Genomic DNA, 56,594 nt, shown 5'->3' with positions numbered 1-56,594 from the left:
GCCAGGAGCGCATGCTCATGGTGCTTAAGCCCGGCAAGGAAGCCTTCGCCGAAGCGATCTTCCGCAAATGGGAACTGGATTTCGCGGTGATCGGCCATGTGACCGACACGGGCCGCATGGTGCTTGTCCATCATGGCGAAACCGTTTGCAACATCCCGCTGGCGCCATTGGCTGATGATGCGCCGCTCTACGACCGCCCAGCCATGCCAAAGGACGAGTATAAAGTCTGGGCAGGTGTGAAGCCATTGGGTGAAATCGCCGAAAGCAAGGACATTGGAGCTGACCTCGTCAAGCTCATGGGATCCCCGGACGTCGCTTCGCGTCGTTGGATCTGGGAGCAATATGACCATATGGTTGGCGCCGATACGGTGCAGCGCCCTGGCGGCGACGCAGCCGTCGTGCGCGTCCACGGTTCTCAGAAGGGCATCGCGATCAGCACCGATTGCACTCCGCGCTACTGCTATGCCGACCCTTATGAGGGCGGGAAGCAAGCCATTGCGGAATGTTATCGCAACATCAGCGCGGTGGGCGCACTGCCGCTGGCAGTTACCAACTGCCTGAATTTCGCAAATCCGCAGCGGCCCGAAATCATGGCCCAATTTACCGGCTGCCTTGATGGCATGGGCGACGCCTGCCGCGCGCTCGATTTCCCGATCGTGTCGGGCAACGTCTCGCTCTACAATGAGTCGAAGGCGACCGGCGGTGGCTCGGCCATCCTCCCTACCCCGGCGATCGGCGGCATAGGCCTCCTCAAGGATATCGACGTCATGGCGACAGTCGCCTTCAAGAGTGAAGGCGAGGCCATCTGGCTGATCGGCGGAGAAGGCACCCATCTGGGCCAGTCGATCTGGTTGCGTGAGATCGCCGGGCGAGAAGCAGGCGATGCGCCCAAGGTCGATCTGACCGCTGAACGCACCAACGCCGAATCCGTCCGCACACTGATCGCATCGGGCAAGGTAAGCGCGGTCCATGATATTTCGGACGGTGGTTTGCTAGTTGCGGTGGCGGAAATGGCCCTGGCTGGCGGAATCGGGGCTGAACTGGACATTACGCTCACCACCGCTAGGGCGTTCGGCGAGGATCAAGGCCGCTATCTGGTGACCACGGCTTCCGACGCTGAAGTTTCCGGCGCAGTGCGGATCGGGATGACCGGCGGCGACAAGGTGGCCGGTGTCACGCTCGACACCCTTCGCACCTCCCATGAAGGCTTCTTCCCGAACCTGATGGATTCCGAGCTCTGATTAACACTGCTTCCTCATGCTGAACATGGTCGGCATGAGAGCAGGTTTTAGAGCGAGGGGCGGGTAATCCGGCCGAACAGCACCTGGTAGCTGTCATCGCCGCCAGCCTCATCAAATGCTGTCATCACCCGACGCAATTCCTTGGGTGAGAGCGGCTTTTTGCCGTTATGGGGGACCACGGCGCCAATCCCCTTGAGATGCGCGATCAGCCCGCGAGCGCCATCGCATCGCAACGGATAGAGTTCATCGAAAGCGAAGGCATCCTCATAACCGTTCAGAACGGAGCGCAGGTCGGCCAGACTTGGATAGGCAGGTACGCCAGCAACCAGTCCACAATCCACATGCGCCTTTCGCCAGTTGTTGAAGCTCCCCTCGCCCATGGTGGAAAAGATGAGACTGCCGCCCGGCCGCAACAGGTTGGCTTGCCGCGCCAGCGCCTCCGGCAAGTCATCGAACCATTGAAAGGCCAGGTTGGAAAGAATGAGGTCGAACCATTCTCCCTCGAATGGCGGAGCCTCTCCATCCATCGCGAGGAAGGTGCCCGCGACGAGGGCGCCCTTGGCCGTCCTGGCCAGCATCTCGGGCGACAGATCGGTGACAATCAATTCCGCGCCAGGCCAGCGGACCTGAATGTCCCGGGTCAGAAATCCCGTGCCGCAGCCTATTTCCAGAATGCGGTGCACTCCGCTGGGCTTCTGCCGCTGCGCAAGTTCCCCGACCAATGCCGCCGCCGCCCGCTGAGGTCCGGCATGATCATCATAATGATTCGCCGCCGCGCCGAAGGCATCGCTTATCCGTTGCTTGCGGTCGCTGTTCATGGCTAGTCGCATGGCAGAGCGAAGCCCGCTTTGCCAGTGCCTTTGAGGGAACAACCACCGCATGACCGCCTGTCCATCCCGCATCGCCGCCATGGATGTGTTGCGGGGATTCGCCGTGATGGGCATATTGTGGATGAACATTAGCGCCTTCGCGCTGCCCGAGTCCGCCTATATCAATCCCATGGCGGTGGGGCCGCTGTCATGGGGAGACCGGCTTTTTTGGCTGGTGAGCTTCCTTTTCTTCGATGGCAAGATGCGCGCACTTTTTTCCATGCTGTTCGGCGCCTCCATGCTGCTTTTGATCGACAGAGAAGAGATGGCAGGACGCAATGGCCTCCGCGCTCAGCTTATCCGAACGGGCTGGCTATTCATATTCGGTCTCGCCCATTATATGCTGCTCTGGTCGGGCGACATCCTGATGAACTATGCGCTGGTCGGACTGGCAGCGCTGCTGTTTATCCGCAAAGAGCCGCTGTCTCTTCTGAAATGGGCGTTTCTCTGCTTCTTCGCGCATTTTCTGATCTGCGCAGCCTTCGTCCTCAACCTCTACGGCTGGGCTTATGCTGCAATGGCTCCAGACGCCCCCATCCACATCCGGGAGGGTTTTGCTCAATTTACCGGTTCTTTCATCAATCCTAATGATCCCGCCATCCGTCAGGAGATCGCCACCTATCGCAGCGGCTTCGGAACGATCCTCGCCCATCACGTCGACGTTTATGCCAGAAACTGGTGGTGGACATTTCTGTTCACCGCGTTCGATACCCTGGGTTTCATGTTGATGGGCATGGCAATGCTGAAGGGCCGGTTTCTCACCGGCCGCTGGCAAGGGGGTCAATATTGGCGCACCGCGCGCCATTGTTTCCTTATCGGCTTGCCACCCATGGCTGCTTTGGCCGCTTGGCTCGCTTTGCGCGACTTTCCAGCGCTACCGACGCTGGGGATCGCGCTTGCCTGGTCCTTTCCGTTTCGAATCCCCCTGGCAGTCGGCTGGGCAGCATTGCTTCTCTGGCTATTCTCGCGATACGAGAATCTCCGGCTGATGACAGCTATCGCGCGGACGGGCAGGCTGGCGCTGAGCAACTATCTCGGCACCAGTCTCATCATGTGCGCCATCTTCTATGGATGGGGCTTTGGCCGTTTCGCCCAGATCCGCCCCGCAGCGCTGCCAGTGCTGGTATTTTGCGCCTGGTTAGCGATGCTGATCTGGTCGACTGCGTGGCTATCGCGATTCGCGATCGGTCCGATGGAGTGGCTTTGGCGCAGTTTGGCACGAGGGCAACCGCAAAGGATTCGCAACAGCAGCTAGAATACTATTGCGACCCATTATCACTTACGCTATCTCTCGATTCTAGGGAGAGCGTCATGGTCGTGTGTGTTTGCAATGCCATTCGGGAAAAAGATCTGAAGGAAGCCGTGCGTGGCGGCGCAGATACTCCCTGCAGCGCATATGCCCGATTAGGCCGTCGTCCCAAATGTGGCCAATGCGTCTCCTTTGCACGCACGCTCATCGCCGCTGAGCGCGCGACTGCCTGACACTATTGAGGATCAGCCTCAATTTGATGGCCCCACCAATCGCGAAGCCGACGCAATAGCGCGCTCTAAAAGCATCGGATTTCCAAGGCTTTCCGGTTAACATGAGGCTGAAATATGCCTATAGTTACGGCTTCATTCCAATAAGCCGGAGCAAGCGCCATGAAGGGCGACCCCAAAGTCATCGATTATCTGAACGAGGTTCTCAAGAATGAGCTGACCGCGATCAACCAATATTTCCTGCACTACCGCATGTTGGACCATTGGGGCGTCGAAAAGCTCGCGAAGTTCGAATATGAAGAATCCATCGACGAAATGAAGCACGCCGACAAGGTGGCTGAGCGAATCCTCTTCCTGGACGGCCTACCTAATTTCCAACTGCTCGGCCGGTTGAAGATCGGCGAAACGGTAGAAGAGGTGCTAAAAGCCGATCTTGAGCTGGAATATGAAGCGCTTCCCGTCCTCAAAGACGCGATCGCTTATTGCGAAACAGTCCGCGACTATGTGAGTCGCGACCTGTTCCAGTCGATCCTCGAAAGCGAGGAAGAGCACGTTGATAGCCTGGAAACCCAGTTCGAAATGATCGAACGCATGGGAATCCAGAACTATGTACAACTGCAGAGCAAGGCGGCTGAGGACTGAACTGGCGGGCGGGCAATCCCGCCCCTCAGCATTTCAAATCAGCGAATCAAGCAGGCCGATCAGCGGCAGATCAGCCGGCGGCATTTCCAGCGCGAACATCTGGCTGGGCTTGGCCCATTTCAGTTCGGTGGCGTGTCGCGCTTCTGGCAAGCCCTCCCATTTCCGGCACACATAGAGCAACAGCAACAGGTGGCGCTCGCCGAGCGCTTCGCTCGCAAAAGTTGCGGGCGCGAGGCAACTGGCGTGGGTTCGGATGCCCAGTTCTTCTTCCAGTTCACGGATCAGCGCGGCTTCTGGCGTTTCCCCGCTTTCGACCTTCCCACCAGGAAATTCCCAAAGGCCCGCCATCGCTTTTCCGGGAGGGCGTTGCTGGAGCAGCACCCGGCCATCGGCATCGACCAGCGCGGCAGCAACCACGAATAGTGGAGAAATCGTCGTCATATTCGCCCAGCAAAGGAGTTTGTTAACCCCGGCTCTTTTACAAGGCCAAGCGTGGCTGTCTGCAAGAAACGGTGGTGAAATGCGCGGTTTAATCGAAAGCATATCCCGATCGGGACTATGGCAGTGTCAGCGGGGCGCCACCGCGGTTGAATACGGCCTTATCCTGGCGCTGGTCTGCCTAGCCATGATTAGCGCCCTGTCCAATGTGGCCGACAAGACGATCGGCATGTGGAACAATGTCGCGACAGAAGTTCTCGCACATTAACCATCTATATCTAACACATCCTTCGATCCATTAAATCTTTGTCAACCTAACGTGCATAAACCGTCCATTGCTGACCTAATTCCAAGCGGGGCGGCCGGGTAGTAATTGGGAATTCAAGTCAAGGAGACTTCAAATGCAGTTCGTGCGTAAGATGCTGAAGAACGAAAAGGGTGCAACGGCCATCGAATACGGCCTCATCGCGGCTCTGATCGCCGTCGCCGCCATCGGCGCGATGACCAGCCTGGGCGGCAAGCTGGGCAACACCTTCAACAATGTTTCGGGCAATCTGAACTAAGCTCGAATCTGTTGTGAATTAAAGGGCGACGGGAGCAATCCCGTCGCCCTTTCTGTTTGGGCGACGGGCACCCTTGATGGTCAAACGACGATCTTCACGCGCTGTCCCGGCCGCAGAACGCTTTGCGAGTTAAGGGCATTGAGCGTCAGGAAGCGTTCCAGCTGATGATCAGCATAAGCCATGCGTTGGCTGATCGACTGAACCGTTTCGCCTGCCTTAACGGTCACGACGCTGACACGGCGCGGCTTGATCACCGCAGTTTCCTGGGTCGTGAGGCGCTGCACCGACTGCACCATCGATGTGAAGGGGCCTATGCCTTGCCCCGCCGCTGTCAGCAGGAGGAAATGATAGGCTTTCCCGCCACCAAAATCATAAGCGAAAACGGTCGCGTCAACCTGGCTGGACTGGGTGTTCGCACGAATGGTTCGCCAAGCAGTAGGTATGCCGTTCACAGTCGTCCGATGCACCTCTCCTGCAGGAACCTGGGCGTTGCTTCCGGCTACTTGCGCGAAGACCGAGTCGATATAGGCCGGAAGGTTCCCGGAATAAGCCCCTCCCGAGAATTGGGCCTGGCCACCAGAGCCCGTCACCGACACAGCGTCGGCAGCATTTTCCATACCGAAGCCGGAAGGGGCAGTGAATGCGAGGCGCAGGTCAGGGTGACGAAAGATGCGTCCATCAATAACGCCTTGCCGCGGATCGTCGCCGTAAAGGAGGCCGTCCACCATATTAATGAACGCATCCTTGTTACGTGCGTCGGGGCGGACCTTCTGTCCAGATGCGTTCCGGGCTGCACGCCCTACGCGCGAAGCTGGATCGGGGTGAGTACTGGCCCATTCTGGTAAGGACCGGGCGTTACCAGACATGCGCGTATCCAGATTGCTCTGAGCGGCGAGAGACGCCAGCATGGACGACAGCGCGCGCGCATCGTAACCGCCCGCCGCAAGGTAACGGATGCCCAGATCATCCGCCTCATATTCTTGCGAACGGGAAAATTTGAGGGTCAGCAACTGGCTGCCCTTGCCGATTCCTTTTTGCAGCAAGCCCGCAAAACCTGAATCGCCAAGCAAGGCTCCGGTAAGCACCTGCAGGAGCGTGCCGCCGATAGCATTCCGCTGCGCCGCCTGGTGCCGCCGCTGACCATGACGGGCCGCGACATGGCCTACTTCATGGCCCAGAACCGCCGCCAGTTCAGCTTCGTCATTCATCAATGCGACGAGTTGGCGAGTGACGTAGACATAACCGCCCGGGATCGCGAAGGCATTGTTTACGGGCGAGTTTACCAGCGTAACTGTAAAGTCGCTTTGCGCATTCGACAGGCCGGACTGTACCGCTATGCGGCGGCCGACGGTTTCCACATATTTCGCCTGAGGTCCGGCATAGGCGCCGCCCAATTCATTGAGCAGTTGCGGATGCTGTTTCGCCCCGCTCGCCTTGTCTTGTGCGCTGATTGACGAAACGGTCTGGATCGCGCGTTGCTGGCCGAGCACCGATGGCGTGGCGAAAGCGGCAACCAGTCCGGTCGCACCGCATATACACGCTATTCCCCTTTTCACGGCTCCTCCCACATGCTCATCCTGTTACCGCTACGTAACGAGATTGGCGACAGCATGTTCCCGAAAACGCGAAGATCAGGCTCCGATCGCCAGGAATTTGTCGGCGCGATCGGTTCGCAAATCCTGCGGACCGAGGCCCGCGAGCAAATCCAGTTCTTCGCCAATCGCCGCGCCCAAGCTCGCGATCGCCTGCACAGGTTCCCTGTGTGCGCCGCCGGCTGGTTCGAAGACGATGCGGTCGATGACGCCCAGTTCCTTAAGATGCTGCGCCGTCACCTGCATCGCCGTAGCGGCATCGCTCGCCCTGTTGGCGGTTCGCCAGAGGATCGACGCACATCCCTCTGGAGAAATGACCGAATAGACCGCATGTTCGAACATCAACACACGGTTGGCAGCCGCGAGCGCCACTGCTCCACCCGAGCCACCTTCACCCACCACGGCGGCGATCATCGGCACGCCGAGCGCCAGGCACTGCTCGGTCGAACGGGCGATTGCTTCGGCTTGTCCACGCTCTTCCGCCTGAACGCCGGGGAAAGCGCCTGACGTATCGACCAGCGTAACCACAGGCAGTCCGAAACGGTCAGCCAGTTGCATCAGGCGGATCGCTTTGCGATAGCCTTCGGGCTTCGCCATGCCAAAATTGTGACGAACGCGGCTGGCCGTATCGTCACCCTTTTCGTGACCGATCACCATGACGCGCCGTTCACCCAGCATCGCCAGGCCACCAATGATCGCCTGATCATCGGAGAAAGCTCGGTCACCAGCCAGCGGCATGAAATTATCGAACATGCCCGCGACATAATCCTTGAAATGCGGGCGATCGGGATGGCGCGCGACTTGCGTCTTTTGCCACGGCGTCAGCTTGGCATAGGTATCGACCAACAACTTCGCCGCGCGCTGCTCGAGTTTATCGATCTCGCCGCTGATGTCGATATCCCCTGCGCTGGCGGTCGCACGCAGTTCAATGACACGTGCCTCAAGCTCGGCGATAGGCTTTTCAAATTCCAGAAAACTAACCATGGCCGACGGCGTTAGGGCGCAGATGCTCCGTCGTCAACGGAACGATCGCGCATCGTCGCCAGTGGATGGCGACTGTTGACCAGTTCGACGAGACGGCGGCTATCGACATGTGTGTAGATTTGCGTCGTTCCAATGTCCGCATGGCCCAGCATAGACTGAAGCGCACGCAGATCCGCACCGCCCTCCAACAAGTGCGTGGCGAAGGCATGACGTAAGACATGGGGACTCGCTCGCTCCGGCGCGATGCCCGCAGCAGCGGCGAGTTCCTTCACCAACTGATAAAGGCGGATACGGCTGACATGGCTTTGGCCTGATGGAAAGAGCCAGGGGCTGTCGGCAGGCACATGGGCAAGCCAGGCGGCGACGGCGCCGCGAGCCCGATCGGAAATCGGCACCAACCTCTCTCGCCCGCCTTTGCCCTTCAGGATCAGGAAGGGCCGGTCAGCGGCAAGCGCCCGACGCGGCAGGGACACCAGCTCCGTTGCCCGCAGACCCGAACCATAAAGCAGTTCGATAAGGGCAGAAAGGCGCAGGTCCAGAGGCGCGGGATGCTCGACAGCCAGCTTCTGCGCGATCACGGTAAAAAGAGATTCGACCTCTTGCCCGGACAATATCTTGGGCAAAGGTCGTCGCGTGACGGGACGCGGCAATGCAGAGGATGGATTGTCGGCACGCAGCCCCTCCTCTTCAAGAAATGCATAGTAGGCACGAAGCGCCGAAGCCTTTCGCGCGACGGAGGAAGCTGCGAGGCTTGCCCATGAACTGGCTAATCCAGCAATGCCCCCCTTGGCAGCGCTAGAAAGGCCGTTCAGCAGGATCGCGGCCCCCTCAAGGTCGGCCCGATACGCAAGCAAGGTGTTGCGCGAAGCGCCACGCTCAGCCGCCATCATCTCCAGAAAGCGGTCGATAAGGGCGCTGTCCTCTCCCACGGCGTCAGGACCGGCTGATCGCCTCCGCCGCGATCATGCGAGCTTCGGGATCGAGCCCAACCCGATGCAGAGCCGCGACGATGTGATATAAATGAGCCGGCGGCAGGCGTTTCCAATCGCCAGTCTGCATACCCGCAGCCGCGAGCAACGCGACGGTTGCTTTCTCGCCCCGCGCCGCTGCCTGACCGATTGCCCGTGCCCAGCGACTGTTCGCCTTCAGGTTCAGCCCGTTATCCTGAGCCAAGGATGCGCTTGCCTGCGAATTGAGGCGGGCAAGACCTGCAAGGCCCGCGATCAGCATCTGACCCTTGCGGCCACCAGATCCCTCCACGAAGGAGGATATGCGTCCTTCACTGATATCGACGACGCTACTCGGCGCGCCCACGGCCAACAGGGCCCAAAGATCCCCAGCGCCCTCCCCCTCGGACTGCCGCACCACCCCGCTCCAGCGGGCGGCGTTACGGTCGTAACCGGCGGTCAGCATAGCAGCGACCAGATTGGTCACGTCCTGCGGTTCGACCGAACCGATCGGCAAGGCCGCGGCCGCGCGAGCGGTAGCGATCAACCCAACATAATCGGGCTGGGCATCGTCGCGCCATAATGTCCGCATTGCCTGAAGTCGTTCATCGACCGACGCGCCGCGATAGGCGGTCCGCAGGGCGTCAATGCGGTCGGCGACCTCGGGCGCGGCGTCGCCATCAGCACCCACTTGGCTGTAGAAGCCCACCAGCGCCTTGTTTGAAAACACACCCAACCGAGCTGCGACTTCGGCACCCGGCAGGCGGCGGGCAGCGCTCAGTGCGGGCGCACGCGCCTCCCACGCCCGGACATGCTGTCCTGCGGTAGCGTACAGCTTATCGGGAATTTCGACATTAAGGGCCGTCGCCAGTCCAAACCGCCAAGCCGTCAGCCGATCGACATCGTCCCATTCGATCTTGACCGAGCGCCGGGCATTGAAGCCGGTGCCCACAACCTTTTCCGCGAGGCGATAGTCGATCCCGCGCACCACTCCACGCCGCTGCGCCTGATTGAGCGTGGCGCTGGCCGTTCCCTGATCACCGGACAAAGCCGCGCAGATCGGACGGGTCATATCCCATCCCGGCTCCTTGCTGAAGCGGAGAGCGCCAGCCGAAAGCGGGCAAAATCCGGCGGGATCGGCTGTCGCCAGATAGGTCTGCATCGCCACCGCATAAAGCCGTGGCGTGAACTGATCCGAATCGACGCTTTGTACTAACAGCCGCGCACTGTCCGCCTCTCCCATCCGCAACAAAAGCCAGGCACGCTCGGCCACCCAATCCGCGCCATTGATATCGCGCGGCGTATCGGTCGCTGATAACAGGACGCGACGCAGCAGGATGGAGGCCCAGCGCGAGGTGATTGGCGCCCGCGTCTCCTTCATCAATGTTGCAAGAAAAAGGCCAGAGCGTCGGCCAAAAGCATCCGGCGCAAGCCCAAGCCGGGCCGAAGTCAGCGGCCCGACGCGATCCAGTGATCGACGCGCGCTTTCGGGCAAATCATATTTCTGCTTCTGCGCCGCCAGCTCTTCCTCGGACAACACATCCTCGGAAGCGTTGCCCACGGCGTTATCGATGGGCACAACAACAGCAGGCGGCAAGGGCTGAACCATCGGTGTCGGGACAGCCGGCGTTGCGGGACGGGCAGGCTGGGGCCCTGACGGAGCGGTGGGCGCTTCGCCAAAGCCGGGCGGCAGGAGCGATTCAGGAGCGTCCTGCGCGATCACCGGCAGCGCGAGAGCGAGCACAAGCGTCCCCAGCGCCCATTTCGCATTCACCCGGCTATGGCGCATGATTTATTTGCCCAGCTTTTCCGCGGGAATAGCCTTTTCCACGCGCTGCTGCGGCTGCTCCCCACCGCGCGACCAAAACAGCGCGACCAAGCCGGCCAGCAGGATGACCAGGACTATGGGAATGATGGGCAGGCGTGTCCCCCGACGGCGTGAGCTGCTTTCGAAGGTGCTGAAGGAACGGTTGCTTCTCATGGATCCTTGTGCGGCCTAGCCGTAAAGTTGAGGAAAGATGCGATTTGCCTCTGCGACGGGGGGATGTATAGCCCCCTCGGCCATGCAGCGAAACAGCAAATCCGTGTCCCCGCAGTCGAAGCGCGGTTCTATCGTCCTCATAGGTATGATGGGCGTTGGAAAATCGACGGTAGGGCGCAGGCTCGCCGCGCGCCTCGGCCTGGCATTCGTGGACGCCGATGAGGAAATCGAAAAGGCTGCCGGCATGACGATCAGCGAGATGTTCGCGCGCTATGGCGAGTCCTATTTTCGCGATGGCGAGCGGCGGGTGATCGCCCGGTTGCTGGATGACGAGCCCAAGGTTATCGCGACCGGCGGCGGCGCCTTCATGCAGGACGAGACGCGCGCGCTGATTCTCAATCAGGCAACAGCGGTGTGGCTCGACGCCGATATCGACACATTGGTTGATCGCGTCTCCCGCCGCGAGGGACGCCCCCTGCTAGCAGGGAAGGATCCGCGCGTGGTGCTGACCGAACTTGCTGCGGTGCGCAATCCCACCTACGCGCTCGCACCCATTCATGTGAAGAGCATCGCGGCGCCCCATGAAGTGGCGGTCGAACGCATCCTGGAGAAATTGACCGCATGGCATTAGTCCGTGTCGCGCTGGGCGCGCGCAGCTACGATATCGTGATTGAACAGGGCGCCTTGGATCGGGCAGGCGAACATCTCGCCGGATATGCTCGCAACGGGCGGCTCGTGGTCGTGACCGACGCCAATGTAGCCCAAGCGCAGTTACAGCGGCTCGAAACCGCCCTGAACGCCGCCGGAATCGCGGTCGAACCGATCGTCCTTCCCGCAGGCGAGCAGACAAAGAGCTGGCGACATCTGGAAGAACTGCTCGACCAGCTGCTGACGCTGGAAGTGGAGCGTGGCGATCATGTAGTCGCGCTGGGCGGCGGCGTAATCGGAGACCTAGTGGGGTTTGCCGCCTCGGTGCTGAAGCGCGGCTGCCACTTCATACAGGTGCCGACCACATTGCTTGCGCAGGTGGACAGCTCTGTGGGCGGCAAGACGGCAATCAATACCCGCGCGGGCAAGAATCTGATCGGCAGCTTCTATCAGCCCAGCTTGGTGCTGATCGACCCTTCCACGCTCGACAGTCTGCCGCTGCGCGAAACGCGGGCGGGCTATGCAGAAGTCGTCAAATATGGGCTGATTGACGATCCAGACTTCTTCGCATGGTGCGAGGCCGACGGGCATCGCTTGCTGGAAGGCGATGCCAAGGCCCGCGAATTCGCGATCGAGCGGAGCGTTAAGGCAAAAGCGTCAATTGTCGCGGATGACGAGCGCGAAACCTCGGGGCGGCGCGCGCTGCTCAACCTTGGCCACACCTTCGGCCATGCGCTGGAGGCGGACACGGGCTTTTCCGACAAGCTGCTGCATGGAGAAGGCGTTGCTGCGGGGATAGCGCTCGCCTTCTGCTATTCCGCACGGCTTGGGCTATGCCCGCCCGGTGATGCGACGCGCGTGATTACGCATTTAAAAGCTGTTGGGCTGCCCCACAATCTCTCCAGCGCTCATGTCACAGGCGATGGCGCATCGCTGGTCGCGCACATGTTGCACGACAAGAAGATGGCCGCAGGCACCCTGCCCTTCTTGCTGGCCCGTGGTATCGGGCAGACGTTCTTGTCGAAAGACGTCTCGCTGGAGGATGTATCCGCGTTTCTTGATGAGAACCGGACCGGCTGACCAAGCTGAGCGCCTGGAGCAAATTCGGGAAGCGGAAGGCGCTCACATAGGCTTCGACTTTGCACAAGCTACCGGCCAGCCAAATCCCAGCAACAAAAAGGGCGCCTGACGGGCGCCCTTCTCATTTCGCCTGTAAAGCGAAGCGATTACTTCTTCAGCGTCAGACCGCCGAAACGCTTGTTGAAGCGCGCCACCTGGCCGCCCTGCTCTAGCTGGCGTTGGCCGCCGGTCCATGCCGGGTGCGACTTGGGATCAATGTCGAGCGCCAGCGTATCGCCTTCCTTGCCCCAGGTCGAACGAGTGCGGAAGGTGGTGCCGTCGGTCATCTGGACGGTGATGAAGTGGTAATCGGGGTGCGTATCGGCCTTCATGGGTTTGCTCCGTCGATGGGCCGGTTTCCGACCGGCCATGGATGCGTAAATTAGCGAAGGCGCGCGGTTACATGGGATTGCCGCTGAACGCAACCCTTCTCGTAAGCCGCACAAGCCCTAGTTTGACGATACCAGCGCGGCGGCAGAAACCGCGAACGCGGTAGGCCGATACCGACATCAGGTCCCGACTTGCGCCGGGATGGGACCTAATCCTCTGGTGGATCGGCGATCATCGCGACGAAATTCGCCTCGGCGCATAGTTTGCCGTCCACCGACGCCTTGCCGACAAATTTGCAAACGCGGCCCCGAATCTGAAGCAGTTCGACATGCATGTCGAGCAGGCAGCCGGGCTCCACAGGATTGCGGAACTTCGCTCCATCGATGCTCATGAAATAGACGAGCTTGCCCGAACCGCGAAGCTCGAGCGTTTCTACCGTCAGCACACCCGCAGCCTGCGCCATTGCCTCGACAATCAATACGCCGGGCATGATGGGCCGACCAGGGAAATGCCCCTGGAAAAAAGACTCGTTGATCGACACGGCCTTAACCGCATGGATTCTCTCATTAGGTACGAGAGCAGCCACGCGATCGACGAGCAGCATCGGATAGCGGTGCGGCAGCGCCGCCATGATCCCACGAATATCGATGGAACCAATGGCGGCGGAGGCCGCGTCAACTTCCCCCGTCATCGACCAGGATCAGCGCGAACTGGGCTGCTGCGACGGGTTGGCGGGGGCCGCTGCGGCAGGCGCCTGTGCCTGGCCACGTGCGCCGCCCGGCTGCCAGCCTGCGGGCGGTGTAATGCCCACGCTGGGCACCAGTGCGTTCAGTTCGGTCACAACCTGCTGCGTGATATCAACCGTCGGCTGATACGAGACAGTTGCATCGGGGGCGAGGATCAGGTCAACCTTCGCCTTGGTCATCGCGGACTTGAGCGCATCGGACAGCTTGGCCGAAATCTGTTCTTCGACATAGGCGTTCGCCAGCGCGATCGGCTGGCCCAGCCGCTGCAACTCGGCTTGACCGTTCTGACCGGCCTTCTGATAGGCTTCATACTGGGTCTGGATCGCCGGGGTCGGCTTATTGCCTGCCGCCTTCATCGCGGCTTCCAGAGCAGTGCCCTTTGCCTTGAGGTCAGCGTCGATCGCATTCTTGCGCGCGGTGAAGCTGTCGATCTGCGCCTTGTACGTGGTCTGGATCTGGGTACGCGCGGTCGTGTAGGCGGAGCTGGTCGCAACGGCCCGCTGCAGGTCGGCAACGGCGATGCCCGTCTTTGATTGAGCGGCAGCCGGCGCACTGGTCAGCACGATGGCAGTCATGGGTGCAAGCGCGAGCGCCGCAGCTTTGATGATCGTCTTCATTTAGAATTGAGTCCCTACGTTGAAGCTGATGAGCTGAGTGTCGTCCCCTGGTTCCTTGAGCAGGGCCTTGGCGATGTCGATGCGGAACGGCCCGAAGGGCGAGTTCCAATTGATACCGAAGCCCACCGCGACGCGCGGCTTGAGCGTATCGCCAAGATATTGCTCTTCGAAGCCGGTGCCGCTCAGATGCGTTCCACCGGTGGGGCAGGTCGGAGCCTGTGGCGATCCACCCGCGCGGACTGTCGTCGCGGTTGTACCGCTGCCAACAGAACAATAACCAGCAAAAGGCGTCGTTAAAGGATCACGCAAGCCGGCAACGGCACCAGCATCGACAAAAACTGAAGGCCGCAATCCCATTTCACGTGCGCCGGAACCCAACGGAATTTCGATTTCAGCACGAGCCAAATAATAAATCTTGCCGCCAAGCGCATCGTCCCGACGATTGTTGTTATCGGTGGACAAAGCCCCGGTAATCGCACCGGTCGTATCGGTCGTGGTCGAGTAGTACCGCCTTACGACGCGCGGACCAATACCGCGAATGTCGAAACCGCGAATTTGCGGATTACCCAGGAAAAAGCGGTCGGTGAGACGAATGGGATCAACCAAGGCGCCCGATGCATCCCGACGGTCACCCTCAAGGCTATGAATATAACCGCCTTCTCCCGAAAGCGAGAAAATGAAACCGCTACCCAGCGGCCAGTATTTCGAGCCGTTGAGCCGCGTGCGCACATATTTGACGCTGCCACCTAGCCCGGCGAAGTCCTGGCTGACGACGACATTATGCCCACGCGTCGGCCGAATACGGTTATCGCGATTGTCATAGATCAGCGAGTAGCCGAGCGAAGAGGTTGTCCGCTTACCGATCGCATCGCACAGATAGCGCCCGGCCAGAATCGGGTCACATTCCCTTACACCATCACCGTCAGTGTCGGAATAATAGGTGTCCTCATCCAGGCTCACATCGTCCAGGTTGAGGCTGTAGCGCAGGGCAAGCGACATATATTCCGTGATCGGCACGCCCGCCCGGATCTGAAAACCGGTCGTGGTCTGCTCGTACGTCGTGTCGCGATCATTGTTGTTCGTAAAGCGGAAGCTGTTGAGGTCACGCCGGTAGATATCGCCGCCAAGCGCGATATTCTTGTCCATGAAATAGGGTTCGGTAAAACCGACTTCGACCGATTTGGAATAGCTGGAGTAATTGACGCTCGTCCGCAGTTCTTGCCCCTTGCCCCGGAAATTGCGCTGGGTGATCGAGGCAGCGACGATGAAACGCTCAAGCGACGAGAAGCCTGCCGACAGCGACAGTTCACCGGTCGATTTTTCCTGTACATTGGTTTCCAGAATGATCCGGTCCGGCGCAGATCCGGGCTTCTGCTCGATATCCAGCCTTTCCTGAAAAAAGCCCAGCGAGTTGATCCGGTCCTTGGAGCGCTTGACGAGGAAGCTATTAAACGCATCACCCTCCGCCAGGCGAAATTCGCGGCGTACGACCTTGTCCTGCGTTAGCGTATTGCCATTGATGTCAACCCGTTCGACATAGACACGCGGCGCATTGGCGATGCGGAAATTGATCCCCATCGTAAGGCTATCCTTGTCGCGATTGAAGTCCGGCTGAACCTCGGCGAAGGCATAGCCAAACAAACCGGCAGTTTCACTCAGCGTATCGACCGTGTCCTCGACCTGCTTGGCGTTGTACCAGTCGCCCTTCTTCATCGGCAACGTCTTGGTGAGCGACGTGCCGGACAAATCGCGAATGTCGGATTCGACCTTCACATCGCCAAACTTGTAGCGCTGCCCCTCCTCGACCACATAGGTGATGATGAAGTCCTGCTTGTCAGGCGTCAGTTCGGCAACCGCGGAAATCACACGGAAATCGGCATAGCCTTCGGTCAGATAGAATTGGCGCAGCTTCTGCTGGTCATAAGCCAGACGATCGGGATCATAGCTGGTGCCCGATGAGAATATGCGGAACCAGCGCGACTGCTTCGTCACCATCTGGCTGCGCAGTTCGCCATCGCTGAATTTGTCATTACCGATCACGTTGATCTGGCGAACCTTGGATTTGGGCCCTTCCGAAATTTCGAAAACGATATCGACTCGGTTCTGGTCGAGCTGCACCATCTTGGGTTCAACCGTCGCGGCGAAACGGCCTTGGCGCCGATACAGCTCTATGATGCGGGCAACGTCTGCGCGCACCTTAGACCGGGTATAGATTTGACGCGGCGCGAGCTTGATTTCCGGCCGGATCTTGTCTTCCTTCAGCCGCTTGTTGCCTTCCAACACGATGCGGTTGATGACCGGATTTTCCTTTATCTCAACCGTCAGCGCGCCACTGTCGTTGCGGATCTGAACGTCAGCGAACAGTTCGGTTTCGTAAAGGTCGCGCAGTGCCTGATCGAGCGATTCCCGGGTGAAGGCCTGACCAATGCGCAGTTTGGTGTATGACAAAACCGTGTCTGGTTCCAGGCGCTGCTGGCCAACGACATTGATGCTGCGGACAGTGCCCATGACCGGCGCAGCGGCTGGCGCGACCGCAGTCGGCGCGGCAGCTTCCTGCGCCAGGGCGGGAACGGCAGACAGGCCGCCGAACATCGTCGTTGCCAGAAGGGCCGCGACAACCGGGCGCTGTCTCTTGCTGCTCATCTTCGCTGTCACCCGCTCTACCCTTTTACAAAAAAAGCAATGTTCGTTCACGCCGGGAAAGATGGCGCTAAATCGCGTCTCCCTGCCCGATACAGCTTATCCGATCAAGCCGGACAGGCGTTCCCAGAGCCCGAAAGAAGATAAATCGTTGAAAGTCACCAGCATCATCATCGCCAGGAGCATCGCCAGACCCGACCGGTAAGCCCATTCCTGAACGCGCGGACTGACCGGCCTGCGCTGTATCGCCTCCACCCCGTAAAACAGCAGATGCCCGCCATCCAGCATGGGAATTGGCAACAAGTTGATGAACCCCAAGTTAATCGAGATCAGCGCCATGAAGAAGACGAAGCTTTCCAGGCCCAACGTAGCCGCCTGACCCGAAACTTCCGCAATCTTGAGAGGGCCACCCAACTCCTTCACGGACCGGCCGCCGCCCAATATCTGGCCCAGTGTTTCCACCATCGTGCGGACGATCTGGCCCGTCTGCTTGATAGCGACAATCGGCGCACGCCAAAGCGCGACGGGTTCGATCACTGGATCGCCCGGCGCGATGCCCAGCCGCCCGATCCGGAAGCTGTTGCCAAAGCCATCACGTTCCTGCACTGCGCCAACCCGGCCTTGCCGTTCGATGTTCTGGCCCGCCCGCTCGATCAGGATGGTCACCGGTTCATCGGGACGGATCTGCGCGTAGAGGCGAATATCGTCGAAGGTCGCCATTTCCCGCCCGTTGAGCGAGACGATACGGTCCCCCGGCTGGATGCCGGCCGCAGCAGCTGCGCTACCCGGTTGGACCTGACCGGCAACGGCAGGCGTCCGGCTCTCACCATGAACGACGGCAAAGGTCGCAAGGACAAGGATAGCGAAAAGGAAGTTGATCAGCGGTCCGGCCGCCACGATCGCAGCTCTTTGCCAAAGCGGTTTCGCCGGGAAGCTTTCCGCGCGTTCAGCAGAGGGAAGCTGCAGCCAGGCCGGATCGGTCTGGCTGGCGGCGTTCATGTCACCCTTGAAGCGGACATAACCGCCCAGCGGCAGCGCACCGATCCGCCAGCGGGTGCCGCGCCGGTCCACCCAGGCGGCGATTTCCGGGCCGAAGCCGATCGAGAACGCCTCGGCCTTAACCCCGCACCAGCGGCCGACCAGATAATGACCCAGTTCATGCACGAAAACGAGCGGTCCGATGACCGCTACAAATGCAAGGACGGTCAGCAGAAAACCGGGATTCTGGATCAAGCAGTCAATCTTTCCATCACATGTCGAGCTTGGGTTCGCGCCTGCGCATCCGCTTCCAGCACATCGTCGATACAGCTTGGCACAGGCGCGCTATAGCGGTTCAGAACATCCTCCACAATCATGGCGATATCAAGGAAGCCAATGGCGCCTTTAAGGAAGGCCGCCACGGCCACCTCATTGGCCGCGTTCAAAATGGCGGGCGCCGCCCCGCCTTCCTGCGCTACTTGCCGAGCCAGGCGGAGCGCAGGAAAGCGCTCCTCATCAGGAGCCTCGAAATCGAGCCGCCCTACAGTTGCGAGATCCAGGGGCTGGCATGGCGTTTCCATCCGGGCAGGCCAGGCAAGCGCGCTTGCGATCGGAATGCGCATATCCGGCGATCCAAGCTGCGCCAGCGTGGAGCGGTCCCGATATTCGACCATGCTATGGATGATTGATTGGGGATGGACCAGTATCTCGATCCGGTCGAGGCCGACAGGAAAGAGGTGGACCGCCTCAATCAGTTCCAGCCCCTTATTCATCATCGTCGCGCTATCGACGCTGATCTTCGCCCCCATCGACCAGTTGGGATGCGCCACCGCCTGCGACGGGGTGATGGAGCGCATCTCATCCCGGCTGCGCATGCGGAACGGGCCGCCGCTCGCCGTCAGTATGATTCTTGCGACATCACTCAAGCTGCTCCCGGCAAGGCACTGAAATATCGCATTATGCTCACTGTCCACCGGCAGCAGCGTCGCGCCCGAATGTTCCACCGCGTCCATCATCAGGGCGCCTGCCGATACCAACGACTCCTTGTTGGCCAGCGCAACCGTTCCACCTGCCTTCAACGCCGCCATAGCGGGGCGCAGGCCAGCGCAGCCCACAATCGCCGCCATGCTCCAGTCAGCCCCCGCCTCGGCTGCTTCAACCAGGGCTGCTTCGCCTGCGGCAGCCTCAACTCCTGATCCCTGCAGCGCCGTCCTCAGTGCATTATAGCGTGCAGGGTCTCCGATTACAGCCATCCGGGCGTTGGATCGGCGCGCCAGCGCTGCAAGACCATCGACATCACTGTGCGCCGTCAGGGCCACGATTTCAAAGACATCTGGATCGCGCTCTATGAGGTCGAGCGTCGACATGCCGACCGAGCCTGTCGCACCAAAAATGGAGATTTTTTTACGCATCAGGCAGATACCAGAAAGAGGTAAATCAGCGCGGCCAGCGGAGCCGCAGTGGCAACGCCATCGAGCCTGTCCATCACACCCCCATGGCCAGGAAGCAGATTACCACTGTCTTTGACGCCTGCGTGCCGCTTCATCGCGCTTTCGAGCAGGTCGCCCAGTTGCGCGGCCACCGCCAGCAAACCGCTGGCGGCCGCAAGCTGGCTTGGCAGGTCGGCAAATCGATGCAGCACGAACCCTAGCATCAGCGCCGCAACCACGCCGCCGCCCAGCCCCGCCCAGGTCTTGGACGGACTGATTCTGCGCGCGAGCTTGGGGCCGCCGATGGCGCGCCCCGCAAAATAGGCGCCGATATCCGTCGCCCAGACGAGCGCCAGCGCCCAGAAGGCCAACAGAACGCCTAAGCCTCCCGGCTGCTGTTGCCGCAGAAAAATAAGGGCCATCACCGGAACGCAGACGTAGACTATGCCCAACGCCAAGCGAACAGAGCGAGTAGTCAGCATCACAAAGAAAAAAGCAGCCACGATCAGTGTGAAAGCCGTCCATGAAACGCCGGCCGCAAGGGGGCAAAGGAGCGCCAGCGGAACCGACACCGCAAACATCGACATCCGCCGATGCTCAGACCCGGTACTTGTCAGATCGGCCCATTCCCCCTGCATCAGTACGCCAGCGACTACAAGCAGAAGCCAGAAGGCAAATCCGCCAAAATAGAGCGCCGCCAAAGCCAGAAGCACAAGAAAGAGGCCAACGATCGTACGGATGCGAAGTTCGCTTGACATGGATTATAGGCCGCCGAAACGGCGATCCCTCAGACGAAAGGCATCTATCGCCTCTACAAGCGCAGACCCGTCGAAATCGGGCCACAGCGTGTCGGTGAAATAAAGTTCGGCATAGGCCGCCTGCCACAGCATGAAATTGCTGAGCCTCTGCTCGCCCGATGTCCGGATCAGCAGGTCGAGCGGCGGCAAATCGGCGGTATCGAGGCCCGCCTCTACATCGCTAATTCCGATAGCCTCCGGGTCGAGCTGACCGGACTGGACCCGTCGCCCAATGCTTTGCGCCGCGCGCACCAGTTCGTCCTGCGCGCCGTAGTTGAGCGCGATGGCGATGATCGGGCCGGTATTGAAGGATGTCCGCTCCACAGCCTGTTCTATGAGATCGACCAGCGCAGGATCAAGCGCCCGGTAATGGCCGATGACGCGTAATCGGACGCCATTTTCATGAAATTCGTCCAGATCCGATTCGATGAAATGCCGCAGCAGCCGCATGAGATCGGCCACTTCCCTGGCAGGCCGCTTCCAGTTTTCGGAGGAGAATGCGTAGAGCGTTAGACACTCCAGCCCCAACTCGCGCGCTGCCCGCGCGACCCGGCGCACTGCTTCCACGCCAGCACGGTGCCCGGCAATCCGAGGAAGAAAGCGCTTCTTAGCCCAACGACCATTGCCATCCATGATGATGGCGACGTGACGCGCACCATGACCGGAAGCACCACCGCGAGCGAGGTCGGACTGGACTTGGCTGGCCATCAGTATGTTGCACGAGCGGTGGGCACGGGGGGGGGAGCGTCCCGGCTCAGTGGCCGAGAATTTCCTTCTCCTTGGCGGCTGCGGTAGCATCGATGTCCGCGATGGTGCTGTCGGTCAGCTTCTGCACCTCTGTTTCCAGCCGCTTGCGCTCATCCTCGCTGATCTCGCCCTTTTTCTCATCAGCCTTGAGGCTGTCCATGCCGTCACGGCGCACGTTACGAACGGCGATGCGCGCGCCCTCGGCATATTTGCTAGCGAGCTTCGCCAGCTCCTTGCGCCGCTCCTCAGTCAGGTCGGGGATCGGCAGTCGCAGCGTCTGGCCATCCACGATCGGGTTGAGGCCCAGGCCCGCCGATCGAATAGCCTTATCCGCCGGCCCCACATTGCTCTTATCCCACACCTGCACGGACAGCATGCGCGGCTCGGGCGCGGAGACAGTCGCCACCTGATTGAGCGGCATATGTGCGCCATAAACTTCGACCGTAACCGGATCGAGCAGCTGGATATTGGCGCGGCCGGTGCGCAGCCCCGCCAGATCGCCCTTCAGCGATTCGATGGCGCCGTGCATGCGGCGTTCGAGGTCGGCTTTGTCATATTGAGCCATGGTCTTTCAGCGCTCCTGATTTTGCACGATCGTCGCGACACCGTCACCGGCCAGCACCTTGGCCAGATTGCCCGTTTCGCGGATGTTGAATACGACGATGGGAATATTGTTTTCGCGGCAGAGTGCAATGGCGCTCGCGTCCATGACCTTAAGATTATCCGTCAACACGCGGTCAAAGCTGATTTCATCATAGCGAACGGCGTCCGGCGCCTTCTTTGGATCGGCGTTGTAGATACCATCAACACTGGTCCCCTTGAACAGTGCATCGCAATTCATTTCCGCCGCACGCAGAGCCGCCGTGGTATCGGTGGTGAAGAAAGGACTGCCCGTACCAGCCGCAAAGATTACAATGCGGCCCTTTTCCATGTGGCGCACCGCCTTGCGCCGGATGTACGGCTCACAAACCGTCGCCATCGGAATCGCGGACTGAACCCTTGTATCGTATCCTAGCTGTTCCAGCGCATTCTGCACCGCAAGCGCGTTCATAACGGTCGCGAGCATACCCATATAATCAGCACTCGCGCGATCAAAGCCCTTGGCAGCACCCGCGAGGCCCCGGAAGATATTACCGCCGCCGACAACGACGCACAGCTCAAAACCGGCATCCTTCGCCGCCGCGATCTCGCTCGCGACGCGATTCACCGTTTCCGGTTCGATGCCGAACTGCCCCTGCCCCATCAGCACTTCGCCCGAGAGTTTCAGCAATATGCGCTTGAACGGCGGACGAGTCATGCGGGGCCAGATTCCATTAATGAAGCAGACAAGGAAATGGCGCGCACCTTAGGCAGCGCGCGCCACTCTGTGAAGTCCTTAGCGTCCCTGGCCAACTTGTCGAGAAGCCTTGCCTCCCGCACGCCGCCTGAACCGAACGCTTTGTCAGGTAAGACCGCGATCAGACGCCTGCAGCCGCAGCCACTTCAGCAGCAAAATCACTGACTTCCTTCTCAATGCCTTCGCCCAGCTGGAAACGGACATAGGATTTGAGGGTGATCGACTTGCCGGATTCCTTGGCCGCCGCAGCGACAACGTCCTGCACCGGGGTCTTGCCGTCCATCACAAAAGCCTGCGTCAGAAGAGCATTGTCCTTGCGGAACTTTTCAACCGGACCATTGATGATCTTGGCGGCGATTTCTTCGGACTTACCAGCGATTTTGTCGGCGTTCTTCTCGCGCGCAATGGCCGCTTCACGCTCGATGATCGCAGGATCGATGTCGTCCGCCGACAGCGCCAGCGGGAAGGCGGCAGCGATATGCATCGCGATCTGCTTGCCCAGCGGCTCCAGCACATCGGCAGGCGCATCACCTTCGAGGGCGACGAGCACACCAATCTTGCCCAAGCCCGGCGCAGCGGCGTTATGGACATAAGCCACAACCGCACCCTGGCTCACTTCGACCTGACCAACCCGACGCAAATTCTGGTTCTCGCCGATGGTCGCGATGTTGGCGACCAGCTTCTCGGCAACCGTGCCACCAGCGGGGTATGCCGCGTTCGCCAGAGTTTCCGCATCGCTCGTGCCCTGCTCAAGCGCGATCTGCGCGACGGTACGGACGAAATCCTGGAACTGGTCGTTTTTCGCAACGAAGTCGGTCTCGCTGTTCACTTCGACGGCAACACCCTTTGTACCAGCGACGGCAACGCCGACCAGACCTTCAGCAGCAGTGCGGCTGGACTTCTTCTGCGCAGCAGCAAGACCCTTGGCGCGCAGCCAATCGACAGCGGCTTCCATGTCACCATTGGCTTCGGAGAGCGCCTTCTTGCAATCCATCATGCCGGCGCCCGAACGGTCGCGCAGTTCCTTGACGGCGGCAGCGGTAATCTCGGCCATGTTTCGGCTCCTAAATGTTCGATGGGGTTCAAATATAGACTAGGGCGCGGTCCGGTGGAGCGCGCCCTAGCCTGTTAATCTTGCAGTTCGAAGACCGCGGGATCAGGCCTGCGCGACGACCTCTTCAACCTCGGGCTCGTCCAGAGCGCCAAGGTCAACGCCAGAAGCCTGCTGCGCACCACGGTTGCCCTTCGTGGCGGCTGCGGCGACGGCGTCGCAATAGAGGCGGATCGCGCGGCTGGCGTCGTCATTCGCCGGGACCGGGAAAGCGATGCCGTCAGGCGAGACGTTCGAATCGAGAATCGCAACAACCGGAATACCCAGTGTGTTGGCTTCCTTGATCGCCAATTCTTCCTTGTTGGCATCGATCACGAACATGACATCGGGGATGCCGTTCATGTCGCGGATGCCGCCCAGCGAAAGCTCAAGTTTTTCGCGCTCGCGGGTCATCTGAAGAACTTCCTTCTTGGTGAAGCCGTGGGTGTCACCCGACAGCTTTTCCTCAAGCGTCTTCAGGCGCTTGATCGAGCCCGAGATGGTCTTCCAGTTGGTGAGCATGCCGCCCAGCCAGCGATGGTTGACGAAGTGCTGGCCCGACTTGCGAGCAGCTTCAGCGATCGGATCCTGCGCCTGGCGCTTGGTGCCGACGAACAGCACCTTGCCGCCGGCGGCGACGGTCGCCGACACGAAGTCGAGCGCACGGCCAAACAGCGGCACGGTCTGGGACAGGTCAAGGATGTGGATGCCGTTGCGATCGCCGAAGATGTACGGCTTCATGCGCGGGTTCCAGCGGTGGGTCTGGTGGCCGAAGTGGGCGCCAGCCTCGATCAATTGGTGCATGGTGACGACAGGAGCCGCCATGGTCTTTCTCCTTCCGGTTAATGCCTCTGGGAATCAGGAACTAAGCGCGAGCGCAACAGCACCGGATATGTGCGATTCCCATGTGGAATGGCGCGGCCCTTAGCCCGACCCGGGCAAGGATGCAAGGGGTTGACTTAGGCTAGGCATTAGAACATATAGAGAACATGGGGAACAAACAGGCAGTTCAGCCGGTTTGCTGCCCAAGGATGGGACATCGGTTCCCTAGCACAGAAAGTGAGCGACCTCATGTTCACCCTTGTTGCAGCTACTGTTTTCCTCGTGTCGTTTTTGCTTGCCGCTAGCACGATCCTGAGCATGCTCGCGCTCTATCGCGACAAGATGATTGCCGCGCTGGCATTTGAACCGATACCGCACGAGCCGCCGATATATCGCCTGCGGATCAGCCGCCGCCGGGCGGAACCGAGTCGCGGCGCTGTAGCCCGGCCGATAGCTAGCGGCATTCTCGTCGCTTGAGCACTGATTATGCGCTATCCGCCGCCTGCTGACGGCGCACTTTCGCGTAGGACATCATACCGAACGGAATAGTCACTAGATAGATGACGCAGATGCACAGCAGCGTGAGCCAGGGATCTGTAATGAGCAGAGCGCCCAGCAGGCCCGCCACGGCGATTGCTTCCAGCCGGATCCGCTTGCGTAGCCGAAGCGCCGACCAGCTATAAGTCGCAATATTGGATATCATCAAGAACGCCGTAAAGGCAGTCCATGGCGCTACGACATACCAGGCTCGGAATATTTCCTGCCCCGTCACCAGCCACAGGTAAAGCGGCACAAAGGCCAGCCCTGCCCCTGCCGGAGCGGGCACGCCGGTCAGAAAACCGGCCGATTTGTGCGGCTGCTCATCCGCATCGATATTGGCATTGAACCGCGCCAGCCGCAACGCACATGACAGGGCATGAGCGAGCGCGAAGATCCAGCCGAACTTCGGCATCGCATGCAGCGACCAGAGATAAAGGGTAAGTGCAGGCGCCACCCCGAATGCGATCGAATCGGACAGCGAGTCCAACTCCGCGCCAAATCGGCTTTCCCCGCGCAACAAGCGGGCGATTCGACCATCCAATCCATCCAGCACACCCGCGATCAGGATGGACAACACTGCCCGCTCCCACTCGCCGGATATGCCGTAGCGTACACCTGTCAGACCAAAGCAGAGCGCCATCGCCGTCACGGCATTGGGGGCGACCATGCGCAACGTAATGCCCCGGCGAAGCCCTCGCGGGATGGTGCGTCGCTGCCTCATTGCTGGATACCTGAAATGACCCGCATGTCGCCGATCTGGCCCAGAATGGTTTCTCCCGCGACGGTCCGTTGGCCCAGCACCACGCGCGGCGCAGTCCCGGCTGGCAGATAGACGTCCACGCGGCTACCGAAGCGGATCAGGCCGATGCGTTGCCCTGCCGCGATCATGTCGCCCGGTTTCACAAAGGGCACGATCCGCCGCGCGACCAAGCCGGCGATCTGGGTAAAGCCGATCCGAAGGCCATCATGCCGCTCAACCAGAATATGCTGCCGCTCATTATCCTCGCTCGCCTTATCCAGGTCAGCGTTCAGGAACTTGCCGGAAATATAGACGACGGATTTTACCGTCCCGCCAATTGGCGTGCGGTTGATATGAACATCGAACACGCTCATGAAAATGGACACGCGGATCATGGGTTGATCGCCCAGCCCATCCACTCCCGCCATTTCCCGCGGCGGCGGCACTCGCTGGATCAGCGTAACGAGACCATCGGCGGGCGCCACTATCGCGCGCTCATCTTGCGGCACGGCGCGTACTGGATCGCGGAAGAAGGCGAAAACCCAAATCGTCACCATGACCATCAACCAGCCGGGAATTTCCCAGCCGACCAAGAATAGCACGGCCGTAATCGCAGCTGAAATCAGGCCAAATTTTATCCCTTCGGCATGCACCGAGGGGAAGCGCCACTTCACATTGCCGCCCAGAGCGACGGTCAGTTCGTCATTTTCCATGGCATCCGTCTTTAGGCACAGTCCCATGCGGTGACAACGACCGATACCGACGATGGTGCCGCGAGCCGCGCACGCTTTGCAAAAGCACTGCGCAGTTGAACATTGCCGCCGCTTTCCCTACGGCGTTTCCCAAATTCCAACCGAACGAAAAAGGCGAAGAGGCGCATGGCGAAGATCAAGGTCAAAAATCCTGTCGTGGAGATCGACGGCGACGAGATGACGCGGATCATCTGGCAATGGATTCGTGAACGCCTCATCCTCCCCTATCTCGACATTGATCTGAAATATTACGATCTGAGCGTCGAAAAGCGGGACGAGACCGACGATCAGATCACCGTCGATTGCGCCAACGCGATCAAGGAATATGGCGTCGGCGTGAAGTGCGCCACCATCACGCCCGACGAACAGCGCGTCGAGGAATTCAACCTCAAGCAGATGTGGAAGTCGCCCAACGGCACCATCCGCAACATTCTGGGCGGTGTTGTCTTCCGCGAACCCATCGTGATCAAGAACGTCCCCCGCCTGGTTCCGGGTTGGACCGACCCCATCGTGATCGGCCGTCATGCGTTTGGCGACCAGTATCGCGCCACCGATTTCCTCGTCCCCGGCCCCGGCAAGCTGCGCATGGTGTGGGACGGCGACAACGGTGAGAAGATCGAAAAAGACGTCTTCACCTTCCCGAGTGCCGGTGTGGCCATGGGCATGTACAATCTGGACGATTCAATCCGCGACTTCGCCCGCGCCAGCATGAACTATGCCCTCGACCGCGGTTGGCCGCTGTACCTTTCGACCAAGAACACCATCCTCAAGGCCTATGACGGCCGCTTCAAAGATCTGTTCCAGGAAGTGTTCGACGCCGAATTCGCCGACCAGTTCAAGGCGAAGAACATCATCTATGAACACCGCCTGATCGACGACATGGTCGCGTCCGCGCTCAAGTGGAGCGGCAAGTTCGTCTGGGCATGCAAAAATTATGACGGCGACGTCCAGTCCGACACCGTGGCGCAGGGCTTCGGCTCACTGGGCCTCATGACCTCAGTCCTGCTCTCGCCCGACGGCAAGACTGTCGAAGCGGAAGCCGCGCACGGCACCGTCACCCGCCACTATCGCCAGCATCAGCAGGGCAAGGCGACCTCCACCAACCCTATTGCGTCGATCTTCGCCTGGACGCAGGGCCTTGCCTTCCGCGGCAAGTTCGACGGCACGCCGGAAGTGACCAAGTTCGCCGAAACGCTTGAGAAGGTTTGTATCGATACCGTGGAAAGCGGCGCGATGACCAAGGATCTGGCGCTCCTGATCGGCCCGGATCAGGCGTGGATGACGACGGAACAGTTCTTCGAACAGATCCGCGTCAATCTGGAAGCTGAAATGGCCAAATGGAACTGATACGCTTCTCAAGGCTTTCAGTACGGTAACGGAATGAAGGCGGCGCCACGCAAAGGCGCCGCCTTTTCCATGGCGGGAGATCAGCGATGACCACGACAACTCGGAAACGCCTGGAGGTCCGCACAGCGGTTCCGGCCGATGTCCGTGGCATTCAACGGCTTATCGCGCGCGTCTACCCCGGCATGGCCAATTATTCGCTTGCAACGCTGCGGGGCCAGATCAACAATTTCCCCGATGGCTGCTTCGTCGCGCTCTACGATAACAAGGTCGTCGGCTATTGCGCCACCATGCGCGTCAGCAAGACGATGGCCTTTTCCTTCCATGACTGGGAAGAAATCACCGCCAACGGTTTTGGCACCCGGCATAGCGCAGCCGGTGAGTGGCTCTATGGCTATGAAATGGCCGTCGATCCCAAGCTGCGCGGCCTGCGTATCGGCCAGCGCCTCTATGACGAACGCAAGGAGCTGGCCGAACAACTCGACCTTCATGGCATCGTCATCGCCGGCCGCATGCCCGGCTACGCCCGTGCCCGACGCAGGGTTGAAGGACCCGCCGACTATCTGGACAAGGTCGTTCAAGGCAGGCTGCGTGACCAGGTCATCAGTTTCCAACTCAAGAACCAGTTCGAGCCGCTTGGGGTGCTCGAAAATTACCTGCCAGAGGACAAGCAATCTGACGGCCACGCTGCCCATCTGGTTTGGCGCAATCCCTATGTCGATCCTGACGAAGCCCCCGAGATGCGCGTGCCGCGCGGTGTGGAAAGCGTGCGATTGGCGACCTGCCAGCTACAAGCCCGCGCCGTCGAGGATTTCGACGCGTTCATCCGCAACATCGAATATTTCGTCGATGTCGCGGCGGACTACCGTTCCGACTTCATCGTCTTCCCGGAATTGTTCACCCTTCCCTTGCTATCCTTCGAAACGAAGAAGCTCTCTCCGATCGAAGCAATCGACAAACTGACAGGCTACACCCCGCGCTTGACGAAGGAACTCACGCGGATGGCGCTGGAATATAATATCAATGTCATTGGCGGTTCGCATCCGACACGCGCCGATGATGGCGACATCCAGAACATCGCCTATGTCGCGCTGCGCGACGGGTCGGTGCATACCCAGGAAAAAATCCACCCGACGCCCAATGAGGCCTTTTGGTGGAACATAAAGGGCGGCGACGCCCTCGACGTGATCCAGACAGACTGCGGCCCAATCGGCGTCCTGATCTGCTACGACAGCGAATTTCCGGAACTGGCGCGCCGCCTGGTCGATCAGGGTGCGCGCATCATCTTCGTGCCATTCTGCACCGATTCGCGTCTGGGCTATATGCGCGTGCGCTATTGCGCGCAGGCACGAGCGATCGAAAACCAGTGCTATGTCGTCATGTCCGGCAATGTTGGCAACCTGCCCAATGTCGATAATATGGACATCCAATATGCCCAGAGCGCGATTCTGACGCCTTGCGACCTGCCCTTCGCCCGCGACGGCATCGCCGCGGAATCGACCGAGAATGTCGAAACGCTGACCATGGCGGACGTCAACCTCGCCGACCTTAGCTGGGCTCGCGCGGAAGGCACGGTGCGCAACCTGCGCGACCGGCGCTTCGACCTCTATCATATCGACTGGGACAGCAGCCCCGACCATGCGCATGCGCCAAGCGGCGGCCCTGTGCCAGCGGGCGGGCATAATGCTCCGGGCGGGGGGTGAGTAGGGCTGATCGCAAACGGCGCAATTACCGAAACTCATGAGCGCCCCGTCGCCTCAATGCTGCAGAAGCCAGCGAGCGACTAGCAGGCAGGAAACATCGCCAGCCGCTGGTCATTATTACCAACATGCCCTCAACCGCCATTGCCCAGTTCGACTATGATGCCGTCCAACACCGGCTAGACGTGCAATTCGTCAGCGGCAGGCGCTACAGCTATCATGATGTGCCTGAACAGTTAGCCGAAGGAATGCGTGCTGCTCCTTCCAAGGGCGCCTACTTCAACCGATACATCCGCGACCGTTTTCGGTTCACTCGACGGTGACGCTTTTTGCGAGGTTTCTTGGCTGATCGACATCAGTGCCCTTCGCCACCGCGACATGATATGCGAGCAGTTGCACCGGAACGGCATAGACCATCGGCGCGATCAGCGGGTGGACCTTGGGCATGGTGATCGTCGCAATGCAGCCATCGCCTGCCGCCTGCACGCCGTCATAGTCGGAGATCAGCACCACCTTGCCGCCGCGGGCCTGCACTTCCTGCATGTTGCTTACGGTCTTTTCGAACAGCGGCCCGCTGGGCGCAAGCACGATAACCGGCACCTTGTCGTCGATCAGGGCGATAGGACCATGCTTCATCTCGCCAGCGGCATAGCCCTCAGCATGGATATAGCTGATTTCCTTGAGCTTGAGCGCTCCTTCCAGCGCCAGCGGATAATCCGGTCCGCGCCCCAGATACAACACATCGCGCGCGCCCGCGATCAGGTGCGCCATTCCTTCGATCGATTCGTCATAGGCAAGCGCGCCATTGAGCGCGGCAGGCGCTTCAGAGAGGTGGCGCACCAGCTCCTTCTCAGCCCGCTCATCCAGCCGCCCCTTGGCTCGCGCCAGATTGGCGGCCAGTGCGGCCAGCACGGCCAGCTGGCAGGTGAACGCCTTGGTCGACGCCACGCCGATCTCCGGCCCCGCATGGGTGGGCAGCAACAGGTCCGCCTCACGCGCCATGGTGCTGGTGGGCACATTTACGACGGCGGCGATCTTCTGCCCCTCGGCGCGGGCATGGCGCAGAGCGGCTAGCGTGTCGGCGGTCTCGCCAGACTGGCTGATGACGATCATCAGCCCGCCCTCCTCCAGCACCGGCGCGCGGTAACGGAACTCGCTCGCCACATCGACATCTGCGGGTACGCGGGCGAACTGTTCGAACCAATATTTGGCGACCATTCCCGCATAATAGCTGGTTCCGCAGGCGACGATCGTCACGCGACGGATCGCGCCAAGGTCGAAATCGGGTATCGGCAAAGACACCCGGTCCTCCATCCGCTGGAGATAGGATTTAAGGGTCTGCGCAACGACCACCGGCTGCTCATAGATTTCCTTGAGCATGTAGTGGCGGTGATTGCCTTTTGAGATCAGCTCGCCAGTCACCCCGGATATAGTCACAGGACGCTCGACAGGAACATTGTCCTTGTCGAAAATTTCCGCGCCCTCTCCCGTAATGACGACCCAGTCGCCTTCCTCCAGATAGGCGATACGCTGTGTCAACGGCGCCAGCGCCAGTGCGTCGGAACCAAGGTAGGTCTCCCCATCGCCATAGCCCACGACCAGCGGCGACCCGAGGCGCGCGCCTATCAGCATATCGGGGTGGCTGCGGAACAGGATAGCGAGCGCGAAGGCACCGTGCAGGCGCGGCAATATCTGCGCCACGGCATCGCGCGGAGAAGCCCCAGATTCGACCAGTTCACTTACCAGATGAGCGACGACTTCGGTGTCCGTCTCACTGTCGAACTTGCGTCCCCGCGCCTGCAGTTCCTCACGCAGCGGCTTGAAATTCTCGATAATTCCATTGTGAACCAGCGCCACTTCATTCGTGGCATGCGGATGTGCATTGTTGGTGGTCGGCGCGCCGTGGGTCGCCCAGCGGGTATGCGCGATGCCGGTCGTGCCGGGCAGCGGGCAATCCCCCAGTTCCTTCACCAGGTTGGCCAGCTTCCCCTCAGCCCTGCGACGATCGATCGCGCCCATATTCACGGTCGCCACGCCCGCGCTGTCATAACCGCGATATTCCAGCCGCCTCAGGCCTTCGACCAACCGCTCCGCCACATCGTCCTTACCGACAATACCGATAATACCGCACATGAATCCTGAGCCCCAGAGCCGTGAGAGATGATCCTCGCCTGCCTATGGCACGATCGACAATCCAGCGACAGGGGCCAGTATCATTCTGGACGAATTGTCACGAGCAATACATCCGGCGGTGAAAGCATACGGATCGGCAACCCGCTGGTGCCGATTCCCGCGGATACAATCATTGATTTCGCACGCTCGCGAAACGTGCCGCAGGCATATCGCGTACCGAAGCGGGACGGCACATAAATGATGCCTGCAAAAGGAAACGCAACCTGACCGCAATGGGTATGCCCCACCAGCGCCAGCAGCCGCCTGTCGGGCAGAGCCGGAAAAACGTCAGGCCCGTGAGACAGGACAATCGGCGCCCCGCCCAACGCCTCCATAGCCTGCAAGGTACCGGGAATATCCGGGCGTCCGGTGTAGATGTCGCGCAACCCGCCGATCACCAGCGGCCCTCGGCGGACAGCCTGGTCCATCAACAACTGAATACCGATGCGATCGAACAGCTGACGCCATTGATTACGACCGATCCGAGCGTGACGCCGAGCATCATGGTTGCCCAGAACCGCCAACACCCCCATCGGCGCCTGCAAAGCCGCAAAGGGCGCTATGCTCGCGGCCGGGCCATAGGTCGCGCCGCCCTTGCGATCACCGATATAATCACCGCCGAGCAGGACGAGATCGGGCTTTAGGCCGTTCACCTGCTGCACAATACGCGCCATTCTTTCCGGGCTGTTGTCCGGCCCTGACAGATGGCTGTCGGTTATCAACACCACTGTCACCGGCCGCTGCTCCGCATCGGCGGGGTAAGGAAGCATTATTTCCGCGCGCCGCACGACTGGCATCGCGCGCGCATTACTAAAGAGCCACAGGACGAAGCCGAGCGACAACAACACGGGAATGAGTAACGCCCAGACGCAGCCTGGGCGGCGGAGCAGATGGGTCACTTGGCCGCTTTTCGCGCCTGCATGTGGACGCGGAAGCGCGCCGCCCAACCCGGCTTTGCCTCCTGCGCGGGGCGCACGAGGCAAAGGGCGTCGGCCTCCACCGCCTTCGTCACGACGCTGCCCGCACCAACAATGGCGCCTTCACCGATCCTGACAGGCGCAACCAACGCGCTGTTGGAGCCTATGAAGGCCCCGGCGCCGATCTCTGTGCGATATTTGAAGAAGCCGTCATAGTTGCATGTGATCGTGCCCGCGCCGATGTTCGCGCGCGGGCCGATGCTGGCGTCGCCTATATAAGACAGGTGATTGACCTTCGCGCCTTCACCCAATTCCGCCTTTTTCACTTCGACGAAATTGCCAACCTTCGCATTGATCCCAATCTTTGCTCCGGGACGTAGCCGCGCATAGGGACCGATCTCCGCCCCCGCATCAATGGTCGTCCCTTCAAGGTGAGAAAAGGCGTGGATGACCACATTGTCAGCAACTGTGACCCCCGGCCCGAACACAACGTTGGGTTCGATCAGAACATCGCGACCCAGCACCGTATCATAGGCGAAAAACACCGTTTCCGGCGCGACGAGCGTAGCTCCGTCGCGCATCGCTTCGCTGCGGCGCCGGTCCTGCCAGGCGGCCTCAACGACTGCCTGTTCCATGCGGCTGTTAACCCCCGCGACTTCCCATGCCTCAGCCTCTATGACCGCACTCTGGGCACCGGGCAGCATGACGACGTCGGGCAGATAATATTCGCCAGCCGCGTTATCGTTGCCAATCTGGTCGAGCAGCACGAACAGGTCGGTCGATCGCACAGCCATCAGGCCCGAATTGCACAAGGTAACGGCGCGCTCGTCCGCATTGGCATCCTTATACTCGACCATCTTCTCGATGATGCCCTGGCCTGAGGTGATGATCCGTCCATAGGCGGCAGCATCCTCAGGACGGAACCCCAGGACTACAGCACGCAGGTCATCCCCCTGATTAAGTCGGTCCAGCATCGCTCGCATGGTCTCAGGCCGCACCAGAGGCACGTCACCATAGAGGATCAATATGTCACCAGCAAAACCGGCGAGCGCATCATGCGCCTGCGCCACGGCATGGCCCGTCCCCAGTTGCTGGTCCTGCACCGCGATCACCGCTCCAGTGCCAGACACCTCCGCCTCCACCTGCTCCCGGCCAGCGCCGACCACCACGACCTGTCGCTCCGGCTTGAGTTCAGCGATGCTGCTCAGCAGGTGCAACAACATTGGCCGGCCAGCCACCGGATGCAGCACCTTGTGCTTGGTAGACTTCATGCGGGTGCCTTGGCCTGCGGCAAGGATGATAACGGCGAGTGGGCGGGTGGCGGTCACGGCGGATCGCGTCCTCTTCTTCCTGTGAAAGATCGACAAATCTCGCCGCTATCTGCCACGTTTGGCTTGCTTTTGCCACCGCCCAGACGGCATGAGCCGCCAATGACCAGCATCCCATTTGATATTGTCGGGTTCGACCTTGACGGCACCTTGCTCGATACCAGCGGCGACCTGACGGCTGCGGTGAATTACGCGATCGCCATTGATGGACGCTCCCCCTTTGGGGTGGATGCGATCCGACCCTTTGTCGGCAAGGGCGCGAAAGCCATGCTGGAACGCGCGCTAGCAGCGTCGGGTGGCTATGACGACGCCTTGCTGACAAAGTTGCTGCCGATACTGTTGGATTATTACGAGCAAAATCTGGCGATCTACTCGGTCCCCTATCCAGGCCTGGTGGCCGCGATGGACGCGCTGGAACGGGCGGGGGCAAAGCTCGCCATCTGCACGAACAAGGCGGAACGCTTCACGATCCCGCTGCTTCATCAGATCGGTCTGTCCAACCGCTTCGCAAGTGTCATAGGCGGCGATACATTGGGCGTGTCGAAACCTGACCCTGCCCCTATTCATGAGATGATCGCGCGCGCTGGTGGTGGCCGCGCCATTTTCCTGGGCGATACGATCAACGATATCGCGGGCGCACGCAACGCCCGTATCCCCAGCATAGCCGTCAGCTTCGGATTCCTTGATGGGCCCGTCGAAGAACTGCAGGCAGACGCAGTCATCCATCATTTCGACGAGTTGGCGCCGCTCCTGCAAAACTGGTCCCGTTGATCTCTACGCCCGCCTTTGATCCATAACGGATCAACATCTGGTCGATTCTGGAAGTATTTGTTAACGCAGGACTTATACCGCGCTCTCGACGGCCGGCCCGCGCCTGCTCCACTCGCAACAGCAGATGAAAGTCAGCCAGCATGGGCGAGAATTTCGCTTTCTTTCTGCCGGTCATGATGGCGAGCTTCGGCGTCATGTTCCTGATCGTCTGGGGATGGAATGTGCGCGCGGCAGGCTGGTGGAGCGCGGCCTTCTTTTGCGTGGCTGGCGGCTTTTCGGCACCGATGGGATTCGCGGCGATGCCGATGCCTGTCTGGGGTATTATCGCGGATCTTCTCTTTGCCACTGGTTTTCTGCTGTTCAGCCAGGCGCTGCTCCAACGCTGGCGCCCTTCCTGGCTTTTGACGGCGCGACTGGCGATCTGGGGCAGCTCAATACTGCTTTGCATCCTGGCCAATAGTATCGGTAATTTGCCCTTGGAGCTTGTCGCGTCCGATTTCGGCTGCTTCCTTCTGATCGCCCTGCCCCTCATCGCGGCAAAGGGCCATTTGGACGGCAGTGCTGATCGCGCACTTTTCGCGGCGGCGGCGCTTACCGCCTTGGATAATTTTCTTCGCGGCAGCACGATACCGCTCACAATCGCCGCTGATGGTGATTTTTTCACCAGTTCCTACGCCTATCTAATGCAGGCGCTTGCATGCGTATTCGGTCTGTTTCTCGCACTATCCGCGTTGGCGACCCAGGTGATCGATCTGCTTGGTCGTTATCAACGCGAAGCGATGGTGGATCCCCTGTCCGGCTTGTTGAACCGCCGGGGATTCGATGATGCGGTATCCAAAATCGAGGCCGCAGGACAGCCTGGGGGCAGCTTGGTCGTCTGCGATATCGATCACTTCAAGCTGGTCAACGATGAACATGGGCACGCGGTTGGGGACTCAGTGATCAGCACGCTCGCACAGTTGCTGACCGGGGCCGCTCCTGCGGGCGCGATCGCAGCCCGCTTCGGCGGCGAGGAGTTCGTCCTGTTCCTGCCTGGCGTCGATGCCGCTCACGCAGCGGAAATCGCCAACGATTTACGCGTCGGCTTTACGCAGACAGTGGCGGCAAAGCTGCAAATCGATCGTGCGCTGACCGCCAGCTTTGGCCTCTCCACGGTGCAGCGCAGTGATAGTTCGATCCACGACGCCATCGCCCGCGCAGACGAAGCGCTTTATGAAGCGAAGTCGCGCGGTCGCAACCGTGTGTGCGTTCGGCGCGCCCTTTCAAGGCCCGCGCCCGATCGCTCAGCCCCCACCCAAACAGCCTGCGCGTGAAACAGAAAGGGCCGCCCTGAGGCGACCCTTTCATCTCGATCAAGTAGCGGTCAGCGATCACATATGGATCGGCTTGCCCATCACCGCCATGGCGGCTTCCTTGATCGCTTCGCTATGCGTGGGATGGGCGTGGCAGGTATAGGCGATGTCCTCGCTCGATGCGCCGAACTCCATCGCCTGCGCCGCCTGCGCGATCATGGTGCCCGCAACCTTCGCGATCACCCAGATGCCCAGCACCTTGTCCGTCTCGGCATCGGCAATCACCTTCACAAAACCATCGGATTCATGATTGGTCTTGGCGCGACTGTTCGCCAACATGGGGAACTTGCCTACCTTGACCGGACCACGCTCCTTGGCGGCTTCTTCCGTCAGGCCAACGCCAGCGATTTCAGGACTGGTGTAAACTACCGACGGGATCACACCATGGTTCACGATTCCGGTCAGCCCAGCGATGTTCTCCGCAACAGCGATGCCTTCATCCTCGGCCTTGTGCGCCAGCATTGGCCCCGGGATTACGTCGCCAACAGCCCATACGCCAGGAACCTTGGTCGCAAAGTCATGATCGGTCTCGATCTGGCCGCGCGCGTTCAGCTCCAGGCCGATCTTGTCGAGACCCAGGCCATCCGTATTAGGACGGCGGCCGATCGACACCAGCACCACGTCCGCTTCGATCGTTTCCGAATCGCCCCCAGCCGCTGGTTCCACCGTCAGCGTGACGCCCTTCTTATGCGCTTCGGCACCCGTGACCTTGGTGCCGAGCTTATATTCAAAGCCCTGCTTCTTGAATATCCTGTTCGCTTCCTTGCGAACTTCCCCATCCATGCCCGGCAGAATCTGGTCCAAGAACTCCACGACCGTGACCTTCGCGCCCAACCGGCGCCAGACCGATCCCAATTCCAGACCGATGACGCCGCCGCCTATAACAACGAGGTGGCCTGGCACCTTGTCCAGTTCAAGAGCGCCGGTAGAATCGACGATCACGCCCTTTTTGTTGTCCACCTCAACACCGGGAAGTGGCGTTACCGAGGATCCGGTGGCGATGACGATGTTCTTGGCAGTGACGGACTTGCCCGCGACTTCGACCGTGTTAGGACCAGTAAAGCTGGCAAGGCCTTTCAGCCAATCGACCTTGTTCTTCTTGAACAAAAATTCGATGCCGCCGGTCAACCCCTTTACCGCATCCTTGCGCTGGCCCTGCATCGTGTCGAGATCGAGGCTCATCTTGTCGATCTTGACGCCCAGCTTCGCGAGCGCTCCGCCAGCTGCTTCCTCATAAAGCTCGGAGGCATGCAGCAGCGCCTTCGACGGAATGCATCCGACATTGAGGCAGGTGCCGCCCAACGTCTCGCGGCTTTCGGCGCAGGCGGTCTTGAGTCCCAGCTGCGCGGCACGGATCGCCGCGACATAGCCGCCCGGCCCCGCGCCGATCACCAGGACGTCATAATCGAAGTCTGCCATAACAATCTCCGTCCGCCCTGAGCCTGTCAAAGGGCTTGCTTCTTGTTTGTCCCTCACGCGGAAAGGACGGGGCTACGACAGGCTCAGCCCGAACGGGAAGACAGGGCGGGCCTTACAGATCGATCAGCAGGCGGGTCGGATCTTCGATCGCATTCTTCACCGCGACGAGGAATGTCACCGCTTCACGGCCATCGATCAGGCGATGGTCATAGCTGAGCGCCAGATACATCATCGGACGGATGACGATCTCACCATTGCGGACGACTGGGCGGTCCTCAATCCGATGAAGGCCCAGAACAGCCGACTGCGGCGGGTTGATGATCGGGCTCGACAGCAGCGAGCCGAAGACGCCGCCGTTGGAGATGGTGAAGGTGCCCCCCTTCATATCTTCCATCGTCAACGTGCCTTCCTTGGCCTTCTTGCCGAAGCTGCCGATCGTCTTTTCGATATCGGCAACGCTCAGGCTCTCCGCATTGCGGATCACCGGTACGACGAGCCCGTTGGGTGCCGACACCGCGACCGAGATGTCGGCGAAGTCGTTATAGACTATCTCATCGCCTTCGATCTGCGCGTTGACACCGGGGATATCCCGAAGCGCCATACAGACCGCCTTGGTGAAGAAGCCCATGAAGCCCAGACGAACGCCATGCTTCTTTTCAAACAGGTCCTTGTACTTCGCGCGCGCCTCAATGACGTTGGTCATGTCGACGTCATTATAGGTGGTGAGCAGCGCTGCGTTATTCTGCGCCTCCTTGAGGCGTTTGGCGACGGTCTGGCGCAAGCGGGTCATCTTGACGCGCTCCTGCTTGCGGCTGGGTCCCGCTGCCGGTGCTTCGGCGGCAGGTGCCGCCGCGGCAGCCGATGCGCTCGCCTTTGCCGTACCCGCAGCGACGGCGGCCATGACATCGTCCTTGGTCAGGCGACCGTCCTTGCCGGTGCCCTTGATCTTGCTCGGATCAAGGCCATGCTCCAGCACCAGCCGCCGCACAGCGGGCGAAAGGGTCAGATTGCCACCTTCTTCCTCATCGGCGGGTGCCGATGCGGCCGGTGCCGGCGCCGCTGCTTCCGCCTTTGCGGCGGGGGCCGGCGCAGCCGCTGGCGCCGTTGTGGTGGCCGCGCCTTCGTTGATCATTGCCAGCAGCGCGCCGACGTTTACCGTGTCGCCTTCCTTGGCAATGATGTCGCCCAGCGTGCCCGCGACCGGCGCTGGCACATCGACAGCGACCTTGTCGGTTTCAAGGCTTACGATCGGCTCGTCTGCCTTCACGGCCTCGCCCGGTTTCTTGAGCCACTGGCCGACAGTTGCTTCGGTGACGGATTCGCCCAGGGTGGGGACTTTGACTTCGGTTGCCATAAGCTGTCTCAGCCTTTCTTCTGGCGGCGGATTTCTTCACGAACGCTGTGACCCAGCGCATCGGCGACGAGGGCGCCCTGTTCGGCGACATGGCGCTTCGCCAAGCCAGTAGCGGGCGACGCGGCAGCCTTTCGACCGGCATAGCGGGCGCGCATGGGCGCTTTGTCAGCTTGCGCCAGCGCTTCCTCGATATAAGGTTCGACGAAGAACCAGGCACCGTTGTTGCGCGGCTCTTCCTGGCACCAGACTACGTCTTCAAGGTTGGTCATCCGCTTGATACGGGTGGCCAGCGCCTCAGTTGCGAAGGGGTAGATCTGTTCGATACGAACGATCTGAACATCCTTGTCACCCGCCGCGTCGCGCGCTTCGAGCAGGTCGTAGAATACCTTGCCCGAGCAGAGAACCAGACGACGGGTTTCGCGATCGTCCGCTGCGTTGGGATCCGACAAGATACGCTTGAAGTGGGTATCTCCCTGGAAGTCCTCCGCCTTGCTGACCGCCAGCTTGTGACGAAGAAGCGACTTGGGCGTCATGATGATCAGCGGCTTACGGAAAGACCGCAGCATCTGACGGCGCAGGACATGGAAATAATTAGCGGGCGTCGTGATGTTCGCGACCTGGATATTCCCCTCCGCACAAAGCTGGAGGAAGCGTTCCAGACGGGCCGAGCTATGTTCCGGCCCCTGCCCTTCATAGCCATGCGGCAACAGGCAGACGAGGCCGTTGGAGCGCAACCACTTCGTCTCGGACGATGCAATATACTGATCGAACACAATCTGAGCACCGTTGGCGAAATCGCCAAACTGGGCTTCCCAAAGCACCAGGCTCTTGGGATCCGCCAGCGCGAAGCCATATTCGAAACCAAGCACCCCATATTCGGAAAGCGGCGAGTCCAGCACCTCAAAGCGGCCGTGGGGAACGGTGGAGAGCGGGATATATTTATTCTCGCTGTCCTGATCGACCCAGACGGCATGACGCTGGCTGAAAGTGCCGCGGCCTGAGTCCTGCCCCGACAGGCGGACGCCATAGCCTTCCGAAAGCAGCGAGCCGAATGCCAGCGCCTCGCCGGTCGCCCAGTCGAAGTTCACACCGTTCTTGAACATCTCGGCCTTGGCTTCGATCACGCGCTTCAGCGTCTTGTGGACGTTGAGTCCTTCGGGAACCGTGGTCAGCGTCTTGCCAAGGCTGTCGAACAGCTTTTGGCTGATGGCGCTTTCCACATTCTGGCGCGCGGTTTCGGCATCGGCGGGCTTATGCAGGCCCGACCAGCGCCCGGCAAACCAGTCCGCCTTGTTGGCCTTATAGCTTTTCGCGGCCTCGAACTCTTCCTCAAGATGGTTGACGAAGTCGCCTGTCACCTTGTTCACGAAATCATCGTCAACCACGCCTTCCGCCTTGAGCCGCGCCGAATAAACGTCGCTGACAGGGGGGTGCTGGCGGATCTTCGCGTACATCTGCGGCTGAGTGAAGCTGGGTTCGTCACCCTCATTATGGCCGAAGCGGCGATAACACCACATGTCGATGACAATATCGCGATGGAAGGTCTGACGATATTCGATCGCCAGCTTGCATGCGAAGGTCACGGCTTCCGGATCATCGCCATTGACGTGCAGGATCGGCGCCTGAACGCCCTTCGCCACATCGCTGGGATAGGGCGACCCGCGCGAAAACTGCGGCGAGGTCGTGAAGCCGATCTGGTTGTTGACGATGAAATGGATGCAACCGCCGGTATTGTAGCCAGACACGCCCGAGAAGCCGAGGCATTCCCACACGATGCCTTGGCCTGCAAAGGCGGCGTCGCCGTGGATAAGCACAGGCAGGACCTGCTCATGCTTGTTCAGATCGTCACGGAAGGTCTGCTGCGCGCGCACCTTGCCCAGGACAACCGGATCGACTGTTTCCAGGTGCGACGGGTTGGGCACCAGCGACATGTGGACCTTGATGCCGTCGAACTCGCGATCGGTGGAGGTGCCAAGATGATATTTGACGTCGCCCGAACCGCCGACATCCTCAGGATTGGCAGTGCCGCCAGAGAATTCATGGAAGATAACACGGAAGCCCTTGGCCATTACATTGGCCAGGACGTTCAGACGGCCACGATGGGCCATGCCATATACGATTTCGCGAACACCCAGCGCGCCGCCATGCTTGATAATCGCTTCGAGCGCGGGAATCATGGATTCGCCGCCATCCAGGCCGAAACGCTTGGTGCCAACATATTTGCGGCCCAGGAACTTTTCGTACTGCTCACCCTGGATCACCTTGGACAGGATCGCCTTCTTGCCCTCAGGCGTGAAGTGGATCTCCTTGTCCTTGCCTTCCAGCCGGTCCTGCAGGAAACGGCGTTCCTCGACATCGGCAATGTGCATATATTCCAGGCCGACATTGCCGCAATAATTGGCACGCAGGATCGCGACGATCTCGCGCACGGTCGCATATTGCAGCCCCAGGGTGCCACCAAGATAGATTTTTTTCTCAAGGTCATGCAGACCGTGATATTCTGCCGTCAGGTCAGCGGGCAGATCACGATGCGTAAGGCTTAAGGGATCGAGATTCGCCGCCAGATGCCCGCGCACGCGATAGGTCCGAATAAGCAGTTGCGCGCGGATCGCATCATCAGCGGCGCTGACCGCGTCCGCATCTGAAACCGCTTTGCCCGCTGCCTTGGCAGCCGCCTTCACAGCCACCTGCATCTGCGTCGGATCAAGGGCGCCGGTCAGGTCATCCGTGTCCGTCAGCGGCCAGTTGGAGCGTGCCCAGCTAGGTCCACGCTCAGCCTCAAAATCCTGGTTCTCGTAACCCATTTCATGCGTCCCATGCCGACCGCGTGCAGTCGCGGAGCGGGGTAACGAGCGACCGGGGTGCAGCCCGGTCGCCTTGCCTGCTCTGGCTTAGCCTTTCAGCACTTCCACCAGCGTCGAGCCAAGCTCAGACGGGCTGGCAGCAACCTTGATGCCGGCCGCTTCCATGGCAGCGATCTTGCTTTCCGCGTCACCCTTGCCGCCCGACACGATCGCGCCGGCATGGCCCATGCGGCGACCCGGAGGCGCCGTGCGGCCAGCGATGAATCCAGCCATCGGTTTCTTGCGACCACGCTTGGCTTCGTCGATCAGGAACTGGGCGGCCTGTTCTTCCGCGTCGCCGCCAATCTCACCGATCATGATGATCGATTCGGTTGCGTCGTCAGCCAGGAACAGTTCCAGCACGTCGATGAAGTTGGTGCCGTTGACCGGGTCGCCGCCGATGCCGACCGCAGTGGTCTGACCCAGACCCGCATTGGTGGTCTGGAACACGGCTTCATAGGTCAGGGTGCCCGAACGCGATACAACGCCGACCGAACCCTTGGAGAAGATCGAACCGGGCATGATGCCGATCTTGCACTCATTGGGGGTAAGGACGCCGGGGCAGTTCGGGCCGATCAGGCGCGACTTGCTGCCAGACAGGGCGCGCTTTACGCGCACCATGTCGAGCACCGGGATACCTTCGGTGATGCATACGATCAGCGGGATTTCGGCATCGATCGCTTCAAGGATCGAATCCGCAGCGAACGGCGGCGGAACGTAGATGACCGAAGCGTCAGCGCCGGTCTTCGACTTGGCTTCCGCAACCGTGTCGTACATCGGCAGGCCGATATGGCTCGAACCACCCTTGCCGGGCGTAACGCCGGCCACCATCTGCGTGCCATAGGCAAGCGCCTGTTCGGTATGGAAGGTGCCGGTAGCGCCGGTCATACCCTGGGTGATGACCTTGGTGTTCTTGTTCACCAGAATGGACATGTCAGTCCCTTTGCATTCCGTGGACGTGGCACTTCATGTGGAGGCAGCTTGCCCCAGGCTGCGCACTCACCTGGGACATGCTGGTGCAGCTCTTGAAGCTCAGGCGAGCGAAGAATCGATGCCCTTGCAGGCTTCGAGCAATTCCTTGACGGCATCGACAGAAACCTGAAGGTTTGCCTTGGCCTCGTCATTGAGGTCGATTTCAACGATCTGCTCGACGCCAGCCTTGCCGATGATCACGGGCACGCCGACATAGAGATTGTCAACGCCATACTGGCCGGTCAGGTTCGCGGCGCAGGGCAGCAGGCGCTTCTGGTCGAACAGATACGCTTCCGCCATGGCGATGCCGCTGGTCGCGGGCGCGTAGAAGGCCGAACCGGTCTTGAGCAGGGCAACGATTTCACCACCGCCGGAGCGGGTGCGCTGCACGATCGCGTCGATGCGCTCCTTGGTCGAACGGCCCTGCTTGATAAGGTCAGGGATCGGAATGCCCGCAACGGTCGAATATTCGACGACCGGGACCATGGTGTCGCCATGACCGCCCAGCACGAAGCTGTTCACTTCCTTCACCGACACCTGGAATTCTTCAGCCAGGAAATGGCTGAACCGCGCGGAGTCGAGAACGCCCGCCATGCCGACGACCTTGTTATGCGGCAGGCCGGAAAATTCGCGCAGCGCCCAAACCATTGCGTCGAGCGGGTTGGTGATGCAGATGACAAAGGCGTTCGGGGCATTGTTCTTGATGCCCTCGCCCACCGCCTTCATGACCTTGAGGTTGATGCCCAGCAGGTCGTCGCGGCTCATGCCCGGCTTGCGAGCGACACCGGCGGTGACGATGATAACGTCGGCATCCTTGATGTCGGCATAGTCATTGGTGCCCGTGATCTTTGCGTCAAAGCCTTCCACTGGGCCGCACTGCGACAGATCCAGCGCCTTGCCCTGCGGCACGCCTTCGACCACGTCGAAGAGGACGACATCGCCCAGACCCTTGAGAGCAGCGAGATGCGCGAGCGTACCGCCGATGTTACCAGCGCCGATGAGCGCGATCTTCTTACGGGCCATATGCAATCATCCTCCAAGCACGGATATATGGAATTGCCGCCCGCTTAAGCCCTTATCCCTGCCGTTTCAACCTACGAAACACGCTTCGCCCAATTTATCTTTGCAATTCATTCGCAGTTGCATTAGTGGCTGTTTCGCCCCTGTCCGCATGCGCTCCTACCCTGGCGCATCGCCCTTCCCGCAGCGGCCACCTGCCGGACGCTTCCCATCGGGGGGAGCGTCCGGGCTATTTCCAAGCAGGCTGCCAATGCATGGGCATGCGATCAGAAGGTGAAAAAGTCTATTTCGGGCCGTGGCCGAGGGCCAGATAATCATCCGACTGCATTTCCATCAGCCGGGACACTGTGCGCTCGAATTCAAATGCGCCATCGCCTTCCGGATAGAGCCGTGCCGGCTCAGCATCGGCCGCCGCAAGCAGCTTCACCTTATACTCGTAAAGCGCATCGATCAGCGTCACGAAACGCGCAGCTTCATTGCGGTTTTCCGGTCCCAACACCGGAATGCCGACCAGGATAACGGTGTGGAACCGCCGCGCGATAGCCAGATAATCGGGCGCGCCCCGCGCTTCGGCGCACAGACGCTTGAAAGAAAAAACCGCGACACCCTTCAAGCTTTTAGGCACGTGCAGCGTCCGTCCGCCCTGGACGGCAATATCTTCTGCAGGAACCTTCGCGCGATTTTCCACTGGATAGTCCGTGAGACGGAAGAAGGCTTCGGACAGCGCCTTGGTCGCCTCTGGGCCATTGGGCGCATGCCACAGCTTGGCGTCGCCCAGTCGATCGAGCCGGTAGTCGGTCGGACCGTTAAGGGTCATGACGTCCAGCCGTTCCTTGATCAGGTCAATGAAGGGCAGAAAAAGCTGGCGATTGAGGCCATTCTTGTAGAGTTCGTCCGGCTCGCGGTTGGATGTGGTGACGATCGTCACGCGCTGCTCGAGCAGGCCGGCAAAAAGGCGAGACATGATCGCGGCGTCCGCCATATTGTTGACGACCATCTCGTCGAAGCAGAGCAGCCGGGCCTCTTCCGCCAGCGATTCCACGACGGGGGGGATCGGATCGCCTTTCTCCGCCTTGCGCGCTTCGGCCAGCCGCGCATGAACGTCGAGCATGAATTCGTGGAAATGGGCGCGCTTCTTACGGTGGATCCTCACCGTATCGAAGAACAGGTCCATCAGCATCGATTTGCCGCGCCCTACTCCACCCCACATATAAAGGCCGCGCGGCGGCTCGGGCGCCTTACGAAGCAGCTTCCACAAGGTCGAGCCGCGTGGCGGAGCCGCTTCCAGCTCCTTTTGAAGAGCATCCAGGCGACGGGCAGCGGCCTCCTGATCGAAATCAGCGCGCAATTCGCCCGCCGCGACAAGCGCGCGATATCGCTCGATCACGCTGCTCATTTGGGGGATGGCGCCTTGCCCAAGGTTGCCGTCGAAGACGCAATCAGCCCATCATCCTGACAGATAGTCAGGCGCATGAACATCAGCCGCCCGGTTTCACGGAGCAATTCGACCTCCGCTTGCACGGGCGGCCCAACTTTGCCTGCCGCACAATATTGCATGGACAGGTCAACCGTCACAGCCCCGACCTGTTCCGGGCGACCCATGGCCACAAGGCCCGCAAAATAGGCGTGATCTGCAAAGCCCGCCAGAAACCCGCCGTGCAATGATCCCAGGCGATTGGCGTGGGACGAGCGGGTTTCCAGCATGACGATGGCTTTTGTGGAGCCTTCGCCTCGCGAATAGCTGGGACCGATCGATAGGTCGAGAAAGTTCCCCACTACCGGTTCGGTCCAGATCAGCCACCCAGCCCACGGCCCATCAGGCACGCGGCTCACACAACCCGCATCGCCACTCACGCTTGTCAGAGCTGCCGTTCGACCATCATCTTCTTGGTCTCCGCGATCGCCTTCGCCGGGCTCAAACCCTTCGGGCAGACGTTCGCGCAGTTCATGATCGTATGGCAGCGATAGAGGCGGAAGGGATCTTCCAGCTCATCCAGGCGCTCGCCGGTATATTCGTCGCGGCTGTCCGCCAGCCAGCGATAGGCCTGGAGCAGAATGGCCGGACCGAGGAACTTGTCCGAATTCCACCAGTAGCTGGGGCAGCTGGTCGAACAGCAGGCGCACAGGATGCACTCATAAAGGCCGTCAAGCTTCTCGCGGTCGGCGGGCGACTGGAGCCGCTCCTTACCGCTCGGCGGGGGGCTGACGGTTTGCAGCCATGGCTTGATCGAATTATACTGCGCGTAGAAATGCGTGAAGTCGGGGACGAGATCCTTGATGACGTCCATGTGCGGCAGCGGCGTGATGCGCACTTCCTTGCCCGCGCATTCCTCGATCGAGGTGGTGCAAGCGAGGCCATTCTTGCCATTCATGTTCATGGAACAGGAACCGCATATGCCTTCGCGGCAGGAACGGCGGAACGTCAGCGTCGGATCATATTCATTCTTGATCTTCAGCAGCGCGTCGAGAACCATCGGCCCACAATTGTCGAGATCGATCTCGAACGTGTCATAGCGCGGATTCTGACCCGAGTCGGGGTCGTAGCGATAGACCTTGAAGCTCTTGACGTTGCTTGCCCCGTCAGGCGCCTTGTGGGCCACGCCCTTACCGGAAATCTTGCTGTTCTTGGGCAGAGAGAATTCGGCCATCTTATTCGCTACCTCGCGGATGTCATGATGCGCAGCTGGCTTGCAATGGGTCGGCGCAATAGCAAAGATCCGGAAAAGGTCCAGCCCTTAGGTTGTACGACCGTTGCCAAAACCGGCAGCGCCCTTCATGGGCAAATCCATTCGACGATCAGGAGCATGCATTGGCGAAGATCGCTTTTCTAGCCATTTCCGAAGCGCACCAGATTTTCCACTGGCTCCCCGGCGCGCTTCAACTGGCGCGCGCCTACCCCATTGAGGTAACAGTTCTTTCACCGTCACGCCGGATGCTCGAATTTATTGATAGCTTCGATACCGAGAAACGCCTTTCTTTGCAGAAGCTGAGAAAGCCACCCTTCTCGCCTGACTCGCTGTTTCAGTTGCCCTCGCGTCTGGCGGTGCTTCTGATGAACTATGACCGGCTGTCCCTTTTCCCTTATATCGCGACCACGGAAGTTTCCTCAGCGCATTTGCGAAGGATTCCTGGTTTTTCAGCGCGAATGATCCATTTGAAGCACGGCGCCGGGGATCGGGAAGGTGGCTATAATCCCCGCCACGCCGCGTATGATTTAACACTGGTGATGGGGGAGAAGGACAGGGCGCGCCTCATTGAGAGAGGGCTTGCCACGCTCGATGATTGCGAGGTCACAGGATATTCCAAATTCGAGTTGATGGGCCCACCCAGACGCTTCTTCACCAATGACAATCCGGTCATCCTCTATAATCCGCATTTCGACCGGAAACTGTCGCCTTGGCATGACCATGCCGAAAGCATCCTGCGGCATCTGGAAAGTCTGCGGAATTTCAACTTTATCATCGCGCCCCATGTCAAGAGCAACGCGGGGCGGTTGCTTCGCTCTTCATCCCAGAACATCCGGATCGATCTTGGCAGTCGCTATTCTATTGACATGACATACGTGAACAGCGCGGACATCTATATGGGCGATATTTCCAGCCAAGTTTATGAATTCATCAGGCAGCCGAGACCCTGCATTTTCACGAATTTCGTGAACATCGACTGGCAGCAGCGCGACCAATTCGCCCACTGGCATATGGGTCAGGTCATCAACAGCCTGACCGAACTGGAGCCCGCTCTCGCTCGTGCTGATGAGCGTCAAGCCCAATACCAGACGCTCCAGGAGAAACGCTTCGCATTGTCCGCCAGTATCGAGCAGCGCCCCGCGTCCCAACGACAGGCGGACGCCATTGCGCATTTCATGTCGATCAGCCCTGCGGCGCTTGGCTAACCGGCGGCCTTATTTTCTCGCTGACCGACCCGGCAAGGGCCATCCATTGCGAGCCCACCGCATCGTTGCCATAGAGTGTCTCGATATGCTTTCGCGCGGCCTCGCATCCCGCATCGTCGCTTGGATGGGTCGCTCGATAGCGATGTAGCCCCTGCTGCCAGTCATCCAGCACGATGAACGGCCGCAGCTCTTCATAAGCGGGGATAGTATCCGCGATCACACCCAGCCCCGCGCGCAACGCCGTAGCAGGTCGGTTGATCGTCTTGCCAACGGTATAGTCGTTCTTCGCAACTGGGACGATAGCTACGTTGTGCATCTTCATGGCTGGCCAGAAACTGCCCAACGTCCAAGGAAGATAGAAGTGCGGGATATCCCACTGGCGGGATGCGCTCCAGTAACGAAGGCGCTGATCTCCGATAATGGTCAGGGTGACTTTGTGCGACCGGGAAAATAGCTCCAACTCTCGCACAGCGGCGTGGACATGCACCAAGCCGGACCTGCTGCCTTGGCACTTCCCGAACCAAACACAATGCATTGCACCTGTGTGAATTCGCTGGAAGCGACGCAGCCGCATCATGTCAAAACGCTCCTTCAGCGAAAGACGGCCACTCAGAGTGGATAAATCCTCCAGCATGTCGGGAATGACGAGTTGTTGAGCACTCATAAGCGGGACTCGGCCGCTTATCTGCTCCTGAAGCGCCGGGGTAGCGTAAACGACAACGTCGGCGAGCAAGAGAATCTCCCGCAAACATTCGATTTTGCGGGCCTTGGCCGGGCTGTCCTTGGCTTCGAAGATGTTGTCGCAAATGTCGAAGATTACGCGCTTGCCAGCCGCCTTGGCCGCACGCGCCAAGAGCAGGGTTGCAGATTGCAGCGACTTGGAAAAGATGATCGCTTCATAGGCTTCGACACCTTTCTCCGGGTCAAACAAATCTGTCTTCACGCCCCTGCCCCGGAGATATTCCATAGGTTGAAGCAGACGGAGCCTGATACTCGCCTTAGAAGGATCGAAGCTCTTCGCGTACCATCCGATCAAGATATTTCCTTCGTGCGACAGCGGGGGCATTGCCATCGTTTTCCGGCAGTCGCTCTAAAATACGCGACGCTCATTGCAAGCTGGAATATCGGCACACTTATAGCTAGCGCAGCAGTTCGGGTGCTTCCTCACTTAAAGGAATAATCACTTTGGACGATGCGGTGCGGTTCGTGAATGAAAATCAGACGCCTGTCTGGGGCATATCCAATAAGGAACGATGCCGTCGTTTGACCGTGAGCGCGACACAAGCAGGAGCGGCCGTCGCCTCGAGCCATCAACTAATCTTCAATCTTCGCTACGTCTTCGACCCTCTGTTGCTCCGATTGGTGTTAGAGGAGCCCGGTACCGTTTTCACCTGGAACGGTGAATTGGTCGTCGCGCAGACGCCATCGGGCACCGATCCATTACACGCCTCCCATGTCATCGACCTTGCCGATGGCCGCAAGCTCTACAACCGCCAACTGCGCAAGCTGGAGCAGCCCTTTGTCCGCGAACTGACCCCCGCTACCCGGCGTGAGATCGAACGGCGCAGCTATATGGGCGCCTATAAGGGCGTGACGGATCTGCTCACCAAATATCTGTGGCCCGAACTGGCGCTGTGGCTTACCCGCTTCGCAGCGTCGATCCACATGACGCCGAACATGGTCACTGCCATCGGCGCCACCTTCTGCCTGATTGCGACCTATCTTTTCGCGCAGGGCATGTACTGGACCGGCATGCTGGCGGGCTTCATCTTCATGGTGCTGGATACCGTGGATGGAAAGCTGGCGCGCTGCACCATCACATCGTCCAAATGGGGCAATGTCGCCGATCATGGCGTCGACCTGATCCATCCGCCTTTCTGGTGGTATTTCTGGGGCGTGGGGCTGTCGGCGTGGGGGCTAGCGCTGCCGAACGGGACCTTCGCAGTCGTCATGGCGATCATCGTGGGCGGCTATGTGCTCCAGCGTTTGATCGAGGGGATGTTCATCAAGGATTTCGGGATGGACATTCATGTGTGGAGACGGTTCGACAGCTGGTTCCGGTTGATCACGGCGCGGCGCAATCCCAATATGGTGATCCTGTTCGTTTCGCTGCTCGCGGGGCGGCCGGATCTGGGGCTGATCGCGCTTGCGTGGTGGACGGCGATCTCATTGATCGTTCATGCGGTGCGGTTGCTGCAGGCCTATGGTGAGAAGCGCGCGGGGCGGGCGATCGTCAGCTGGATGGAGGCGAAAGCGTGAATGAAACCATTGAAAGATTCGGTTTTCCAGCGACACTGGTGGCCGAGTATGAGCATTGGGTCGTGTTGCTGCGTCCGGCGCAGGCGACGCTGGGGTCGCTGGTGCTGGCGGCGAAGTCTGACGCTACGGCTTTCGGGGATCTTGAGGGGCAAGCCCATGCCGAACTGGCCCAGGTGACCAAGGCGATCGAAGCAGCGCTTTCAGAACTGATCGGTTATGAAAAGATCAATTACCTGATGCTGATGATGGTCGATCCGCATGTCCATTTCCATGTCCTGCCGCGCTATGAGGGTAGCAGGGAGCATGCGGGGATGACCATCACAGATGCAGGCTGGCCGGGCCAGCCGGACCTTGGCAGCGCGGTCAAGCTGGACAGCGCGCAGATCGCGGCGCTGACCGGCTGGATCAAACCCTATTTCGCGTAGCGCCCTTCGGCCAGCCAGCGAGCGGTAAGCGTATTGGCGGCATCCACATCCTGCGGGAAATCGACCTCCTGCCAATCCAGCCCCTGGATAGACACGGTGCCTACCCGGTTGCCCCTGGCGATCAGGTCGATCGCGCGGAGATACCAGCGTTCGACCCCTTCGGGCGTGCGCATCATCTGGTCGATCTGGCTGCGGAAGATCGCAGGCCCCTCCCCCCGAAACGCCAGCATGCCGATCGATTCGGCGTTGGTGTCGGGGGGCAGCAAACGCTTGCCGATGGCGTGCAGGCGGCCTTCCGCATCGCGGTTCACCTTCATGTCGTCATCGTCATATTCGGCCTTCACATCGACCGTGACGGTGATGGCGTCCTGCGCCCCTGCGATCAGCTTCGCCACGATCTCGTCCGATATGATCGTGTCGCCATTCAAGATGATGAAGTCCCGGTCCATCTCCTCCCGCGCGATCCAGCAGGTGCCCAGATTATCCGCGACCTGGAAGAAGGGGTTGAACAGCGTGCGGATGCGCGCGCCCGTTTCCCGGTAAAGCTGGAGTGCATGATCCTCCACCCGCTCCGTCCGAAAGCCGGTGACGACGACGATGTCCGTCACGCCATTGGCGACCAGCGCCGCGACCTGCCAACTGATGAGGCTGCGGCCGTTGAAGTCGATCATGCACTTGGGCACGTCGCGGGTCAGCGGCAACAGGCGCGAGCCCTGCCCGGCGGAAAGGATGATGGCTTTGCTGATGCTCATGGAAAGGCGCCATAATGGCTTTGCCCCGGCGAGGGAAGCCGAGGAGATATTTGCCCTTCGCGCCGCATTTCCCTAGATAGCCGGGCAAGAGGCGGTGAGCGAAAGGCCCGGAACACAAGTGGACAGCATGGACGGGTCGAGCGAGGCCAAGGCAGGCTTTGCCCGCATCCTGGCAAATACCGGCTGGCTGCTGGGCGGCAAGGGCGTGGGCGCGGTGCTCAGCCTTGCCTATCTGGCGATCATCACCCGGACGCTGGGCGTTGCCGATTTCGGCCGCTTCGCACTGATCCTGAGCGCGGCGACGATCGTCAAGACGCTGGTGAGCTTCGAAAGCTGGCAGATCGTCGTGCGTTATGGGCAGCCGCACCTGATGACCGCCAATCATGACGCGCTTAACCGGGTGCTGCGTTTCTGCATTCTGATCGATCTGGCGTCGGCGGCGGCGGGCGGCGTGATCGCGGCGGTCATCCTGGTCGCGTTCGGGCCGATGATGGAGCTGTCCCCCGCGATGGCGTGGCAGACATGGCTGTTCTGCATGGTCATGATGATCACCATCCGGTCGTCCCCGACAGGTGTGCTGCGCCTGTTCGACCGATTCGATCTGGCGGCCGCCGCGGAAACCATGGTGCCGATAGGCCGCATGATCGGCGCGCTTGTCGCATGGGCGTTGATGCCGGACATCACAGGTTATCTGATCGCCTGGGCGGTGGCGGAGCTGCTGTGCGCGGCGACATATTGGCGGCTGGCGCTGCGCGTGGGCAGCGAGCGGCTGGGCAGCTGGCGCGCGGGCCGGGCCATGGAGGCGCGGCTGGAAAATCCCGGCATCATCGGTTTCCTGACCGCGAGCAACCTGCAAACCACACTGGTTTCCATGGGACAACAACTGGCGGTGCTGGTCGTGGGGTTGTTCGCGGGGCCTGCGGGCGCGGGCCTCTATCGGCTGGCCAATCAGCTTGCCCAGTCGCTGACGAAGATTTCCGGCCTGCTTTCCCGCAGCATCTTCGTTGAGTTGAGCCGGACCCATAGCAGCCATGGGCAGGACGAGTTGCGGACGCTGTTTCGGCGCACCAATCGGCTGGCCTATGTTTCCGGGGCGGTGATCATTGCGTTGATCCTGATGCTGGGGCGCCCGTTGCTGGGTCTGATCGCGGGCGATGCTTTCCTGCCCGCCTATCCGCTGCTGCTGCTGCTGGGCATTGCGGCCTGCATCGACCTACTGGGCGTCAGCTATCGCCCGCTGCTGATGGCGACTGACCGGGCGTCGCTGTCGCTGCGTATCACGCTGGTGACGACGGTCTTGCTGCTTGGCTTGCAGGCGGTGCTGCTGTCGATGCACGGGACCATCGGCGCTGCGAGCGCGAATGTGATCGCGTCGGTGGTGGGGTTTGTGATGATGGGGCTGGCTAGCCGGAGGGCGGTGGCGAAGGGTGGTGCGGGTTTGGGGTGATGGGCGTGTGAGCGCATTATGAGCCGCCTTAGAAAGGGGTCATGGAAAGTGACGAGTTGCCATATTAGTTACGGCAAATTGCAGACGTAAAAGACTTGTATCCAATCCCGCAGCCGATCAAAGCGCAGCCTCGCGCTTCGACGGTTCCCAGGCACTTCGGGTTGCCACCCTTGCGCGGATGGATCTCTTTCGGCGCCTTCCTCTCGGCAGGCTCGCCGATGCCTGCTTCGTTGATCTGGCTTTCTCAGCTTGCTGGCTTAAACACGGTTGCTTCCACTAACTCCGCAGTGCGAATTATCGGGTCAACATCTCCGAAGCAGGGCATGTCATCTTCATTCCATCTCAGGCCCATCAATGCGGATTTAGCGCGCTCGCGTTGCACCGGACGAAATGATCCATGCGCCTCGGTGACCCGCTCAAGCGCAGCGCCGATTTCGTGATCGAGTTCTATCACCTCGCCGAAATTCCACATAGCAAAGCTCTCGTCCCCTCGCCATTCGACGCCATGAGCATTCACGAATATGCACGGCCTCGGCCGGATGCAAAATTCGTACACTTGGCTGCTCACATCGCCAATGTAGATGTCCGAACCCAATGTATAGGTCATGTCGATCGATCTTTCCGATCCCAGGTCTACCGCGACCCGGCCCTGTACTGATAAATTATTCCACTCCTGCCGCTTTGCTTCGCTCCAGCCTTGGGCAAGCCGCACATGCGGCGCGATGACCAGGTTAAACCGCTCTTCCTTCATGACAGCGTCAACCAAAGGGCGGACGAACATATCAGCTGAACCTAAGCTCTTCTTGAAGTGGGGATTATACAAGATGGTGGGTAGTTGATTTGAGAACAGGCGAGGACGGCTCTCAACTGATTTGAGCATCGCTGCGATCTTTACAGGGCCGCCAACATGGCATTGTGTCGGCGCGACAACGCCCGACCCGATTAGCCGGTCGCGATCCTTTGCACCCGCTACGATGACATGGTCGAACAAGGAGAAGCGCTTTTCAAATCCTACCGCGCGATCTCCAGCACCGTGCGGTATGTGGATCAGCGGGGGGCTACGGCCTGGAAGCCGTTTCAGAAGCGTGCTGGTGCGTTCCGCACATAACATCGTTTCACAGGCGCGCAGCCTTCTCGACGAGTTTAGCAAACGCAGCATCTTGTGAAGCTTCGTTGGTGCTGCGGCCAGACCTGGCGGAAGACCCATGATGACAATTTCAGGCAGAGCCGCTTTGATCTTTCGAGCCAGCCCCGCAAGTGCGCAAGCGTCTTCGCGCGATGGAACGAAGATCGTCACTTCAAATCTTCCCCGCCGCTGCACTTCGCACGCCACGGGAATAAAATGCGGAAATTGCTGCGCGCCACCAATGGCAATCACATGAAGCCGAGGCTTTGATGCAGCTCTCATTTTACGCATTTTCCTCGTTTTAGGGAGTGGCCCGATGTGCTCGCGAAATAGTTGCCCGCCAGTCGATTTCTGCCGATCATTTGCCTCTGAACGTTATTCGGCTGACGCCAAGCTCGGAGTCCGGTCTTTCTCGATATCCAGTAGCGTCTTCGCGATGATCTGCAAAAGGGTTGAGGCAGGAACTGCTATCCTCTAAGCCGATCAGCTAGACCGAATTTTTCAAAAACAGCGCTCATCTGTTCCTGATTACGATTTTTCTTGTAGTTTTGATGTCGGAGTGCCGTCATCTGACTCCCCCTTACTACGTGGTGCTTCGGCTGTATGCCGAGATTTGTCGGCACGACCGGCGTACCAGCCAAAATTGCCATAGCCTTGAACCAGATATCGTCCTCGGTAGGGCATAACTGCTTGAATGTAGAAATGTCTTGAACCCGCGGATCTAAGGCCTTGGGGGGATAGAGCACGCCGCCTGTGCCATAGGCAAATGCCCTATGACTGGGAACAGCGGCGTGCGCCCCCTGATTGACACTGCGCGTCAGGGCAGCTGGCGTGAGAAGTTTCCCTTTCTTGATGCATTTTGGCCTGCCGTGTCGATCCAGCGGAATTTCCCGCGCCCAGTTTGCAGCTATAGCGTCCGGAAATTTCTTGTGCACACCAAGTATGCACGCGATCGTGTTTGAAGGATATATTACATCATCATCAAAAGTAAAGATCAAGTCTTTTGGAAAATCTCTCAATGCATAGATGAGCTTGGTATGTGGACCCACGTCAGACACAAAGTGAATGGACAATCCAAATTCGCGAAGCCTTCCTAATCTGTATGGAATATCCTCTTCTCGAATTGTATCTGAAATATACAGATTGATGACACGGGGGCGAACCGTTTGCATGATGACGGATTCAATCGCAGTATGGACGAAATCCAGGCGATCTTTCAAAGTGGTTACGCTGGCAACAAGTGTAGATTCGGTTCGACCATACAAATTACTGATAGTCAGCAAGTTAGAGGTTATTTCCGCCTGAGAATTCACAATGTTATTGATAGTGTAATGAAGTTTCTGATCATGACGGATCATCAACGTCATAAGCACTGTCGTCCCAATCAGACAGGCCGCGACGCCAACCAACAAAAAAATTGAGAAAAACATACGGCCCCCGTTGAGTTCGTGCGCCTGTAATACCAACGGATTTCCCGGTCCACCTATTCTCCACCTCGTTGGTGCACGGTTGTCTAGCGGAGTCGTACCGCCGTAACCAAGAGTTATCGCCGGAAGCCGTCAGTCCGCACGCCACCCATCCTTTCGGGTCGCTGGCATGACGGATTTCACTTTTTACTTCCTGATCGGACCTGTCGCCGACCCCACAGCCCCCATCCCCCCGCGTAATATCTCTTCGATCAGCTTCACATCCTCGACCTTGTCGGCGTCGATGCAGGCTTCGGCCTTGTGCATGGCGACCAGCCTGGCGGTCAGTCCGAAGCGGCGGCCTATGCGGGCTATGCCGCTGCGCAGGCCCAGCAGGCGGAGCAGCGCGCCCAGCAGGGCGAGGGGGCCGAAGGAGGCGATGATCTTCCAGCCCTTTTTGCGGTCCTGTTCGACTTCCTGCCAGAGCGCGATCACGGCGCGGGCCTTTGCGCTGCCGAACCAGAAGAGATTGGCGCCCGACCACCAGCCGTCGCGGAATTTGAGCCAGGTGCGGCGGGACGAGGGGTAGCAGGCGAGCAGCGTGGCGCGTTCGACCATGGCGACGGCGATGTCCGCCCCCTGCCCTTCGACAACGAACTGGTCGAGCATGGCTGCGTCAAGCAGGACATGATCCGCCGTGGTGACGAGCAGCGGGAATGGCAGGTCGGGGCGGTCGAGGAGGCCGAGCAGAGTGGAGGCGATGCCGCTGTCGCTGGTTTCGAAGCGCACCTGCGGATGGCTGGCGAGCCATGCGGTGGCGGGGTTGGCGGCGTACAGGTCCGGCGTTTGCGTCAGGATGATGAGCTGGCCGATCGCCGGGTGGGCCAACAGCGCGCGCGCGGGATAGTTGATCATCGGTTCGCCCGCGACCGGCGCGAGCGGCTTGACGGGGACGCCCGCCGCCTGCGCCAGGGGATCGGAACCGGGGCGCGATCCGGCGAGCAGCAGGGCGGTGATCTTCGTCATGGGCGCGGGTTAGCGAAGCCGCCGCGTGACGGAAAGCGGCTAATTGACGGCCTGCGCGGGGGTGGAGGGAGACGCGCTGTTCTGCGCGACCTTGACCTGCGGGCCAGCGGGCAGGCTCTTCAACCGGCGCAGGCGGTCGCGGAAGGCGACGAGTTCGCGACCGGCGAGTTGCGCGGTGGTGGTGAATTTCACCGACAGCGGATTGATCGTGCGGCCGCTGCGATACAGTTCGTAATGGAGATGCGGACCGGTCGAAAGGCCGCTGGAGCCGACATAGCCGATCACCTGTCCCTGCCGGACGCGCTGGCCATAGCGGGCGGCGATGCGGCTCATATGCGCGTAGCCGGTGGCGAGGCCGTTGCCATGTTCCAGACGGACATAATTGCCGTGGCCGCCATGCCGCCCCGAATAGGACACCACGCCATCGGTCGCCGCATAGATGGGCGATCCATAGGCGGCGGCGAAATCCAAGCCCGCATGCATCCGCCTGTAGCCCAGAATGGGGTGACGGCGCATGCCGAAGCCCGACGACATCCGACCCCGGACCGGAGCGGCAAGGACGCCACGCCGTTCGCCGACGCCCGATGCCTCGAACCACTGGCTGCGGCCTTCGCTCGTCCATTTGAGCATGTCGACGCCGCGTCCGCTGGGGCGGCGAAGTCCGGCGTAGAGCAGGTCCCCCACCTCCACATCACCGGTTTCGGCGCGGCGATATTCGGTGATGATGTCGTAGCGGTCCCCGGCGTGGATGGAGCCGAGATCTACCTGTTGCGCGATGACGCGCAGGAAGGCCTGGATCGCCTTGGGCGGCGCTCCGGCGGTGCGGGCCGATTGGTAGATGCTCTCGCCGATCACGCCCTGAATGCGCAGCGGCGTATCATCGACGCGGATGGGCGTACGCTTGACCTGGAGGACGCCGCCGACGCGGTTGACCTCCAGCGCCAGGTCGAGCCGGGCGCGGAAGGAAAGATGGTCGAGCGGGCGCGGCATGTCGCGGCTGGC

56 protein-coding genes (2 of these 56 only partly in view) are annotated in these 56,594 nt (G+C 60.2%); 18 read left to right on the top strand and 38 right to left on the bottom strand.

The features are described from left to right. Window positions 1-1,241, top strand: the 3' portion of a protein-coding gene (purL, locus tag K663_RS05550) for a phosphoribosylformylglycinamidine synthase subunit PurL (protein ID WP_062115155.1). 937 nt of this gene lie to the left of the window's left edge; only the last 1,241 of its 2,178 coding nucleotides appear in the window; its start codon lies off the left edge, out of view; it ends in the stop codon at window positions 1,239-1,241. A 47-nt stretch (window positions 1,242-1,288) separates the two neighbouring features. Here purL and K663_RS05545 read toward each other — a convergent pair whose 3' ends face one another. Continuing rightward, the gene (locus K663_RS05545) at window positions 1,289-2,059 is read right to left on the bottom strand and encodes a methyltransferase domain-containing protein (RefSeq protein ID WP_062115152.1); all 771 of its coding nucleotides are present in this window, start codon (window positions 2,057-2,059) and stop codon (window positions 1,289-1,291) included. A 61-nt stretch (window positions 2,060-2,120) separates the two neighbouring features. Here K663_RS05545 and K663_RS05540 point away from each other — a divergent pair, with 61 nt between their 5' ends. The 3 genes from K663_RS05540 (at window position 2,121) to bfr (ending at window position 4,231) form a co-directional block, all read left to right on the top strand. After that, window positions 2,121-3,365 carry a DUF418 domain-containing protein gene (locus K663_RS05540; RefSeq protein WP_062115150.1) on the top strand — a complete coding sequence of 415 codons (1,245 nt, stop codon included), beginning with the start codon at window positions 2,121-2,123 and terminating at the stop codon, window positions 3,363-3,365. A 56-nt stretch (window positions 3,366-3,421) separates the two neighbouring features. Continuing rightward, window positions 3,422-3,592, top strand: coding sequence for a (2Fe-2S)-binding protein (locus K663_RS23230; protein WP_083535837.1), 171 nt, complete (start codon window positions 3,422-3,424; stop codon window positions 3,590-3,592). Between the two features lie 159 nt (window positions 3,593-3,751). Continuing rightward, window positions 3,752-4,231, top strand: a complete 480-nt coding sequence (gene bfr, locus K663_RS05535) for a bacterioferritin (RefSeq protein ID WP_062115147.1) — start codon at window positions 3,752-3,754, stop codon at window positions 4,229-4,231. Window positions 4,232-4,264: 33 nt separating this feature from the next. Here the strand turns inward: bfr and K663_RS05530 are convergent, their stop codons facing one another. Beyond that, window positions 4,265-4,672: a (deoxy)nucleoside triphosphate pyrophosphohydrolase gene (locus K663_RS05530; RefSeq protein ID WP_062115142.1), complete on the bottom strand. Its 408-nt coding sequence runs from the start codon at window positions 4,670-4,672 to the stop codon at window positions 4,265-4,267. Window positions 4,673-4,751: 79 nt separating this feature from the next. On the opposite strand from K663_RS05530, the gene K663_RS05525 reads away from it, so the two are divergent. Then, complete coding sequence (locus tag K663_RS05525) at window positions 4,752-4,937, top strand: Flp family type IVb pilin (protein ID WP_062115139.1); 186 nt, start codon at window positions 4,752-4,754, stop codon at window positions 4,935-4,937. Between the two features lie 133 nt (window positions 4,938-5,070). Then, window positions 5,071-5,232, top strand: coding sequence for a Flp family type IVb pilin (locus K663_RS05520; RefSeq protein WP_037461945.1), 162 nt, complete (start codon window positions 5,071-5,073; stop codon window positions 5,230-5,232). An 80-nt stretch (window positions 5,233-5,312) separates the two neighbouring features. Here K663_RS05520 and K663_RS05515 read toward each other — a convergent pair whose 3' ends face one another. The 5 genes from K663_RS05515 to K663_RS05495 all read right to left on the bottom strand — a co-directional run bounded on the left by K663_RS05515 (window position 5,313) and on the right by K663_RS05495 (window position 10,736). Beyond that, window positions 5,313-6,788 carry a M48 family metalloprotease gene (locus K663_RS05515; RefSeq protein WP_145902241.1) on the bottom strand — a complete coding sequence of 492 codons (1,476 nt, stop codon included), beginning with the start codon at window positions 6,786-6,788 and terminating at the stop codon, window positions 5,313-5,315. 75 nt (window positions 6,789-6,863) lie between these two features. After that, complete coding sequence (locus K663_RS05510; RefSeq protein ID WP_062115137.1) at window positions 6,864-7,808, bottom strand: acetyl-CoA carboxylase carboxyltransferase subunit alpha; 945 nt, start codon at window positions 7,806-7,808, stop codon at window positions 6,864-6,866. Between the two features lie 11 nt (window positions 7,809-7,819). Beyond that, on the bottom strand, window positions 7,820-8,737 hold the full coding sequence (locus K663_RS05505; RefSeq protein WP_062115134.1) for a tyrosine recombinase: 918 nt from the start codon (window positions 8,735-8,737) through the stop codon (window positions 7,820-7,822). Window positions 8,738-8,741: 4 nt separating this feature from the next. Continuing rightward, entirely contained in the window at window positions 8,742-10,544 is a 1,803-nt protein-coding gene (locus K663_RS05500; RefSeq protein WP_062115131.1) for a hypothetical protein, read from the bottom strand. Between the two features lie 3 nt (window positions 10,545-10,547). Beyond that, the gene (locus K663_RS05495) at window positions 10,548-10,736 is read right to left on the bottom strand and encodes a hypothetical protein (RefSeq protein ID WP_062115128.1); all 189 of its coding nucleotides are present in this window, start codon (window positions 10,734-10,736) and stop codon (window positions 10,548-10,550) included. 82 nt (window positions 10,737-10,818) lie between these two features. Here K663_RS05495 and K663_RS05490 point away from each other — a divergent pair, with 82 nt between their 5' ends. Together K663_RS05490 and aroB are read left to right on the top strand one after the other, a co-directional pair. After that, on the top strand, window positions 10,819-11,367 hold the full coding sequence (locus tag K663_RS05490; RefSeq protein WP_062115125.1) for a shikimate kinase: 549 nt from the start codon (window positions 10,819-10,821) through the stop codon (window positions 11,365-11,367). Beyond that, window positions 11,358-12,464, top strand: coding sequence for a 3-dehydroquinate synthase (gene aroB, locus K663_RS05485; RefSeq protein ID WP_062115122.1), 1,107 nt, complete (start codon window positions 11,358-11,360; stop codon window positions 12,462-12,464). Before K663_RS05490 ends, aroB begins: the two co-directional genes overlap by 10 nt. A gap of 146 nt (window positions 12,465-12,610) precedes the next feature. Here the strand turns inward: aroB and rpmE are convergent, their stop codons facing one another. From rpmE to rpsB, 12 genes are all read right to left on the bottom strand, one after another. Next, the gene (gene rpmE, locus K663_RS05480) at window positions 12,611-12,835 is read right to left on the bottom strand and encodes a 50S ribosomal protein L31 (RefSeq protein WP_037461922.1); all 225 of its coding nucleotides are present in this window, start codon (window positions 12,833-12,835) and stop codon (window positions 12,611-12,613) included. Between the two features lie 206 nt (window positions 12,836-13,041). After that, a complete protein-coding gene (fabZ, locus tag K663_RS05475; RefSeq protein WP_062115119.1) occupies window positions 13,042-13,524 on the bottom strand; it encodes a 3-hydroxyacyl-ACP dehydratase FabZ in 483 nt (160 codons plus the stop codon). Between the two features lie 9 nt (window positions 13,525-13,533). Next, on the bottom strand, window positions 13,534-14,196 hold the full coding sequence (locus K663_RS05470) for an OmpH family outer membrane protein (protein WP_062115116.1): 663 nt from the start codon (window positions 14,194-14,196) through the stop codon (window positions 13,534-13,536). Further along, entirely contained in the window at window positions 14,197-16,839 is a 2,643-nt protein-coding gene (gene bamA / locus K663_RS05465; protein ID WP_062115113.1) for an outer membrane protein assembly factor BamA, read from the bottom strand. 96 nt (window positions 16,840-16,935) lie between these two features. Beyond that, window positions 16,936-18,069: an RIP metalloprotease RseP gene (gene rseP / locus K663_RS05460; protein ID WP_062115110.1), complete on the bottom strand. Its 1,134-nt coding sequence runs from the start codon at window positions 18,067-18,069 to the stop codon at window positions 16,936-16,938. Beyond that, on the bottom strand, window positions 18,066-19,226 hold the full coding sequence (locus K663_RS05455; protein WP_062115108.1) for a 1-deoxy-D-xylulose-5-phosphate reductoisomerase: 1,161 nt from the start codon (window positions 19,224-19,226) through the stop codon (window positions 18,066-18,068). The genes rseP and K663_RS05455 overlap by 4 nt, the downstream gene beginning before the upstream one ends. Beyond that, window positions 19,226-20,002: a phosphatidate cytidylyltransferase gene (locus K663_RS05450; protein ID WP_062115105.1), complete on the bottom strand. Its 777-nt coding sequence runs from the start codon at window positions 20,000-20,002 to the stop codon at window positions 19,226-19,228. Before K663_RS05450 ends, K663_RS05455 begins: the two co-directional genes overlap by 1 nt. A 3-nt stretch (window positions 20,003-20,005) precedes the next feature. Then, window positions 20,006-20,749 carry an isoprenyl transferase gene (locus K663_RS05445; RefSeq protein ID WP_062115103.1) on the bottom strand — a complete coding sequence of 248 codons (744 nt, stop codon included), beginning with the start codon at window positions 20,747-20,749 and terminating at the stop codon, window positions 20,006-20,008. Window positions 20,750-20,795: 46 nt separating this feature from the next. Then, on the bottom strand, window positions 20,796-21,353 hold the full coding sequence (gene frr / locus K663_RS05440; RefSeq protein ID WP_062115099.1) for a ribosome recycling factor: 558 nt from the start codon (window positions 21,351-21,353) through the stop codon (window positions 20,796-20,798). Between the two features lie 6 nt (window positions 21,354-21,359). Next, window positions 21,360-22,085, bottom strand: coding sequence for a UMP kinase (gene pyrH / locus K663_RS05435; protein ID WP_037461897.1), 726 nt, complete (start codon window positions 22,083-22,085; stop codon window positions 21,360-21,362). Between the two features lie 160 nt (window positions 22,086-22,245). Next, on the bottom strand, window positions 22,246-23,178 hold the full coding sequence (gene tsf, locus K663_RS05430; RefSeq protein WP_062115096.1) for a translation elongation factor Ts: 933 nt from the start codon (window positions 23,176-23,178) through the stop codon (window positions 22,246-22,248). A gap of 102 nt (window positions 23,179-23,280) precedes the next feature. Continuing rightward, entirely contained in the window at window positions 23,281-24,039 is a 759-nt protein-coding gene (rpsB, locus tag K663_RS05425) for a 30S ribosomal protein S2 (protein WP_062115092.1), read from the bottom strand. Between the two features lie 246 nt (window positions 24,040-24,285). On the opposite strand from rpsB, the gene K663_RS05420 reads away from it, so the two are divergent. Then, the gene (locus K663_RS05420; RefSeq protein WP_062115089.1) at window positions 24,286-24,513 is read left to right on the top strand and encodes a hypothetical protein; all 228 of its coding nucleotides are present in this window, start codon (window positions 24,286-24,288) and stop codon (window positions 24,511-24,513) included. A gap of 7 nt (window positions 24,514-24,520) precedes the next feature. Here K663_RS05420 and K663_RS05415 read toward each other — a convergent pair whose 3' ends face one another. Both K663_RS05415 and K663_RS05410 read right to left on the bottom strand, forming a co-directional pair. Then, entirely contained in the window at window positions 24,521-25,297 is a 777-nt protein-coding gene (locus tag K663_RS05415; RefSeq protein ID WP_062115086.1) for a CDP-alcohol phosphatidyltransferase family protein, read from the bottom strand. Continuing rightward, on the bottom strand, window positions 25,294-26,028 hold the full coding sequence (locus K663_RS05410) for a phosphatidylserine decarboxylase (protein ID WP_062120395.1): 735 nt from the start codon (window positions 26,026-26,028) through the stop codon (window positions 25,294-25,296). Before K663_RS05410 ends, K663_RS05415 begins: the two co-directional genes overlap by 4 nt. A gap of 165 nt (window positions 26,029-26,193) precedes the next feature. Between K663_RS05410 and K663_RS05405 the strand changes: the two genes are divergently transcribed. The 3 genes from K663_RS05405 (at window position 26,194) to K663_RS05395 (ending at window position 29,434) form a co-directional block, all read left to right on the top strand. Next, the gene (locus tag K663_RS05405) at window positions 26,194-27,414 is read left to right on the top strand and encodes an NADP-dependent isocitrate dehydrogenase (protein WP_062115082.1); all 1,221 of its coding nucleotides are present in this window, start codon (window positions 26,194-26,196) and stop codon (window positions 27,412-27,414) included. 86 nt (window positions 27,415-27,500) lie between these two features. Then, a complete protein-coding gene (locus K663_RS05400) occupies window positions 27,501-29,114 on the top strand; it encodes a carbon-nitrogen hydrolase family protein (protein WP_062115079.1) in 1,614 nt (537 codons plus the stop codon). Between the two features lie 125 nt (window positions 29,115-29,239). Further along, entirely contained in the window at window positions 29,240-29,434 is a 195-nt protein-coding gene (locus tag K663_RS05395) for a KTSC domain-containing protein (protein ID WP_062115075.1), read from the top strand. Here K663_RS05395 and glmS read toward each other — a convergent pair. The 3 genes from glmS to glmU form a co-directional block, all read right to left on the bottom strand. Beyond that, complete coding sequence (gene glmS, locus K663_RS05390) at window positions 29,421-31,244, bottom strand: glutamine--fructose-6-phosphate transaminase (isomerizing) (RefSeq protein WP_062115072.1); 1,824 nt, start codon at window positions 31,242-31,244, stop codon at window positions 29,421-29,423. The two genes, K663_RS05395 and glmS, sit on opposite strands and share 14 nt — an antisense overlap. Window positions 31,245-31,324: 80 nt before the next feature. Next, window positions 31,325-32,182 (bottom strand): metallophosphoesterase, encoded by an 858-nt coding sequence (locus tag K663_RS05385; RefSeq protein WP_062120391.1) that lies wholly within the window; start codon window positions 32,180-32,182, stop codon window positions 31,325-31,327. Then, window positions 32,179-33,471, bottom strand: a complete 1,293-nt coding sequence (gene glmU / locus K663_RS05380) for a bifunctional UDP-N-acetylglucosamine diphosphorylase/glucosamine-1-phosphate N-acetyltransferase GlmU (RefSeq protein ID WP_235589527.1) — start codon at window positions 33,469-33,471, stop codon at window positions 32,179-32,181. The genes K663_RS05385 and glmU overlap by 4 nt, the downstream gene beginning before the upstream one ends. A gap of 159 nt (window positions 33,472-33,630) precedes the next feature. Here glmU and K663_RS05375 point away from each other — a divergent pair, with 159 nt between their 5' ends. Both K663_RS05375 and K663_RS05370 read left to right on the top strand, forming a co-directional pair. After that, complete coding sequence (locus tag K663_RS05375; RefSeq protein WP_062115065.1) at window positions 33,631-34,299, top strand: HAD-IA family hydrolase; 669 nt, start codon at window positions 33,631-33,633, stop codon at window positions 34,297-34,299. A 140-nt stretch (window positions 34,300-34,439) separates the two neighbouring features. Next, the gene (locus tag K663_RS05370) at window positions 34,440-35,612 is read left to right on the top strand and encodes a GGDEF domain-containing protein (protein WP_062115062.1); all 1,173 of its coding nucleotides are present in this window, start codon (window positions 34,440-34,442) and stop codon (window positions 35,610-35,612) included. 57 nt (window positions 35,613-35,669) lie between these two features. Here the strand turns inward: K663_RS05370 and lpdA are convergent, their stop codons facing one another. From lpdA to K663_RS05330, 8 genes are all read right to left on the bottom strand, one after another. Continuing rightward, complete coding sequence (gene lpdA, locus K663_RS05365; protein WP_062115059.1) at window positions 35,670-37,070, bottom strand: dihydrolipoyl dehydrogenase; 1,401 nt, start codon at window positions 37,068-37,070, stop codon at window positions 35,670-35,672. 112 nt (window positions 37,071-37,182) lie between these two features. Next, window positions 37,183-38,424 (bottom strand): 2-oxoglutarate dehydrogenase complex dihydrolipoyllysine-residue succinyltransferase, encoded by a 1,242-nt coding sequence (gene odhB, locus K663_RS05360; protein WP_062115056.1) that lies wholly within the window; start codon window positions 38,422-38,424, stop codon window positions 37,183-37,185. A gap of 8 nt (window positions 38,425-38,432) precedes the next feature. Next, a complete protein-coding gene (locus tag K663_RS05355) occupies window positions 38,433-41,228 on the bottom strand; it encodes a 2-oxoglutarate dehydrogenase E1 component (protein ID WP_062115053.1) in 2,796 nt (931 codons plus the stop codon). Between the two features lie 87 nt (window positions 41,229-41,315). Further along, window positions 41,316-42,200 carry a succinate--CoA ligase subunit alpha gene (gene sucD, locus K663_RS05350; protein ID WP_062115050.1) on the bottom strand — a complete coding sequence of 295 codons (885 nt, stop codon included), beginning with the start codon at window positions 42,198-42,200 and terminating at the stop codon, window positions 41,316-41,318. Window positions 42,201-42,299: 99 nt separating this feature from the next. Then, window positions 42,300-43,262 (bottom strand): malate dehydrogenase, encoded by a 963-nt coding sequence (gene mdh / locus K663_RS05345; protein ID WP_062115047.1) that lies wholly within the window; start codon window positions 43,260-43,262, stop codon window positions 42,300-42,302. Between the two features lie 280 nt (window positions 43,263-43,542). Beyond that, window positions 43,543-44,655, bottom strand: coding sequence for a cell division protein ZapE (gene zapE / locus K663_RS05340; protein ID WP_062115043.1), 1,113 nt, complete (start codon window positions 44,653-44,655; stop codon window positions 43,543-43,545). Beyond that, the gene (locus K663_RS05335) at window positions 44,652-45,083 is read right to left on the bottom strand and encodes a PaaI family thioesterase (protein WP_083535958.1); all 432 of its coding nucleotides are present in this window, start codon (window positions 45,081-45,083) and stop codon (window positions 44,652-44,654) included. Before K663_RS05335 ends, zapE begins: the two co-directional genes overlap by 4 nt. Window positions 45,084-45,118: 35 nt before the next feature. Continuing rightward, window positions 45,119-45,907: a succinate dehydrogenase iron-sulfur subunit gene (locus tag K663_RS05330; RefSeq protein WP_062115037.1), complete on the bottom strand. Its 789-nt coding sequence runs from the start codon at window positions 45,905-45,907 to the stop codon at window positions 45,119-45,121. 161 nt (window positions 45,908-46,068) lie between these two features. Between K663_RS05330 and K663_RS05325 the strand changes: the two genes are divergently transcribed. Beyond that, window positions 46,069-47,151, top strand: coding sequence for a hypothetical protein (locus K663_RS05325; RefSeq protein WP_062115033.1), 1,083 nt, complete (start codon window positions 46,069-46,071; stop codon window positions 47,149-47,151). Here the strand turns inward: K663_RS05325 and K663_RS05320 are convergent. Next, window positions 47,129-48,094 carry a glycosyltransferase family 4 protein gene (locus K663_RS05320; RefSeq protein WP_145902240.1) on the bottom strand — a complete coding sequence of 322 codons (966 nt, stop codon included), beginning with the start codon at window positions 48,092-48,094 and terminating at the stop codon, window positions 47,129-47,131. The two genes, K663_RS05325 and K663_RS05320, sit on opposite strands and share 23 nt — an antisense overlap. A gap of 233 nt (window positions 48,095-48,327) precedes the next feature. Between K663_RS05320 and K663_RS05315 the strand changes: the two genes are divergently transcribed. Together K663_RS05315 and K663_RS05310 are read left to right on the top strand one after the other, a co-directional pair. Next, window positions 48,328-49,410 carry a CDP-alcohol phosphatidyltransferase family protein gene (locus K663_RS05315; protein ID WP_062115029.1) on the top strand — a complete coding sequence of 361 codons (1,083 nt, stop codon included), beginning with the start codon at window positions 48,328-48,330 and terminating at the stop codon, window positions 49,408-49,410. Beyond that, on the top strand, window positions 49,407-49,835 hold the full coding sequence (locus tag K663_RS05310; RefSeq protein ID WP_062115026.1) for an HIT family protein: 429 nt from the start codon (window positions 49,407-49,409) through the stop codon (window positions 49,833-49,835). Before K663_RS05315 ends, K663_RS05310 begins: the two co-directional genes overlap by 4 nt. On the opposite strand, the gene K663_RS05305 is transcribed toward K663_RS05310, so the two are convergent. Further along, window positions 49,823-50,587: a phosphocholine cytidylyltransferase family protein gene (locus tag K663_RS05305; protein WP_062115023.1), complete on the bottom strand. Its 765-nt coding sequence runs from the start codon at window positions 50,585-50,587 to the stop codon at window positions 49,823-49,825. The two genes, K663_RS05310 and K663_RS05305, sit on opposite strands and share 13 nt — an antisense overlap. Before the next feature lie 127 nt (window positions 50,588-50,714). Between K663_RS05305 and K663_RS05300 the strand changes: the two genes are divergently transcribed. Next, complete coding sequence (locus K663_RS05300) at window positions 50,715-52,034, top strand: lipopolysaccharide biosynthesis protein (protein WP_062120388.1); 1,320 nt, start codon at window positions 50,715-50,717, stop codon at window positions 52,032-52,034. Between the two features lie 244 nt (window positions 52,035-52,278). Here K663_RS05300 and K663_RS05295 read toward each other — a convergent pair whose 3' ends face one another. From K663_RS05295 to K663_RS05280, 4 genes are all read right to left on the bottom strand, one after another. Further along, window positions 52,279-53,442 (bottom strand): hypothetical protein, encoded by a 1,164-nt coding sequence (locus K663_RS05295; protein WP_062115020.1) that lies wholly within the window; start codon window positions 53,440-53,442, stop codon window positions 52,279-52,281. A 185-nt stretch (window positions 53,443-53,627) separates the two neighbouring features. Continuing rightward, the gene (locus K663_RS05290) at window positions 53,628-54,626 is read right to left on the bottom strand and encodes a hypothetical protein (protein WP_235589525.1); all 999 of its coding nucleotides are present in this window, start codon (window positions 54,624-54,626) and stop codon (window positions 53,628-53,630) included. A gap of 147 nt (window positions 54,627-54,773) precedes the next feature. Continuing rightward, window positions 54,774-55,592, bottom strand: a complete 819-nt coding sequence (locus tag K663_RS05285; RefSeq protein ID WP_062115013.1) for a nucleotidyltransferase family protein — start codon at window positions 55,590-55,592, stop codon at window positions 54,774-54,776. A gap of 39 nt (window positions 55,593-55,631) precedes the next feature. After that, window positions 55,632-56,594, bottom strand: partial view of a M23 family metallopeptidase gene (locus tag K663_RS05280; protein WP_062120387.1) — the 3' portion only. 579 nt of this gene lie beyond the right edge of the window; 963 of the gene's 1,542 nt are visible here — the last part of the coding sequence; its start codon lies off the right edge, out of view; it ends in the stop codon at window positions 55,632-55,634.

This window comes from Sphingobium sp. MI1205, assembly GCF_001563285.1.
Classification (GTDB): domain Bacteria; phylum Pseudomonadota; class Alphaproteobacteria; order Sphingomonadales; family Sphingomonadaceae; genus Sphingobium.
Note: the sequence above shows the minus strand (reverse complement) of the source record. Positions and strands in the feature narration are given on the sequence as shown.

Excerpts from the sequence above, each read along its gene's own strand:
- K663_RS05520 (WP_037461945.1), top strand. The coding sequence starts at position 5,071 with ATGCAGTTCGTGCGTAAGATGCTGAAGAACGAAAAGGGTGCAACGGCC.
- rpsB (WP_062115092.1), bottom strand. The coding sequence starts at position 24,039 with ATGGCGGCTCCTGTCGTCACCATGCACCAATTGATCGAGGCTGGCGCC.
- K663_RS05500 (WP_062115131.1), bottom strand. The coding sequence starts at position 10,544 with ATGCGCCATAGCCGGGTGAATGCGAAATGGGCGCTGGGGACGCTTGTG.
- K663_RS05445 (WP_062115103.1), bottom strand. The coding sequence starts at position 20,749 with ATGGCCAGCCAAGTCCAGTCCGACCTCGCTCGCGGTGGTGCTTCCGGT.
- zapE (WP_062115043.1), bottom strand. The coding sequence starts at position 44,655 with ATGAGCAGCGTGATCGAGCGATATCGCGCGCTTGTCGCGGCGGGCGAA.
- lpdA (WP_062115059.1), bottom strand. The coding sequence starts at position 37,070 with ATGGCAGACTTCGATTATGACGTCCTGGTGATCGGCGCGGGGCCGGGC.
- K663_RS05490 (WP_062115125.1), top strand. The coding sequence starts at position 10,819 with ATGCAGCGAAACAGCAAATCCGTGTCCCCGCAGTCGAAGCGCGGTTCT.
- glmU (WP_235589527.1), bottom strand. The coding sequence starts at position 33,471 with ATGAAGTCTACCAAGCACAAGGTGCTGCATCCGGTGGCTGGCCGGCCA.
- K663_RS05495 (WP_062115128.1), bottom strand. The coding sequence starts at position 10,736 with ATGAGAAGCAACCGTTCCTTCAGCACCTTCGAAAGCAGCTCACGCCGT.
- K663_RS05400 (WP_062115079.1), top strand. The coding sequence starts at position 27,501 with ATGACCACGACAACTCGGAAACGCCTGGAGGTCCGCACAGCGGTTCCG.
- K663_RS05355 (WP_062115053.1), bottom strand. The coding sequence starts at position 41,228 with ATGGGTTACGAGAACCAGGATTTTGAGGCTGAGCGTGGACCTAGCTGG.
- K663_RS05530 (WP_062115142.1), bottom strand. The coding sequence starts at position 4,672 with ATGACGACGATTTCTCCACTATTCGTGGTTGCTGCCGCGCTGGTCGAT.
- K663_RS05420 (WP_062115089.1), top strand. The coding sequence starts at position 24,286 with ATGTTCACCCTTGTTGCAGCTACTGTTTTCCTCGTGTCGTTTTTGCTT.
- mdh (WP_062115047.1), bottom strand. The coding sequence starts at position 43,262 with ATGGCCCGTAAGAAGATCGCGCTCATCGGCGCTGGTAACATCGGCGGT.
- K663_RS23230 (WP_083535837.1), top strand. The coding sequence starts at position 3,422 with ATGGTCGTGTGTGTTTGCAATGCCATTCGGGAAAAAGATCTGAAGGAA.
- K663_RS05540 (WP_062115150.1), top strand. The coding sequence starts at position 2,121 with ATGACCGCCTGTCCATCCCGCATCGCCGCCATGGATGTGTTGCGGGGA.
- K663_RS05525 (WP_062115139.1), top strand. The coding sequence starts at position 4,752 with ATGCGCGGTTTAATCGAAAGCATATCCCGATCGGGACTATGGCAGTGT.
- K663_RS05545 (WP_062115152.1), bottom strand. The coding sequence starts at position 2,059 with ATGAACAGCGACCGCAAGCAACGGATAAGCGATGCCTTCGGCGCGGCG.
- bamA (WP_062115113.1), bottom strand. The coding sequence starts at position 16,839 with ATGAGCAGCAAGAGACAGCGCCCGGTTGTCGCGGCCCTTCTGGCAACG.
- K663_RS05455 (WP_062115108.1), bottom strand. The coding sequence starts at position 19,226 with ATGCGTAAAAAAATCTCCATTTTTGGTGCGACAGGCTCGGTCGGCATG.
- K663_RS05330 (WP_062115037.1), bottom strand. The coding sequence starts at position 45,907 with ATGGCCGAATTCTCTCTGCCCAAGAACAGCAAGATTTCCGGTAAGGGC.
- rpmE (WP_037461922.1), bottom strand. The coding sequence starts at position 12,835 with ATGAAGGCCGATACGCACCCCGATTACCACTTCATCACCGTCCAGATG.
- K663_RS05470 (WP_062115116.1), bottom strand. The coding sequence starts at position 14,196 with ATGAAGACGATCATCAAAGCTGCGGCGCTCGCGCTTGCACCCATGACT.
- K663_RS05395 (WP_062115075.1), top strand. The coding sequence starts at position 29,240 with ATGCCCTCAACCGCCATTGCCCAGTTCGACTATGATGCCGTCCAACAC.
- K663_RS05450 (WP_062115105.1), bottom strand. The coding sequence starts at position 20,002 with ATGTCAAGCGAACTTCGCATCCGTACGATCGTTGGCCTCTTTCTTGTG.
- fabZ (WP_062115119.1), bottom strand. The coding sequence starts at position 13,524 with ATGACGGGGGAAGTTGACGCGGCCTCCGCCGCCATTGGTTCCATCGAT.
- glmS (WP_062115072.1), bottom strand. The coding sequence starts at position 31,244 with ATGTGCGGTATTATCGGTATTGTCGGTAAGGACGATGTGGCGGAGCGG.
- sucD (WP_062115050.1), bottom strand. The coding sequence starts at position 42,200 with ATGTCCATTCTGGTGAACAAGAACACCAAGGTCATCACCCAGGGTATG.
- K663_RS05375 (WP_062115065.1), top strand. The coding sequence starts at position 33,631 with ATGACCAGCATCCCATTTGATATTGTCGGGTTCGACCTTGACGGCACC.
- K663_RS05285 (WP_062115013.1), bottom strand. The coding sequence starts at position 55,592 with ATGACGAAGATCACCGCCCTGCTGCTCGCCGGATCGCGCCCCGGTTCC.
- tsf (WP_062115096.1), bottom strand. The coding sequence starts at position 23,178 with ATGGCCGAGATTACCGCTGCCGCCGTCAAGGAACTGCGCGACCGTTCG.
- K663_RS05510 (WP_062115137.1), bottom strand. The coding sequence starts at position 7,808 with ATGGTTAGTTTTCTGGAATTTGAAAAGCCTATCGCCGAGCTTGAGGCA.
- aroB (WP_062115122.1), top strand. The coding sequence starts at position 11,358 with ATGGCATTAGTCCGTGTCGCGCTGGGCGCGCGCAGCTACGATATCGTG.
- K663_RS05370 (WP_062115062.1), top strand. The coding sequence starts at position 34,440 with ATGGGCGAGAATTTCGCTTTCTTTCTGCCGGTCATGATGGCGAGCTTC.
- frr (WP_062115099.1), bottom strand. The coding sequence starts at position 21,353 with ATGGCTCAATATGACAAAGCCGACCTCGAACGCCGCATGCACGGCGCC.
- K663_RS05410 (WP_062120395.1), bottom strand. The coding sequence starts at position 26,028 with ATGGAAAATGACGAACTGACCGTCGCTCTGGGCGGCAATGTGAAGTGG.
- K663_RS05305 (WP_062115023.1), bottom strand. The coding sequence starts at position 50,587 with ATGAGCATCAGCAAAGCCATCATCCTTTCCGCCGGGCAGGGCTCGCGC.
- K663_RS05415 (WP_062115086.1), bottom strand. The coding sequence starts at position 25,297 with ATGAGGCAGCGACGCACCATCCCGCGAGGGCTTCGCCGGGGCATTACG.
- bfr (WP_062115147.1), top strand. The coding sequence starts at position 3,752 with ATGAAGGGCGACCCCAAAGTCATCGATTATCTGAACGAGGTTCTCAAG.
- odhB (WP_062115056.1), bottom strand. The coding sequence starts at position 38,424 with ATGGCAACCGAAGTCAAAGTCCCCACCCTGGGCGAATCCGTCACCGAA.
- K663_RS05405 (WP_062115082.1), top strand. The coding sequence starts at position 26,194 with ATGGCGAAGATCAAGGTCAAAAATCCTGTCGTGGAGATCGACGGCGAC.
- K663_RS05295 (WP_062115020.1), bottom strand. The coding sequence starts at position 53,442 with ATGAGAGCTGCATCAAAGCCTCGGCTTCATGTGATTGCCATTGGTGGC.
- pyrH (WP_037461897.1), bottom strand. The coding sequence starts at position 22,085 with ATGACTCGTCCGCCGTTCAAGCGCATATTGCTGAAACTCTCGGGCGAA.
- K663_RS05300 (WP_062120388.1), top strand. The coding sequence starts at position 50,715 with ATGGACGGGTCGAGCGAGGCCAAGGCAGGCTTTGCCCGCATCCTGGCA.